Genomic DNA, 57,671 nt, shown 5'->3' with positions numbered 1-57,671 from the left:
GACCCGCCTGCGGCGATGCGTTATACCGAGGCGCGTCTTACCTCTGCCGCGCTCGATATTCTTTTTGATCTCAATAAAGATACGGTTGATTTCATCCCGAACTTCGACGATACGCTCGAAGAGCCGCATGTTTTGCCTGCCGCGATTCCGAATCTTTTGGTGAATGGCGCAACGGGTATTGCGGTGGGTATGGCCACGTCTATTCCGCCGCATAATCTCAGCGAGATCGTGGATGCGATCATATACATGATCGAACGCTGGGAAAAACTCGATGACATCGATGTCGAGCAGTTGATGGAATTCGTGCAGGGTCCCGATTTTCCCACGGGCGGCATCATCATTCAGGAAAAAGGCGAAGAGGGAATCGAATCTGCGTATGGCTCGGGGCGCGGACGAATCACGGTGCAGGCCAAGGCGCACATCGAAGAGATGGAACGCAGCAAGAGCCGCATCATCGTCACCGAACTGCCGTACATGGTCAACAAGTCCAGTTTGATCGAGCGCATTGCCGAATTGGCGCGCGATGGTCATCTCGAAGGTCTTTCCGATCTGCGCGACGAATCGGACCGTCAAGGCATGCGCATCGTCCTTGAAATGACGAAGAACGCCGAGCCCGAAGCTGTGCTGCGCGAATTGTACAAGCGCACTCCGATGCAGACCACTTTCAGCATCAACCTGCTTGCGCTGGTTGACGGCGAACCGCGCACTCTCACTCTCAAACAGGCGCTCCGTGTTTATGTCGAGCACCGAATCACAGTCATAAAAAGACGCGCTGAATTTGACCTGGAAAAAGCCAAAGCCCGCGCGCATATCCTCGAAGGATATTTGATCGCATTAAAGAATCTGGATGAATTAATTGGAATCATCCGCAGCGCACCAGACGTTGAAACTGCCCGCCAAAAACTGATGAAGCGCTACAAGCTGACAGAGTTACAGGCCAACGCCATCCTCGATATGCAATTGCGCCGCCTGGCCGCGCTTGAACGCAAGAAGATCGAAACCGAATACAAGGAAGTGACCGGCATCATCAAGGAATTGACCACGCTGTTAAAGTCGCCGAAATTGATGCGTGGTGTGGTGGCCGATGAATTGCTGAAAGTGAAAGCCGCATATGGTGATCGCCGTCGTACACAGATCGTCAGCTTGAAGAAGGGCAAGTCTGCGAAGATGCTCACCGCCACCGACCTGATGCCCGATCAAACGGTTTGGGTCGGCGTCACCGCGGATGGGATCATCGCACGCACGCATGACGACAAGCAGCCGAAGCATTCGGGCAACGATGCGCCGCGCTGGCTGGTGAAAGCCTCAACAACAGACACGCTTTACCTCGTGGCTGAAAATGGAAAGGCCGCGGCAATCGCTTTGCATGTCATTCCCGAATCTGAAAAATTGAGCGACGGTGTGCCGTATCAAAAAGCCGCGCCGCTGGGCGAGGACGATGTGCTTTCCGCCATGTTTGCCCTGCCTGCGCGTAAATCCGAATTCCCCGAAGAGACCTGTGTCATTTCCATCACGCGCTTCGGCATGATCAAGAAGAGTCTCGTGACTGAATTGCCTGGCCCGTCGTCGCAGTCGTTTGTTCTTGCAAGGGTCAATGAAGGTGATGGTCTTGGCTGGGTCGGTTTGACCGATGGAAAGAAAAAGGATATTTTGCTGGTCACATCCAGCGGTATGGCGATCCGCTTTAAGGAAGATGACGTGCGCCCAATGGGACTCGTCGCTGCGGGTGTGAACGGAATCAAACTGGATGACAACGATGAAGTGGTCGGCGCGGAAATTCTACCTGCTGAAGGGGAGATCTTCCTGCTGGCGAGTGACGGCAAAGCCAAACGCGTGGACCAGAAGGACTTCCCGTCACAAGGCCGCTATGGCAAGGGCGTCCGCGCCTGGGATTTGCCGAAGAAGATCACGCTCGTCGGCGCGGTCAGCGGCAAACCGAATCACATGGCAACCATTGTCCTCGCGAAAGGCGCACCCAAATCCGCGCGGCTGGATACGGCTGCCGTGAGAAAACGCGCCTCCAGCAGGGGTGATGTCATCGTCGAAATGAAGAAGGACGAGGTCATTACTGGCCTGTCCGTGGCATGGACGGTGGAACGCTATGTGAAGCTGGCAAAGGCAGTAGCTGAGGAAGAAAAAAGTAAGAAGAAAGAGGAACAGAAGTCTACGGTGAAAAAGGCAGCTCCAGCAAAGAAGGCGGCTGTAAAAGCAAAAGCCAAGCCTGCAACATCGTCCTCGAAGGGGAAGAAAAAGAAGAAGTAGATTGAATGGACTTTTCATCGTGCGCGAGTTAAAACATAAAAGCCGCCCTAGAGGGCGGCTTTTATGTTTCAAACATAGAATTTATTTTATCCCTAAATATGGCGATATAATCCCGACATCAAGCCTGAATAACGTGCTGTCATAAGATGAGCATGAGAGAGGCGGAGTGATATATCTATGGAATACATTGTCCAATATAGGGAAGATCAGAACATTGTTGCAGCGACAGCCAAAGGAGAGTGGGATCCGAGGGTGGATAATGACATGGTTCGTGAGGTCATGGAGATTGTTGATGCCTCTGGCGGCGCGAAAGTACTGTTGGATATTCGGGAACTCCGTTTTGATATTTCCATCGTTCGTGCCCTGGAGCGCGCTTTGGAAGTGAGAGAATACCGCCAGGGGTTTAAAACTGTTAGCAGAAAGACTGCCATCGTGTACTCGTCGGTGAATGAAAAGGTTGATGAGAGTGTTATATTCTTTGAGACTGTGTCTAGGAATCGCGGACTTCCCTTTCTGACTTTTACGGATATGGGCAAGGCGATGGCATGGTTGCTGGAGGATAAATGAGCCGCTCATTTCAGAGCGGCTTTTGTTTTGGTCTGCGCTTGTTTAATCGTTGATCCGTCAACGCACTTCGTACGGCACACCTTCCAATCGAAACGCTTTTCCATTCACTTCCACATCCACTTTGACGGGGAGCATCCGCGCGGGGACGCCTGTGTTGGGATACCAAATGCGCTCTTCAACAGGGAGAATGAACAGCCCGTCTTCGTCGCCAATGGGGGTGAAGGTATCGTTGGGATCCTGCTTGTAAACTGAGACGCCCAGCTTTGCGCATAATTCCTTTGCGAAGGCGATGACATCCTTTGAGGCCAGCCCAATTTCGCTGACTTGCAGGATCTGTCCGCTGTTGAATGGGGAGTTGACACTGTTCTTCTGGTCGTGCCGCGCGATGAATTCGAGGATGTTTCCTGCGACGTCTTTGAAATACAGGGACGTTGCATTCCATGACTGGCTTTTGAATTCATCGTTTCCCTTGTCATCCTTCAAAAGCGGAATCCTGGAAGACAACCAGGCCTTTGCGTACGGAAATTGATTTTCAGGAATGTTGAAGCAGAAATGATATTCGCCTGTCCAGTCTGATGGAGCTTGGTGGAAGATCAAGTCCGTTTTGCCTGCTTTCACGAGCAGGGAATCACCTTCGAGATGGACAGGCAGTTCCAGAACATTAGCGTAGTAATCACGCTGGGGAATGAGGTCAAGAGTAGAGAGTTCAAGTCTATTGATAAGCATGGAAATAGTCCTTGTTAAAATGGTGGGAATAAAGCGGAACCACGAAGTCGCCAAGGCACAAAGACTCAAAGGATTCTAGGTGGCTTCGTTCCTTTGTGTTTACGACTATCTACTGCTGGATATTTCCGACCAGCCCCAATTCGGGTGCGATTTTGCGCATGGCAACGATGACATTGCCCACGTGCTCCCAAATATCAATGCCGAATTCTTTGGCGGCGTGTTCCATTTCGGAGCGGTCGGTGCCTGCGGCGAAGGCTTTGTCCTTCCACTTCTTTTTGACGGAACCCGCTTCGAGGTCATATAGCGAACGGGACGGACGCACCAGCGCAACGGCGGTGATGAGTCCCGTCACTTCGTCACAGGCGCAAATGGCTTTGCGGCGTATCGTGTCACGCGGAAGGTTCAAGTGGTCGGCATGGCTGAGGATATCTTGAATGATCTCCTCGCTGACGCCGCGTTCGCGCAGTATGGGCGCACCATCCTGCGGGTGCTGATCCAGCGTGGGGTGGATTTCCCAATCAAAGTCGTGCAGCAGACCGATCAATCCCCATGTCTCCACATCCTCGCCGAATTTTTCAGCGTAGAAACGCATGGCGGCTTCCACTGAAAGCATATGGCGCACAAGGCCTTCGTTTTTTACAAATTCACGTACAAGAGCAAGGGCTTCATCACGGGTCATTTGGGATTCTCCATTTTTAAGATCGTTGCATCGCCTTTCGACTTTGCGAGAATGATGCAATGCCGACTTATTCAAATATCGGTTCAGGTTTGCCAAGCACGGGCAACGGTTGGGTCACATACACTTCCCAGGCAGCCTGCGGAGTGGCGAACACTTCGCGGAAATTCCAGTATAAACGGGAGACCTTTCGGAAATACCTGTTGTTCGCCTCCACGCCAGTGGATTCAACGCCGAGCCAATTACACAGGAACAAAGCGCGCGGCATATGAAAACTTTGCGTCACAAGGATGGCGGATTGCACCTGAAATATTTCCTTGGCGCGATAACAGGTGTCATACGTGCGGCGGCCTGCATAATCCAAAACGATGTCTTCGTTGGGGACGCCGCGTTCGAGCGCGTATTGGCGCATGGCTTCAGGCTCGTTGTATTCCACGAAGCGATTATCGCCGCTCATCAATAGCTTGTCCACTTTGCCTTGCTGATAAAGCTGCACGGCTGTATTTACTCTATCACTTAACACCGGACCCGCCGACCCGTCACGCAGCAGGCCTGCGCCAAAAACGATCGCCGCACGTTCAGCTGGGACATTGTCCACGGTGAACGTGCGCGGGGCGGCAAAAAGCTCAACGACCAGCTTGGTGAAAGACAAAACAACCAGCGTCAGCATACCAATGACAAGCGCAATGCGCCATAAAAATTTTATGATTCTTTTGAACATGGGAAGGGTGTGGAGGAGAATCTTATTTGACCAGCTCTGTGAGGTCCAGCCCCGAAGCCTTCACGTATAGCGCGAAATCAGTGTAGAGCGCATCTTCGGCGATCTGTAATTCGTCGATGCCGTACACGGTTTGCATCGCAGATTTCCCCTCGGGTGTGAGCATCAGGTCGACAAACGCTCTCTGGATCACGCGGCGCATTTCGAGCGGCAGCGAATTTGAGATCGAGATCACTTCATAGGGAATCACATTCGGCACACGCCAGATGACGACAACCCTATCCAATACATCGGCATAATCATATTCGAGTGCGGGCAATTCGCGCGCGTCGATGTAGGTTGCGCCGAAATCGCAGATGTCATCGGCATAGACGGCACGCACCACGCTCGGTTGACTCTCGATGAAAGCCCCGTCTCTTATCTGGACCTGGGCCTGCTTCAGCACTCCGAACGGCACCACATACCCTGACGGTGAAACGGTTCCGCTCCAGCACGCCTTCTTCCCCTCAAATTGTTTCAGGGCGGTGGCGGCTTCGGCTGTGTTTTCCTTGCGATCCATATCGTAATAGGAAGTGAAATCCTTTTCGCGATTGGCGATAAATTGCGCACCGTAAAATATCTCACCCGAATGCACGCTGGACATGATGGCAGTGACCGAGTCGTTCTCACGGGAAAGTAGATAGGAAAACGCTGAAAGCGATGCGATATGGGCATTCCCTTTTGCGAGGGATTCAACGAGGGCGTTCTCGGTCGGCGGGATGACGGTGACGATGCGGTAACCTGTCCGTGCTTCGATGTAAGCCGCGATCACTGTGCCAGCGTCGACCATTTGGGTGGTGGGGTGTGCGGAAACGCCCAAAGCGAGGATCAATGGATTTTTATCAGTACCAGGCTCGGGCGTGGCTTGAGGCGTCGCTGTCGGCGCAGATTCCTGCGTGGGAGTCATAGTCGGCGTGGCATTTCCCAGAGTCACATTAATGGGAGATACACATCCGAGAATGGCGAGGGTAAGGGTGAGTAGAAGTTTTTTCATTTTACAAAATTGTACACGCATAATCATGCGATGTTGCTATAATAAGGAATGTTTTAGAAAGGACACTCATGAAAAATACCTTCAATACCATCATGTCCATCCTCATTTTGATCCTGCTGGCCGCCGGTGTCTATTTTATCGTACAAACCGTGCGTGAGAGCGCCACTGCCGCAGCAGATGCGGCAACCGCCCCGTTCCAGCAGGTCAATGAGGCGAACCAGGCGCTGCAGACGCAGGTGTCGCAGATGATGAATCCCACCCCGACCATTATCCCTGACCCGGTGACTTACATCAATGAGATCCGCGCGCTGGCGCGTCTTGAGACCATTCAGTACACGATTGAAAAGGTCATCACTGCCGAAGTGGGGCAGGGAACGTTCGGATTTCTCTATGGCGACAAGCTGCTTTTTGTTGCGCACGGCATTGTGATCGCTGGTATCGATATGGATAAGCTTCAACCCACCGATATGCGTTTTGATGGACAGGTGCTGTATGTAAAGCTGCCCCCGACCGAGATCTTTATTGCCACACTCGACAATGACAAGTCCTATGTGTATGACCGCGAGACGGGTGCGTTGACCAAGGGTAATGTAGACCTTGAGACACTCGCCCGCCAATCGGCTGAAGATGAGATTCGCAAGGCCGCGCTGGAGGATGGCATCCTAATTCAGGGGCAGACCAACGCCGAGGCTTATTTGCTGAAGTTCTTTACGGCGCTGGGATATAAATCGATTATTTTCGAGCACTAAGAGAAGTGGAAATAAAAAGAGCAGGTTGAGAAATCAATCTGCTCTTTTTTGAACTTCGAAAAGAAAAAAATCTTTGCGCTTTTAACAAGCTTTGCAATTCGTTTGGCGTCCTGCTTATGGCGTGCAATTTACGGGGATGTTTACCTGCTCGGTCCATCCGTTTGGCGAGAGAATGTGCAGTTTTATCCAGTAATCGTTGGGTTCTGCAAATTGATAATAATCGTTGATGACTTGCTTTCCCGCCTGTTTGAAGACGAGTGTCGAGTCATTAGAGATCGCGCCTGTACTGGCTTCCCATTTCCAGGTGACGTAGGCCGGGCCGTTGGTCGTAACCTCGGCTTCGAGGAAAACGGTCTGTGGAAACTGGCTGCAATTCACGACGATGCGATTCGGTTCCGCGCGCAAATTGATGGCGGTGACCGTTGTAACGGGAGGCTGTACGACTGGTAATTCCGCGGTGGCTCCGTTGGTTTCTGTCACTTCGGCTGAGACCCAGCAAAGCCCGTCGGGGTTGCCCGGGTCGCGGATGTACCACCAGGTGGAAGCTTCGCTTTTTCCGACCACGCGCGCAGTATCCCCTTCTTCCAATTCATTGATCAATTCGTACACGATGCCCGGCCCAAACCTGCAATTAATAAGGGATTCCTTTACAGTCAGGGTCACATTCAATGGGGTTACGGTGGGGGACGGCTCCAGCGTGAATGTGGCGCTGGGTGGAACGACCGGCGTGATCGTTGCCGTAGGCTGGGGCGTTGTGGTGGCACAAGCCGCCAGAAAAGCAGAGCAAAGTCCTGTGAGCAGGACAAGGCGATTCATGTTTCCTCCTTGGAAATCAACTGTCTGCTTGCTGTAACATTAATTATCCTCTTTTGATACGGACTTTCAAGCCTATTAGCCTAAAACCAGTACTTGCGGGTGATTAGTTCCGTACTTTTCAGGGTCTCTTCTCTTCATTAGTGTGTAGAAATAAAAACTCCCCCGCGAAGATTTCTCGCGGGGGAGGCGTGCTATTTGTTTTACTTCTTCTTTTCCATATCCTTGCGGATCTGCTCGCGCAGCGCGTCCGCTTCTGGAGAGCGCGGAGCCTTCGCGGATTCATCTGCCATGACGCCAAAGCGTTCGGAGAGCAGCATGGTCAGCAAGCCTTCCATCACGTTGCTGGAGGCGCTGCTTCCGCCTTCCGCATTGTTTCCGCCACTCACCACCACGCGCGGGACAACGTCCACGCCGGAGGTTTGAATGGCTTCCGCAAAGCGGGTCAGCACCTGCTGGGTTACCTGGAACTGCGGCCCGCCATACGCGCGGACTTGTTCTTCCGTAGCGAGCGCCTGCGCGATACCGATGCGGGCGATCTTCTCAGCTTCCGCTTCTGCGAGCGCGCGGATCTGCTGCGCCTGTTGCAGGGAGCGCTGATACTCAGCCTTACCCTGATCGGACTGGATGTTAATGTTCAACTCGGCTTCGGTCAGCTTGGTCTGCATCTGCGCACGGGACTGGGCTTCGCGGAGTTCACGTTCCTTCACCGCGGCCTTTTCCTGCTGATTGTAGGTTTCCACCTGTTCTTCCGCGACCTGGCGCGAACGTAACTGCATCAGGATCGTTTCGATCTGCGTATCGTTCTCAGGCGAGGACGGTGTGCCGATCAACACTTCTTCCAATGCAAGGTTGTAATGCGCGAACTTCTCGCGCATTTCCGAGCTGGCTTGCTGTTGGATGGCGCTGCGGTCTTGCAGCAATTGGATCAAGGTGCGCATCTGACCGACGTTCTTGAAATAGGCAGAGACCATCGGGTCGAGGGTTTGTTCCACCAGTTTCTTGATGTCACCGAAGCGCTGGATGACGAGCGGAGCCTTCTGATAATCAATGTGGACCACCACCGAAAGCGGCAGGGACGGCTCGAATGCATCCTTGGTGATGAGCGAGACTTCGGTCAGGTTTTCATCGTAGCGGTGCGCGCCTGTCTCGGTGCGGATCCACTTAAGGATGATGTTCGTGGTCGGGACGGAGATCACCTTCCCCGCGTAGGTGTTGAACGCATACTTGCCCGGCAGAAGCGGCTCGCTCCACACGCCGCGATAGCCCTTGTTGACCAACTCACCGTGGCGATATTCCTTGCCTGAAAGGTCGTCACCTGTTTCACCTGTGTAGGAAACGACCACGCCGACATTACCAACTTCGATCACGGTCTTGGGGATCATCTCCACAGTACCGAACAAGCGGTTGACGTAATAAGTACCTTCCACTAACACCTGTAACTGGCGGCCGCGTTGACCGCCTGCTCGCAGGAAGTTATCGGCATCCTGGAATTTATTGTGATAAGTTTCAGCCTGATCGGGATCGTCACCGACGACAGGAGCGATGATCTCGCCCTGTGCGAGGGACGGGCCATCATGCACGGTCACCACGCCGATCGAATCATCCGTATCTTTGATCACCACAGGGCGGAAGCCGCCGCGCTGGGCGATTACTTCTGCCATGCCGCGGATGGTATCGCCTTCCTCTTTACTGAGCGCCAGTGTGTAAATGCGTTCTTCAGTGATGACGATGAACTGCACGAGGTTGAACGCGTAGGTACCTTCACGCAAAATGCGGCGCTGAGGACCGCGCTGTCCGCCGTTCTTCAGGAAGCTTTCCACATCCTGAAAGTCCGTCACGGTGGCGTTGGACGCCAGCACCTGTGCAGGGTCCAATTGCTTGCCGTCACGGGCAAAGACGTAGCCGACCTTGCCCTGGGAAATCGTCACCAGCGGCATGGTATGGACAACATACTGGATGGGCATTAAGTAGTGTAGACCACCACGCAGAATACGCGGCTGATAACCCGCCTCCCCATTCAAAGCGATCAGGCCCGATTTCACCGAACCTTTGCCCGCAAAGCGCTTTTCAATGATACCGATACGGTTGTTGGGGATGAACCGAATACCGGATAGCAGTATGAGAAATACAATCCCACCTACTGCATAACCTATTAAAGCTAGTACAGACATTTTTTCTCCTTTGTGCGCCGAATTACGCACAATACATAAATACGGATTTGCCCCGTCAGGGTTGCTTTATTTTATCTGCTTCCCGAGGGGTGAGTATCGCCCTTTGGGGCTAGGTCAGCCCATATTTTGTCTGTTTGCAACGTTTTACGAACCGAAGTCCTGATAACTGGGTTTAGTTCCATAGCTAAAGGATTTATCGTTTTTTACAGATGGAGGCATATATGACGAAGAACATTTTTATGAGCTATTCGCGCCGTGAACTTGGGTTTGTTGATGATCTGGTAAGCAAGCTTGAAGCCGAAAACTACAATGTCTGGCTGGATTACCGTGTACTGATTCCCGGCTCTCCCTGGGACGTTCAGATCGAAAAAGGCTTGAACGATTCGGATACGGTTCTGCTCGTCGTATCAAATGCGGCGCTTGCATCGAAATATGTGACATCAGAATGGCGTCATTTTTTAGATAAAAAACAACGTGTCATTCTTTTGATCTTTGAAGCGGTGGATTTACCCAAGGAGCTGGAACAATACGAATGGGTGGATTTTCGCGGCAGTTATAAAGCAGGATTGAGCGAACTATTTTCCCAATTACAAAAACCAATCCAGGAGGATCATCCTGTACCGGAGACTGGTTTCAAGTCCCCGCTGATTGTGTGGGTAGCCATCATAGTTAGTGCAGTCGTGGCAATTCTATCGATTTTTGAGTGGTGGACTTTGTTTATTCCATTGGTTTTGTTTCCTCTCCCATACAAGATATACAAACGCAATTTTAATTTCACCCATGTACAAGCTGCTTTGGCGGCATTACCATTTGCCTCCCTGCTTTCAGTGTTTATTTTTTCTCTTAATAGCGCCACTGAAGATTTTGATCTTTTATCAGTATTATTTAGTGACGTGCTTTTTTTGGCAAGTCTTGTTTTTGGTTTGATATTGCTCTTTATTCTGCGATCTTCAGCCATGCAAAGGTGGGGCAGACCAGAAGCGATCATCCCCAAGTATATTAATCCACAGGATCCAAAGATCCAAAATCCCATCCCAATCCCGTTTTATGTAGACTATGTTTTTCAGGACCGTGTCATTGCTGAAGACCTGATCGCTGCACTTAAGAAATACGGGCACCCGCAAGCGGAAAATATTCAGGATGCAAAGGCGGTCTTCGCGCTTATTTCGCAATTCAAATCGGATACCGAAGCCATTCCTGAAAAACAAATGCTCTTCCCGATTTTAGTGCAGACCAATAACGATATTTCGAAAAAATTATCCAAGATCCAGTGGATTGATTTCCGCCCGGGTGTGCGTGGGCTCGATACGATTGCCCAGTTGCTGCCAGATCCCAAAGCCCTGCTTAAGTCACTGGGCATGAGGCCTGTCAGTTCCCAGTCGGTTTATTCCCCCACGATTACCGCCATTTACTACTTCATTATTTTTCTGGCTGTGGTCAATATTGGTTCTGCTTTGAATTATCTATTCGACTGGTATGATGTTTTGGCATTCTCTGTATTCGTTGAGTTTGCGGTGAATTTCATTTTGTTCTTCGGACTTGCTTATTTCATCGTGAGCGGATTGACCAGCCGAAAAGGTATTTTTTCCAGCTTGTGGGCTGTCCTCCTGGGAGTTGTTGGCTTGGCTCTCCTAACATATTGGCAGAAACTGCTGGATGGCGAGTTGGCCTATAGCATAGCGTCTCAACTTGGCGAGGATGTTGGTTTTAACTTTATTAATTATATTGAATACGTTTATTATCTTGGCATAGCCGTCACAGGTCTTATATTCCTCAGAAACAGGCGCGACGTAAAGCAGTGGTTCCCTGCGAAGAAATGAGATAAGATGCCAGAGAGACAGCCGCCTTTACAACAAGGCGGCTGTCTCTTTTTTAATCGGGTATACTTTGCTCCGCATATGACCGACCATATCCGTAACTTCTGTATCATCGCCCATGTTGACCATGGCAAATCCACGCTTGCAGACCGCCTGCTTCAATTAACAGGCGCGATCTCTGACCGCGACATGACCGAGCAGGCCCTCGACTCGATGGACCTCGAACGCGAAAAAGGCGTCACCATCAAAGCCTCGGCCGTGCGCATGTTTTACAACGCCAAAGACGGACAACGCTATGAGCTCAACCTGATCGACACTCCCGGGCACGTGGACTTCGGCTACGAAGTCAGCCGCGCGCTCAAAGCCTGCGAAGGCGCCATTTTAGTGGTGGATGCGACTCAGGGGATCGAAGCCCAGACCCTCGCCAACCTGTATCAGGCGCTCGATGCCGACCTGACAATTGTTCCTGTTATCAACAAAATTGATCTCCCCTCAGCCCGTCCCGACGAAGTGGCTGAAGATGTAGGCTCCCTGCTCGGGGTCGATCCAGATGCGGTTCTGCGCGTCTCCGCCAAAGAAGGCATCAACGTGGATCAAATCCTCGAAGCGATCGTCGAGCGCGTGCCTGCTCCAAAAGATGCGGATGACGAGCCCGTGCGCGCATTGATCTTCGATGCGCATTATGATTCCTATAAAGGCGTGATCGCCTACATCCGCGTGATCGAAGGCAAGATCAAATCCACCGATGTGCTGCGCATGTTGGCTACAAAATTGGATCTGCGCCCGGTCGAGATCGGTATTTTCGTGCCGAAGATGCAGCCCGTGGAAACACTTGGCTCCGGCGAGGTCGGTTACATCGCCACTGGATTCAAGACCGTACACGAGTGCCGCGTCGGTGACACGATTACGCTTGCCTCTGCGCCCGCAGCAGAACCCCTGCCTGGATATTTCACTCCCAAGCCGATGGTCTTTGCGGGTATCTATCCCGTCGAAGCGGACGATTACACCACCCTGCGTGAGTCGCTGGAGAAATTGCAGCTCAACGATGCTTCATTGAGTTTTCAGCCTGAAACATCGCAGGCGCTTGGTTTTGGTTTCCGCGCAGGCTTCCTCGGTCTCTTCCACATGGAGATCATTCAGGAACGCATCGAACGCGAATACGACCTGGATGTTTTGTTCACCGCGCCCTCCGTGGAATACGAAGTGTTGATGATCGGCGATGAAGTGTTGAAAGTGGATTCGCCTGCCGAACTTCCCGATCCGAGCAAGATCCTCGAAGTGCGCGAACCGTGGATGAATATCGAGATCATCACACCCACCGATTTCTACGGCCCGATCATGGAGCTGGTCACCAAGCGCCGTGGTATTTACAAAAAGCAGGAATACCCCGCGCCGCATCGCGTGCAGCTCGATTTTGAAATTCCGCTCTCTGAAATTATCATTGACTTCTTCGATCATCTAAAGTCGCGTACCAAAGGCTATGCCTCGCTCGATTATCAATTCCTTGAATATCGCGTCGACAAATTGCAGAAGCTGGAGATCCTCGTCAACGGCGAGCCTGTGGATGCGCTGGCGGCCATCGTCCATGAGAAGGATGCGTTCCACAAGGGGCAGCGTCTCATCACCAAACTCAAGGACTTGATCCCGCGTCAGTTGTTCGATGTCGCCGTTCAAGCCTCTTCAGGCGGGCGCATTATTTCACGTGCGAATGTCAAAGCCACACGCAAGGACGTGCTTGCAAAATGTTATGGCGGCGATATCTCGCGTAAGAAGAAATTGCTCGAGAAACAAAAGAAGGGCAAGAAACGCATGAAGATGGTCGGCAGTGTGGAGATTCCACAGGATGCCTTCATGGCTGTTCTGAAATTGGATGACGATTAATTCTTTAATCACGAAGGACATGAAGTTCAAATACTTTTCCTTCGTGCTCCTTTGTGGTTGTGGTGAAAAATGAAAGATGTAAAGAAATGGCTGCCCGGCGCTCTGATCAGCATTGCATTGATCGCGGCGATCCTGTATTTTGTCGATTTTGGCGCGATGATGGCAGCCATCCGCTCGGCAAATTATTACTTCCTTGCAGGCGCAATGGCCCTGTCCTTTGTGTGGATGCTCGGACGTGCAAAGGTCTGGCAGACCTTGCTGCGGGATAAACCCGCATACCGTGAAGTGCTGTTCGCAACGGGGGAAGGCTATTTGCTCAATAACTTTCTGCCTTTCCGCCTCGGCGAGATCGGACGCGCCTTTCTACTCAGCCGAAAATCGGGGATGCAGTTCGGCGAGATCCTCCCAACCATTTTCATCGAACGCTCCGTGGACCTGGCGTTTTCCGCCGCTCTTTTGCTTGCAGCCCTGCCGTTTGTAGCGGGCGCAGAAGATTCAAAAAGTGTGGGCATCATTGTCGGCCTGGCGGTTGTCGTTGGGTTGATGGCGATGTATTTTGTAGCACGCAATAATCAATGGGCGTTGGAGGTGTTCCATAAGCTGAGTGCGCGCTGGCCGTCTCTGCAAAAATTCGGCGGGTCCTTCCTCGAGTCGTTCTTTGCCGGGCTGGGTGTGCTCACTGATGGGTGGTTGTTCCTGCGTTTCCTGTTTTGGATGACCCTCGATTGGGCGATCGCCCTGTTAAACTATTACCTGATTTTGCGGGCATTCTTCCCGCAGGCGCAGTGGATCTGGGGATTCTTTATCCTCGGGGCCGCGGCGTTTGGCGGCGCGATTCCGTCCCTGCCGGGTGCGGTGGGTACTTTCGATGGTGCGATCGTCGGCGCGTTGACCTTGTTCACCGGCGACCAATCCACGGCACTGGCGGCGGCGTTGGCGGCGCGTTTTTACAACTACCTGAACAGCGGTGTGATCGGCGGCATTGGTTTGCTGCGCGAAGGTCAAACGCTGACAGGAATTTATCAACAGATCAAAGATTTCAGGAAGAAAGACGAATGAAAAAGAATTATCTCATTACCGGCGGCGCTGGATTTATTGGCTCGAACTACGTTCACCGTTTGTTGAAACGTGGTGAGGCCGTGACGATCTTCGATAACCTTGCCCGCGCAGGTGCGCCGCGCAACCTCGAGTGGTTGAAAAAAGAATTTGGCGCGAATGCCTTCGAGATGGTTGTCGGGGATGTGCGCGATGCCGATAGGATCGCTGAAGCAGCCAAAGGCGCGGATGTGATCGTGCATCTGGCTGGCCAGGTGGCTGTCACCACTTCCGTCACAAATCCGCGCGACGATTTCGAAGTCAATGCGCTGGGCACCTTCAATGTTTTGGAGGCCGCGCGTTTGTCGGGCAAAAAACCGATCTTCCTGTATGCTTCCACAAATAAAGTGTATGGCGGCATGGATGATGTGGAAGTGGTGGAGGACGCCACGCGCTGGCATTATAAAGATTTGACCTATGGCGCGCCCGAAACACAACCATTGGATTTTCATTCGCCGTACGGATGCTCGAAGGGAACGGGCGATCAATACGTGCGCGACTATTTCCGCATCTATGACTTGCCGACAGTTGTTCTGCGACAAAGCTGCATTTACGGCCCGCGACAGTTTGGCATCGAAGATCAAGGCTGGCTTGCATGGATGATCATTGCCGCCGTGACAGGCCGCAAGATCACCGTCTACGGTGACGGTAAACAGGTGCGCGATGTGTTGCATGTGGATGATCTTTTGGATGCCTACGATGCCGCCATCGCCAACATCGAAGTTGCGAAAGGGCAGGTTTACAACATGGGCGGCGGCGTAAACAATGTGCTGGCGATCTGGGCAGAGTTCGGCCCGATGATCGAAAGCCTGCTCGGCAAAAAGATCGAAGTGGCGCGCGGCGATTGGCGCCCCGGCGATCAGCGCGTCTTCTATGCCGATTATCGCAAAGCCGAACGCGAACTGGGTTGGAAACCGAAGATCAGCCTCGAAGAAGGCATCGAACGCCTCTTCCAATGGGTGAAGGAAAACAAGGACCAGTTCTAAATTCTTCGCCACAAATACTTAAAGAATAATTCGTGATGCGTTTTTCGAAAACTTCCGAGTTTCAATTTCTCGGAAGTTTTATTTTCATCGCGTTATAATCTGGCTTCCTAGATTCGAATTCAACATCTGCGTAATCTGCAGATGAACTTTGGAGTTTTCATGCAGGAATATCTTTCGCAATTTGCCGCACAATTTGCCGCTTCCATTCCGAACATCGTCACCGCGCTGTTGATCTTTATCCTCAGCCTGTATTTTGCGCGGCTGTTGAGTAATGTTTTGAAACGGGTGCTCTTACGCAGAAAAACCGATTCGGGCGTAACACAACTCCTCACCCAAACCCTGCTATGGACAGTTGTTGTTTTCGGCGCGATCACCGCATTGCAGAGATTTTTCAACGTGACCGCATTCCTGACCGGGTTGGGCATTATCGGTTTTACCGTCGGTTTCGCCCTTCAAAACGTGATGCAGAATTTTGTGTCGGGCATCATCCTTTTGATGCAGCAGCCGTTCAAGGTGGGTGATGAGATCAATGTGCTCAACTTCGACGGTGTGGTTTTGCAGATCAACCTGCGCACCACCGAATTGCATGCGCTCGATGGGCGGATTGTCATTCTTCCAAATGCGGATGTGATCTCACATGCCATCGTCAATTACACGCGAGCCAACCGCCGCCGCGTGGACCTGCCGCTCGTGGTCGCCCATGATTCCAACCTCGAAAAAGTGCGCGCCCTGCTTTTGAGCGTGTTGAAGGATGCGCCCGGCTATGTCATTGCGCCTGCGCCGGAGATCAACTTAAAGAATTTCAACGACACATCCATTGGGCTGACCGCATCGTTCTGGGTGGATACTTCTGTTCTCAAACCTGAACACGCTGCAGATGCCGCGTTGATCCTGATAAAGAACGAATTTGAAAGTAAAGGCATCCAAAGCCCGTTGCCTGCGCAAACGGTTTATCTAAAAACGGAGCAGTAGTAAGGCTTTTGGAAGTCCATGTGTTTTTAAAGCAAAAACGCCAGGACACGAAGACTCAAAGATAAACTTTGTGTCTCTGCATCCTGGCGTTAAAGATTCTACGATATTCTTGAAAAGTCAAAAGCTATTATGGTAGTTTGAAAATCTCCCAGCCGCCGCCCGATTGATTGACAATGACAATCATACCTTTGCCATCCAGTGCAAGGCCAGTGGGACGGCTGAAATACCCGTCGTTTCTGTCTTTATCGGTCCATGACCAAAGCAATTCGCCGTCGTTGGTGAAGGCCTGGATCTGACCGAGGTCATAATCGCTGACATACACCTGCCCCTGAGCATCCACTGCGATGCCTTCAGGGGTTCCCTTTTTCCCATCGGCATTTCGGATGTCCCAGGTTGTGACGAAACTTCCGTCTGCGCTGAATTTCTGCACGTTTTTATTTTCGTAATCTGCGACAAAAACATTCCCATTTTCATCCACTGCGATGCCGGTGGCGTGCTTGAATTTGCCGGTTGTGGAGCCGAGTCCGCCCCATTTCATTAGGAAGTTCCCGTCGTTGTCGAATTTCTGCACGAAGGGATTGCCGTCATCGGTGATATACACGTTCCCATCTTTGTCCACAGCAATGCCAATGGCGCGGACAAATTGCCCATCTTCCGTCCCTTCCGTGCCCCAGGCTGTGACGAAGTTGCCGTCACCGTCGAATTTTTGAATGCGGTGATTGCCGTTATCCACCACAAATACATTTCCTGAAGAATCCACTGCCAGCCCGCCGAAGCCCATTGAATTGAACTCGCCGTTGGCGCTTCCTTTTTTGTCCCATGCGGCGAGCAGGGTTCCGCTCAGGTCGAATTTCAACACGCGCGAATTGCCTGCATCAGAGATGTAAATTTCGCCAGCCTGATTGATCGCAACTCCATAGGGTGATTTTAGGTACAGGTCTCCCGCCTTGCTTACGGTGAGAAAAGGCCCAATTCCCAGATCAGCTGTCGGCGAAGGAGGAATCGGGGTTTCAGTCGGCACGGGAGGCTCGGTTGGGCTGGCACATGCGCCCAGCATGAACATTATGGTCAGTATGAACGTCTTGATGATAAGTTTCATTTGCATTCTCCTGGTAAAGTGAATAAAGTCTTTGCTCGCTCATCTTTCTTATCCATTATAATCTTCTGGCTTTATGAAAATTCTAACCGTACTCACTTATTATCGCCCACACACCTCGGGCCTCACCATTTATGCCGAGCGCCTCGCGCGCGCCTTTGTCAAACGCGGCCATGAAGTGACCGTGATGACCACGCACTACGATCCCTCGCTGCCGCTTGAAGAGATGATGGATGGCGTGAAGGTCATCCGCGTTCCCGTGATCGCGCGTGTCAGCAAGGGAGTGATCGCGCCCACGTTTGGGCTGGTCGCCACGAAGCTGGTCTGGCAGCACGATGTCGTGCAACTGCATCTGCCGCAATTCGATGCGCCCGGCGTTGCCCTGCGCGCGCGTCTGTTCGGCAAGCCTGTTGTCCTTACTTATCATTGCGATGTGCAGCTTCCGCAGGGATGGTTCAACCGTCTTGTCAATTCCGTGCTCGATTTTCAAAACGATATGGCGGGACGCCTTGCGAATCACATCGTGACCTACACACAGGACTACGCCGATCATTCTCCCTACCTCTCGCGCTACGCCTCAAAACTGACCCCGATCCTGCCTCCCGTTGAGCTGCCTGTTCCTGCGCCGGAGGCTGTCTCTGCCTTCGCTGAAAAACATCGCACGAAGGAACATAAACCTGTCATCGGCATGGTCACGCGCTTCGCGTCTGAAAAAGGTGTTGAAGTATTGCTGGAAGCAATGCCTCTTATTTTGAAGAAATATCCAAACGCGCAGGTCTTGTACGCGGGTCAGCACCAGAACGTGATGGGTGAACAGGCTTACTTTGACCGGCTGATTCCCCAGATCCACGAATATGAGATGACCGGGCATTGGACCTTCCTCGGCAATCTCTCTCCCGTTCAACTGGCGGCGCTCTATCCAAACATCGATGTGTTGACCGTGCCGTCGCTCAATTCCACCGAAGCCTTCGGCCTTGTGCAGATCGAGGCGATGATCAACGGTGCGCCGAGCGTGCCTTCTGCTTTGCCGGGCGTGCGCAGACCCGTCCAAATGCATGGCATGGGCGTAGTCTCGGAGATCGGAAACGCGGAAAGTCTGGCCGCATCCATTCTCGAAGTGTTGGATAATCCTCAAAAATATCGCGGCGATGTCGGCGGCATCAAGAAAGCCTATGAGCCTGATTCTGTTGCACAGGAATACGAGAAACTGTTCGAACGTTTGATGAAGAAAGGGAGATAAGTCACATGGAAGAGCTTGGTATTAATACAAACTTCCTTTTGATCCAACTATCTGCCATTGCGGCATTGCTGGTGTTGCCGGTCGCATCCCTGTTCGATGCCGTAAGGAAAAATCTGAACGGCCTTTCGCTTATTGTTTGGGTGCTGCTCATTTGCATGATCCCGGTGATCGGATCGCTCGCTTATTGGATCGTTCGCCCCAAAGGAAATAATTCGTTGTGAATAAAGACTTTCTTTTTCTCCAGATCAGCTCCCTGCCTTATTTTCGTGCCTTTCTGCGTGCGATCGAATCCTCTTATTATCAAGACCTGCCCCTGCCTTCCCCGATCTATGATGTGGGCTGCGGCGACGGTCATTTTGCCTCGCTGACCTTCGACAAAAAATTGGATGTGGGCCTCGATCCCTGGCGTTTTTCCATGCGCGAGGCGAAGAAATACAACGCCTATAAATCCCTCGTCGAAGCGGATGGGGCACGTTCGCCGTTTCCCACGAACCATTTCGAGAGCGGATTAAGTAATTCCGTTTTGGAGCACATTCCGCACATTGACGCGGTGCTGGCTGAAACCGCCCGTGTATTGAAGCCGGGCGCGCCGTTCTATTTTTGTGTGCCGAATACCCGTTATTTTTCCGCGCTTTCGTTGACGAAGGTGTTCGGCAAGCCATATGAAAATTGGTTCCGCAAGATCTCCCGTGTTCACCATGCCGATGAACCCGATGTGTGGGAAAAACGCCTCGAAAAAGCGGGATTCAAACTTGATCGCTATTGGCATTACTTTTCGCCCGCCTCCATGCGCGTGTTAGAATGGGGACACTATTTTGGCCTGCCTTCGCTGGTTTCAAAGGCACTCACAGGGAAATGGATCCTCTCTCCCACGAAATGGAATCTCAGCCTCACGGAAAATTACCTCCGCAAGTACGCCTCCCCTGAGCCCGTGAAGGATGGGACGTTCACTTTTTATATTGCCCGTAAAAAGTAAACAAGTAGATATAGAAATAAGAATTCATCCTTCATCATTTTCCCCCTCCCCATGGCATTCGACGAAAAATACTTCTCCACCCACACGTACGCAAATATCACCTTCGCCAAATACAGCATGTATTGGTGGTCCAACCGATTCTTCGGCATGTTGGCACGCAGATACGGGCGGCGCGGAGCGCGTCTGCTTGAGGTGGGATCAGGCATGGGGCATTTGGTGGGTCAGTTGTCGGCGGCGTTCGAAGCGTACGGCATGGATCTGAATCACTGGGCGGTCAGGCAATCCAAAAAATTCACTGAAGCGGCGTCCCTGCAAACTGCATCCGCGCAGGAACTGCCGTATCAAAATGGCGCATTCAATGTGGTCATCATCAAGCATATCGTTGAACATTTGCCCGACCCTGAAAAAGCCATCCGCGAAATTGCACGCGTCACTGAAAAAGACGGCATTCTCATCCTTGCCACGCCGAACCTCGGTTCGCTGCTCAAGCCGTGGAAGGGCGAAAAATGGATCGGTTATCAGGACCCCACGCACATTTCCCTCAAACAACCCGGCGAATGGCTTGAGATCATTCAGGGCGCAGGCTTCAGCCCGATAAAAGTTTTTTCAGACGGCTTTTGGGATGTGCCATACATTCGTTATGTTCCAAAACAGATTCAGAAGTTATTATTCGGCTCTCTTGGCGGTCTCCAGGCGATAACGGGAATTGTGTTTCTTCCGATGCTCTGGGGTGAGAGTGTTATCGTGATCGCGCGCAAGCAGTAATCCCACAAAAAATTCGGTGAATGTCCATGAGTGAACCCACTGTCCTTGATTATGTGAAATCCATTTTTAAAGATTGGAATTCATTTCAATCTTTTCTTCAGGCGCTTTTCAAACGGGAGGATACAACACAGTGGGCGAAACCCGCTGAGGATGTGACGATCCAACTCTCCCCGGAAACTGATACTGAAATTGTGCAGGAGCCGCCTGCTCCGAAATCCTTCCCGTGGCGGACATTGCTCGTGTTGTTCCTTGCGCTGGCAGGCCAGCAGACGTTCGAGCCGCCCCGCACCAGCATGGCCAACCTCGGCATCGCGCTTTACATTGCCGCGTTTGGCATGGCGATCTGGGCTTACCTGCGCGGTGAATGGACGATGACCCCGGTATCTCAGATCGAACCCGGGCATGAGGATTCTTCCATTCGACGCGGACCGTTCATCCTGGCGATCCTGTTTAGTGCGGCGACCTTTGTGATGATGGGCGGCAATAAATTCACCTCGTTGAACATCACCCTGTGGATTCTTTCCATTGTGTTTTTTCTGCGTGCCTTCTGGCTCAGTGAACCGCGCAGCACATCCCTGCCCCGTTTCGATTTAAAATCCTTCTTCACCAGCACCGAGTGGAATATCCGCATTACGCGCAGTGCCTTGCTGGTGTTCGCGATGATCGCCGTGATCGTATTTTTCCGCACCTATCGTTTGTACGACGTCCCGCCGGAGATGACCAGCGACCACGCCGAAAAATTGATGGACGTGTACGACATCACGCAGGGACAGTTCTCCATTTACTTTCCGCGCAACACCGGGCGCGAGCCGCTTTACATTTATCTCTGCGCTTTGTTCGCGGAGTTGTTCACTGGCACCTCCTTCCTGACCTTGAAGGTTGTGGCGGTGATCGGCGGCCTGCTGACCCTGCCCTACATTTATCTGCTTGGAAAGGAATTTGGCAGTACACGCATCGGCCTGCTGGCTGTGTTGTTTGCGGGAATCGGATACTGGCCGAGCGTGATCGAACGCTTTGGGTTGCGCATCTCTTTCTACCCGTTATTTGCCGCGCCGACCTTGTATTACATCATCCGTGGATTGCGCCGCGAAAACCGAAATGATTTTATTCTGGCGGGCATCGCGCTGGGCATCGGCTTGAATGGGTACACTCCATTCCGCATCATGCCTTTTGTGGTGGTGGCTTTGTTTGGCGTGTACCTGCTGCATGCCCGTGATTGGCAGGCCCGCAAGCAGTCCATGATCTGGCTGGGGTTGCTAGCTTTCACCTCGTTTATCTTCTTTATTCCGCTGGCGCGTTATATGATCGAGTTTCCGGATATGTTCGTGTATCGCGCCTTTTCAAGATTGAGCACGGTGGAACGTCCACTGCCCGCTCCGCTTTGGCAATTGATCCCCTTGAATTTATGGAATGCCGCAAAGGAATTCAACTGGTACAACGGCGATATCTGGGTGCATTCCATCCCCGGCCGCCCCGCGTTGGACATTGTTTCCGGTGCGCTCTTCCTGCTGGGTGTTACTTTGATGTTGATCCGTTACGTCCGCTCGCGCAGTTGGATGGACCTCATGCTTTTGCTGGCGGTCCCATTTTTCCAGATGCCTTCCATTCTTTCGCTGGCCTTCCCCGAGGAAAATCCATCTTTGAATCGGACGGGAGCCGCGATCGTGCCGGTCTTTTTGCTGGTTGCCATCGGGTTGGATACTTTATTGAACAGTATCCACCTTCGGGAAAAAGCGAACGGGGAATCCATCATGAGCGAAAATCGCCGCGCAATGGGTCAGCGTCCGCTTTTGGCGGGGAGCATTTTCATTCTGCTGTTCCTCTTTTCCTTTGCTCAAAATTACAACCTTGTCTTTCACACCTACTACGATCAGTACCGCGCCTCCGCGTGGAATTCATCTGAAATGGGCGCGGTGATGAAAGGCTTTATGGATAGGGGTGGGTCTGTTGACCAGGTCTGGATCGTGCCGTTCCCGTTCTGGGTGGATACGCGTCTGGCACCGTTTTGGGCGGGCGCGCCCGGCAGGGATATCGCCATCGCGCCGGATAATATCCCCGCCACTGTGGAACTTTCAGGTGATAAGCTTTTCATGTTCACGCTGGATGACGCGGTGACGATGTCTGAATTGAAACGCTTGTATCCACAGGGTACTCTGTCTCAATTTCATTCCGCTGTCCCCGCGCACGATTTCTACGTGTATCAAATCCCTGCCTCGCAATAACCTGCGGACTCCAATATCTACGGATGTTGGAGTCTGTCTTTAAAATAATGCAAAACGAATCATCCCTTTTAGAAGCGTTGAAATTGCGCGGCTTTCCCTGGCGGCCTTTGGCCGCGCTTGTGTTGGCATTGACCGCGCAACTCATGCTCGAACCGCCCGCGCGCGGATGGATCAGCATTGCGCTTTACATCGCCGCGATTTGTTTTGTCGTGTGGTCGTTCTTGCGTGGTGAGTGGGCGCTTGCGCGGATGGCGGAAGATATTTACCACGGAGACACGGAAACACTGAGGTTTAAAAGCTTTTTCTCCGTGGCTTCGTGGTTCCGTGGTTCAAAACAGATTTTATTTTTTCTCTCCCTACTGCTGCTTGGCGCGGCGTTTTATTTTTTTCGCGGCAATCAATTCACGGTGTTGAATCTCTCGCTTTGGCTGGCGGGGTTGGCCCTTTTTGTTTTTGGGTTGTGGGACAATCGTCACCAATTCGGGACGACTGAAGTCGTCACTACAGAAAATGGATTGGGAGTGGCTCGCGCTGCTGCTTGCCGTTTTTGCCTTCGCCGCCTTCTTCCGTTTTTATCGTTTGAACGAAGTGCTGGCCGAGCCGTTCAGCGACCACGCCGAGAAACTGCTCGACGTGTACGACATTTCGAACGGCAACACGTCCATTTTTTTTATTCGCAACACCGGGCGCGAAGGCCTGCAAATGTATTGGACCTTCCTCGTTGCGACATTATTCGGCACCGGCATTTCATTTTTGAGTTTAAAGCTCGGCACGGCATTGATCGGCGTTTTTACACTTCCGTTCGTTTATTTGCTGGGCAAAGAGTTTGGAAATCCCGTTGTCGGTTTTTTTGCCATGTTCCTTTTCGGGATTTCCTACTGGATGAATGTGATTGCCCGCATCGGATTGAGATTCCCCTTGTATCCGCTCTTCGCCGCAGGCACGCTTCTTTTTCTGACCCGCGGCCTGCGCACTGCTTCGAGGAATGATTTTCTACTCTGCGGCCTTTTGCTCGGACTCGGCCTGCACGGCTACACTCCGTTTCGCATTATGCCGTTCGTGGTGTTGACTGCATTCACGATTTTTGTTTTGCACAACAATTCGAAGGCGATTCGTGCGCAGGCGCTTCAATGGCTGACGATCGTTGCCGTCACTGCGTTGATGGTCTTTCTGCCGCTTTTGCGTTATTGGATGGAATATCCAGAAGTGTTCGGCCTGCGTGCATTTTCGCGGCTCGACTCAGCGGGAACTTTTGGCTCGCTGGCGGGCGTCTTCTTTTCGAATTTGCTGAATGCCCTGCTCATGTTCAACGTGGATGATGGGAACATCTGGGTGAATTCCCTGCCGCACCGCCCCGCATTGGACGTGGTGACGGGCGCATTTTTTGTGATCGGTCTGGTGTTGTTGATTTTGCGGTATCTTCGTCAACGCGATTGGCGTGATCTGTTCCTGCTGGTTTTGATTCCACTGTTGTTGATGCCTTCGGTGCTTTCGCTGGCTTACCCGGAGGAGAACCCTGCGCTGAATCGCGCGGGCGGCGCTGCGGTGGCGGCGATCCTCGTCAGCGCGATGGCGGTGGAAGGCCTGGTCGTGGGAACTGTCCGTGGCGCTGAATCAGGTCAGGGTCCAGAAAAGAGGCGGGGTTTCATCCCCTATATTTTGGTTGGGATTCTGCTGGCGGCCGCGTCCTTTCAGAATTACGACCTTGTCCTGCGTCAATTTGACCGCTATTTCCGCATCGGCGCGTGGAATTCTTCGGAGATGGGCAGGTCGATCAGGTTTTTTGGCGATGTGTACGGGCGTATGGATACGGCCTGGATCGTGCCCTATGAGCAGTGGGTCGATACCCGCCTGCCCGCCCTGTGGATGGGTATTCCGAACCGTGATTTTGCCCTGTGGCCAGACCAGTTTGCAAGTACGCTGACCCTGCCCGCGCCGAAGATGTTCATCTTCAATTTGCAGGATCTGGACACTAAGAATGCTCTTAAGCAACTCTACCCGAATGGCACATTAAGCAGATATACTTCTGCCACTACCGGCAAGGATTACATGATTTTCTTTGTGGAGGAATAACGCCGTTGGCATGCAACGACGTGAGGTTTTATGACTGAAAAACGCGCATGGCTATATGATGTTCTTTTTGTTTGTGTCCTGCTGATCGCGGGATTTTTGCGTTTGACCGGGGTGGAGTGGGGCGAAGGCTATCACCAGCATCCGGACGAACTGTTCCTGGTGGGTGTGCTCGATAACCTGCGGGCGCACACTTGTGCCGATGAAATTACGCCGGTGGATCTGTGCAAGCCCGAAGACCAGCGCTGGATGACCATTGGCGAATATTTCAGCACCGCCACATCCACGCTCAGCCCATACAACCGTGGACATGCCTTCTTTGTCTACGGCAATCTCCCGATGACGGTCACACGCATTGCGATGGAGATGACCGGCAACGACGACATAGGCAAATCGAAATTCTTTGCGCGGCAATTCTCCGCGCTGGCTGACCTGTTCACCATTTTTATTTTGTATTTGATCGTTTCGAATCTGTACGGACGGCGCGTCGGCCTGTTTGCGGCGACGTTTTCCACATTTGCCGTGATGCAGATCCAGCAGTCGCATTTTTTCACCACTGATCTGTTCGTGAACCTGTTCATGTTCCTGGCGATCATGTTCGCGATGGGGATCGTGGAGAAACGGGAATTGGGAATCGGGGATGGGGAATCGGATACTCTGCAATCGCCGACACCCGATGCCAGATTTCCAAATTATTTACTGCGCCTGATCCGTTCTCCGCTTTTCCTGCTCAGCATTGGGTTTGGCTTTGCGCTTGGCATGGCGATGGCTTCCAAGATCAATGCGGCGGCGCTGGCGATCCTGCTGCCGGGCGCATTCATTGTCCGTTATTTTATGTATGATAAAGATAAGGAAATGAAGGCGGATTACTGGTCACTGGTAATGGTCTTCCTTATCGCAGGCGGACTTGCCACGATCATTTCCTTCCGTATTTTTCAACCGTACGCCTTCAGTGGATTGGGATTGAATCCGCAGTGGGTCGCAAACATCGCCGAACAACGCGTGCAGGCCAATGGCGATGCCGATCTGCCCTGGAATTTACAATGGGCGCGTCGTACACATTTGTATTCCTTCACCAATCTCACTGTGTGGGGACTTGGTCTTCCTCTTGGCATTCTTGCGTGGGTCGGTTTCCTGTTGATGGGCTGGCGCATCCTGCAGGGTGAATGGAAACATCTTCTGCTGTGGGGCTGGACCGCGTTTTACTTCCTCTGGCAATCGCTTCAATTCAATGCGACCATGCGTTATCAACTGCCGGTCTATCCGCTGTTGTGCATGATGGCCGCATGGGCGATCTTTGAAATGGTGAAACTGCGCGAGGAAAAGGAACGATCCAAACTCTTCGAAATTTTCGTTGCCACGATCGGTGTGGTCGTGCTGGTAACGACCACGATCTGGGCATTCGCCTTCCAAAGCATTTACACCCGCGATGAACCGCGCATGGCGGCTTCACGCTGGCTCTTCCAAAATGCGGAGGGACCGGTCAACGTGAAGATCAAGATGGCGGATAATACCATTTACAGCCAGCCTTTGCCTGTCCCCATGGAAATGGGCATTCAGGCGGGTGCTCCGTTCGCGATCACCTTCACCTCCAATCGCGATGGGGAAGTTTCGGATATTGTCATCGGTCATGCGCTGGATCTTGAATCGCCCTCGGCGATCGTTCTGACTCTGGCTTCCGCATCTGCGCCGGACGTTGTGCTGGCGCGGGCCTCCGAGAAAGTGGATTACACAGCGACAAATGATCCGCGCGGACCTGCGGTCGAGTTTGAGCTGGATAACACCGTTCCGCTGGTCAAAGGTCAGGCGTATCTTTTGAAGATCGAAACGCTGGGGCATTTACTCACCTTAAGCGGCGCATCCATTGCCAACGAAACAGGCTATGACTGGGGACTGCCCTTCCGCATCGATGCTTATGATGCCTTTGGCGGCATCTATCGCGGCGACCTGACCCTCGAAGTGTATTGGGACGACAATGCCGATAAAGTGACCCGCTATGTGAGCATGCTTAGCATGGCTGATTACATCGTCATTCCCACCAATCATCAGTACGCGCAGATCACCCGCCTGCCGGAACGATATCCGCTGACGACGTATTATTACCGCGAACTGCTTGGATGCCCGGATGGCAAAGACATCATCGAATGCTATCGCACGGCTCAGCCCGGCCAATACGAAGGAAATTTGGGTTTCGAATTGGCGGCGGTCTTTGAAACGTATCCGCAGTTTGGACCGATTGTCATCAACGACCAGGCGGCAGAGGAAGCATTCACGTTTTACGATCACCCGAAGGTGTTGATCTTCAAAAAGACTGCCGATTTCAATGCGGATAAATTATCCGCGATGCTTAACACGGTGGATCTGACGAATGTTGTCCACCTCACACCGAAGGGCGCCGATGGCTACAAGAGCCTGATGCTTTCTGAAGAGCAATATGCGGCGCAGCGCGCGGGCGGCACATGGTCGCAGTTATTCAATTATGACTGGCTCCAGAACAAATATCCCATCATTGGGCTTTTGCTTTGGTACGCGTTCATCTTCCTGCTGGGACTCTTTGCCTACCCCATCGTGCGGCTGGCTTTGCCGGGCTTCCGTCAATATGCGTATCCGCTGGGGCGCATTGCGGGCTTGTCTCTGCTGGCGTGGATTTCGTGGATGGGCGGCTCGCTGGGCGTGCCGTATACGCGAGTCTCCATCGGGGCGGCGATGCTGGTTATCGCTGTGGCAGGCGTCGGGTTGTGGTGGATGCGCAAAGAACAGTTCAAGAACGAGTGGGATTCCAATCGCAAGTTCTTTACTTTGGTGGAGATCATCTTCGCTGTCTTCTTCCTGATCGATCTGCTCATCCGCTTTGGCAACTCGGACCTTTGGCATCCATCCAAGGGCGGCGAGCGGCCGATGGATTTTTCATATTTCAACGCGATCCTGAAAGGGACGAGTTTCCCGCCTTATGACCCGTGGTTTGCGGGCGGCTATATCAATTACTACTATTACGGTTTTGTGCTGGCAGGCACGCCGGTGAAGTTGCTTGGTATTGTGCCTTCCATTGCCTATAACTTTATTTTGCCCACATGGTTTGCGCTGGTGGCTGTGGGTGCGTTTGCCATCGGCTGGAATTTGTTAGACGACGGACGACAAACCGAAGACCACGATCAACCGTCTGCGGTCAATGGTCGGCTGGCTGCGGGTCTTTCTGCTGCGGTTCTGTCTGTTTTGCTTGGCAATCTCGGCACAATACAGATGATCTTTCAGGCGCTTCAACGTATGGCTGCGCCGGGCGGCATCATTACCGACGCAACCTTTGTTCAGAGATGGATTTGGGCCTTCCAGGGATTCATGATGTCTTTTGGCGCGGCGGCGCTCCCGATCGGGCGCGGGGAATGGTATTGGAATCCGAGCCGCGTGATCCCGCCGGGGCCGGGCAATGAGATCACCGAGTTCCCGCTTTTCACCTTCTTATATAGCGACCTGCACGCGCACATGCTGGTGATTCCTCTGGCCTTGTTCGTGATCGCGTGGGCGCTTTCGTTCGTCAAATCACGCGCGAAATTGAAGCGTGAGGAATGGGTTGTTTCGTTCCTGCTGGGTGCGATGGTGCTGGGTGCGGTGTATCCCACCAACCTTTCGGATTTTTACACCTACCTGCTGCTGGCGATCGCCGCGATCGGATTTGTCATCCTGTTCCGCGCGGACGTCACCATGATGCATTGGCTGGGTGACCTGCCCGATACGGCGCGGCGATTGGGCCTGATGGTTCTAAGCATCGTCGCATTTACTGGATTATCCTTCGCGTTCTATCAACCCTATCGCGGCGCGTACAGCCAATCTTATGGCACACTCGACCCGTGGACCGCTTCGTACACGCCCGTTTCTTCGTATCTCACACACTGGGGCTTGTTCCTCTTTATCATCTTTGCATGGATCGCTTGGGAGACGCGCGAGTGGATGGCGAACACGCCGCTCACATCGCTATCGAAACTGCGTCCGTTTGCCATTTTGATTGAGCTTGCGCTGGCAGGCATCTTTGTCGTTTTGGTTTATTTCGCCTACAAAGGCATTTGGATCGGCTGGCTGGCGCTGCCATTGGCGGCCTGGGCAGGGATTTTACTTCTGCGCCCGAACCTGGCCGATGAAAAACGACTCGTGTTGTTCCTGATCGGCACGGCGCTCGCAATCACCATCGTTGTGGAATTGCGAACCGTGCGCGGCGATATCGGACGCATGAATACGGTCTTCAAGTTTTACATGCAGTCGTGGATCCTGTTCTCGGTCAGCGCCGCGGCGGCTCTGGGCTGGATGTTGAACGACATATCGCGATGGTCTGCAAAATGGCGCAACACAATGCAGGTGATCCTTTCGATCCTTGTTTTTGGCGCAACCCTGTTCACATTCACCGCCACCTCCGATAAGATCACCGACCGCGCGGCCATTGAAACACCGCGTTCGCTTGATGGATTGAACTACATGCAATACGCCAGTTACTTTGACCACGGTCAAAACCTTAACTTGAGCGAGGATTATCGCGCCATCCGCTGGATGCAGGATCATGTTCAAGGTTCACCTGTGATCGTGGAAGCCGCCCCCGCAGGCAGGCAATACGAATGGCATTCGCGCTTCACCATCTACACAGGTCTGCCTGGTGTGGTCGGCTGGCAATGGCATCAACAACAGCAGCGTGTGCTTTTCTCGAATCAGATCATCCAGCGCGGCATCGAAGTGGATGCATTCTATGCCACACTCGACCAGAATGAAGCACAGAAATTCCTTGAAAGATACGATGCGCGTTACATCATTGTCGGTCAACTGGAACAGGCGAAATACGCGCCGCTCGATCCGGGCGTGCCCAATGGGTTGATCAAATTCGATATGTGGAACGGCGTACTCTGGAATGAAGTCTATCGCGACGGCAGTACCGTGATCTATGAGGTGATCCAATGATCCTGCACATTACATCCCGCACTGAATGGAACGAAGCGCAAACGCGCGGCGAATACATCACGCCCACTTTGCAAACCGAAGGCTTTATTCACTGCTCCACCGAAAAACAGGTCGCCCATGTGGCGAATGCTTTTTATCGCGGACGCAATGACCTCGTGTTGTTGAATATCGAAGAAGCAAAACTCGAGCCCAAACTTAAGTGGGAGCCGCCTGCTGGACCTCCCGCCCCGGGCATTTCCGAATTCGATTCATTTCCGCACATCTTTGGCCCGATCAACCTAACGGCAGTCGTCTCTGTGCTGGACTTTGGGCCTGATCCTGCCACTGGAAAATTTATCTTCCCCCAGGCATGATTGCACCAGTCTCCCGAATTCACATCCGCCCCGCGCATGCTGATGATGCTGCGCTTGCCGCGAAGGTCATGTACATGTCGATGGGCGGGCTCGCCGATTATCTTTTCGATGGCGATGCGCGAGCCATTGAATCCATACTTGCGAAATTGTTCGCGCGCAACGCTGGTCGATTTGGCTTTGATGTCGCCGTAGTTGCAGAGTCGGATGTACAACCTGTGGGCATGTTATTTTCCTGCCCTGGCGCAAAGTTATCGCAATTCAACCTTGATGCGCTCCCTCATTTCTTTCCGGTCATGGGGATCAAACATACGCTAAAATTTATATGGCGCAGCGTCACCCTGCCTGGCGGTCCCGAAGCGGAAAAAGACGAATACTACGTCAGTAATCTGGGCATCCTGCCCGAATCACAAGGACATGGTTTTGGCAGAGCCCTACTCGAATACGCAGAACAGGCCAGCCTTGCGAATCATTTACACAAATGTTCACTCCTGGTGGGATTGCATAACAAAAATGCGTTCCACCTTTACCAACGCACAGGCTATCAAGTCGTCGAAACCGCGCATTCCCCGAACGAGCACCTTGCCTATTACCGCATGGTCAAACAGCTTAATTAAAACACTCGCTGAATACTGGATACATTAACCAATGACCGCTTTTATCACCTGGTATTTCATCCTCACTCTTCTTGGCTGGCTGACCTTTCCGCTGGTTCATTTTCTTTTCCCCGCGCTCAAAGATCGCGGCTATACCCTTTCGCGTGCCGCTGGGCTGTTGATCTGGGGCTATGTCTTTTGGCTGCTGGCTTCCCTTGGTGTTGCGCAAAATGACATGGGCGGGATCCTGCTTGCCCTCGTATTGCTGGGCGGATTAAGTGCATGGGCATTCGTAAATCGAAAATCCGAGATCGTAAACTTTTTCAGAACACATCGTTCCCTCATCATTACCACTGAAATATTGTTCTTCATTGCTTTCGCCTTCCTCGCCTTTGTCCGCTCTGCCAACCCCGAGCTGACCGGCACCGAAAGACCGATGGAACTGGCGTTCATCAATGCCATTTTGCGTTCGCCTGTTTTTCCTCCGCAAGACCCGTGGCTCTCTGATTACGCCATTTCATATTATTACTTCGGTTATGTGATGACAGCCATGCTCGCGCGGGTTTCGGGAATTTACGGCAGCATGGCCCACAACCTGATGACTTCGCTGGTCTTTGCGCTCGGGGCGGTTGGTTCGTACGGCATATTGTATAACCTGCTTTCGAAGGAGCAGGAACCGAAGACCGAAGACAGCGATTCAAATGCTGAGACCCTCCGTCCCTCGTCTTCCGTTTATGGTTTTCTTGCCCTTCTCGCTCCGCTTTTCCTGCTCCTCATTTCCAATTTCGGTGCATTGCTGGAGATCATGCATCAGGGCGGCCTGTTCTGGAAAAAGGACTTCATCAACGGGGAATACACCAGCAGTTTTTGGAAGTGGATGGATATGAAGGAACTTTCCCAAACTCCCATCCTACCATTCCACGGGCCGCCGCTTGACCGTTACCTATGGTGGTGGCGTTCCTCGCGTGTTCTGCAGGATTACGACATGCTGAATCGTCCGCTGGAGGTGATCGACGAATTCCCGTTCTTCTCCTTCCTGCTCGGCGATCTGCATCCGCATGTACTGGCGATTCCCTTTGGCTTGCTGGCAATTGCGGCGGCGTTGAATCTCTTTTTGGGCGGCTGGCGTGGCGAAGTCAAATTGCCTCTGGGCGCGCGCTTGCGGATCAGCGCATCAGGCTTTTTATTCATGGCTCTGCTTCTCGGCGGGCTGGCATTTCTCAACACCTGGGATATCCTTATCGCCGCTGCATTGATCGTGGCCTCCTATGTTCTCTGGCGCGCGAACGAAGATGGCTGGCGTTGGGAGCGCCTTGAAGATGCGCTCCTGTTCGGGCTTCCGCTTGGCATCCTTGCCATTCTGATGTACCTGCCATTTTATGTCGGCTTTTCATCGCAGGCGGGCGGCGTTCTGCCCAACTTCATGTATCCCACGCGCGGAATCCACTTGTGGGTGATGTGGGGGACACTGCTCATTCCCATTCTGGCGTACATCATTTATCTGTGGCGCGGAGAAAAACTCCCTTCCAATTGGAAACTCGGATTCTCGCTGGGCCTGGGATTTGTTCTTTTTCTTCTTATCTTTTCGTGGCTGTTGGGGGTGGCGGGATCGATCCTCGAAAAAGACTTCGTTGATGGATTTCTCGCTTCGCAAGGCATGACGGCTGGTCAATTTTTCAGCGCGACCCTTTTGCGCCGTTTGAGCTACATTGGTGGTCTCATCACCATGCTTGCGGTTTTCATCCCGTCGCTTGCCTTTTTGTTCGCGCGGGAAGAGCAAAGCCAGCTTGAAACTGAAATATCTGAGCCGCTGAAAGTCGTAAATCGAAAATCGGAAATTCAGTTTGTTTTGCTCATCCTCATTCTTGGGGCCATTCTCATCATCGTCCCTGATTTTGTTTATCTGCGCGATAAATTTGGATACCGTATCAACACCGTTTTTAAATTCTATTATCAGGCGTGGATGTTGTGGAGCTTGGTTGCAGCTTTCGCGGTCTCACAGTTGCTGCAAAACCTGCGCGGTTTGGCGAATGTAGCGTTCCGTGTCGTGATCGGCGTGGTGATCTTTACGGGGCTGCTGTATCCCGTGTTTGGCTTGATCACCAAGACAAATAGTTTCAATCCGCCTTATGGCTTCTCGCTGGATGACTTCGACCGCATTATTCGCGAAAACCCGGAAGAGGCGGCTGCGATCAACTTTTTGCGCACCGCACCGGACGGGGTCATCGCCGAGGCAATCGGGGATGGATACAGCGCCTTTGCGCGGATCTCTGCCCAAACGGGCATGCAGACCGTGCTCGGCTGGCCCGGTCACGAAGACCAGTGGCGCGGCAGTTACGCTCCGCAGGGGACGCGCCGCGACGACATTAACCGTCTCTATACCACGGTGCGTTGGGAGGAAGCCGCGTTGATCATCGAGCAGTACGACATCCGCTATGTTTATGTTGGCGTGCTGGAGCGGGCTTCGATGAATGTGAACGAGGAGAAGTTCATCGCTCACCTCAAGCCCATCTTCCAACAGGGCAGCACGGTCATTTACGAAGTGCCGGTGCAGGAGTAATAACGAATACGAAAAAGTCCCCGACAACTCGGGGACTTTTATTTTTTACTATTATTCGGATTTTACAACGGCGAATTTTTCTTTTCCAATTTTGTAATTGCCGCTGTGCTTGAGCACCTGATCGACGGCATCGGCTGGGATATCCACAAAGGAGACTTTTTCCTCGATGCGGATCTTGCCGATGGTGTAACCGGGGATGTTGGCGTGGAAGGCGATCTGTCCCACAATGTCATTGGGACGGATGTTGTGCGCCTTGCCTTTGTTGATCTTCAAGCGCACCATGCCTTCTTCGTGTGAGTCGCGGCGGGGCTTCTTGTCGCCAAATTCGCGTTTATTACCCTTTGAGGTCCCTGCACCGAATTCACGTTTGCCGGTGGATGATGTTTCACCGCGCTTGCCGCCTTTTGAGTCACGGCGGCCAAATTCACGTTCGGGTTTGCGGGTGAAATCAGCTTTCACATCGGAGACTTCGGCGATGGGGCGCTGCTTTTCATCGGCGCGGGCGATCTTGATCGCGGCGGCGGCGATGTTCATCACATCATGACCACCGTCAATTAATTCCTGCACCATTTCGAGCTCGCGTTTGTAACGTCCGCGGCCCAGCCAGATCTTCAAGTTTTCGACCACCTGCGCTTCGCGGTGACGCACGATCTCGGAGGCTGTCGGTAATTCCATTTTTGCAACGGGCTGCTTGGTGAGTGCTTCGACCTCACGCATGCGGCGCTTCTCGCGCGGAGAGATCAAGCTGATGGCAATGCCTTCCTTGCCTGCGCGGCCTGTGCGGCCAATGCGGTGGACATACACTTCGGCATCATCGGGCAGGTGGAAATTGAAAACGTGGGAAATATCGTCGATGTCCAAACCGCGTGCGGCGACATCGGTGGCGACCAACACTTTGAGTTGATTGGCGCGGAAACGTCCAAGCACACGTTCGCGGGCATTCTGGTCGAGGTCACCGTGAATGGCTTCAGCGGGGATGCCGCGAATGACCAATTCATTGGCGAGCTGCCCCGTCTCTGCGCGGGTGCGGGCAAAGATCAAGGCGCTGTGAATGGGTTCGATCTCGAAGAGACGTGTAAGGGCGTTGATCTTGTCGCTGTCGTGGACAAGGTAATAGCGTTGTTCAATGTGCGGGGTGGTGAGAGTGCTTCTTTTAACCGTAACAGATTGAGGGTCCCGCATGAAGCGATTTGCGAGGGTGCGAATCCGCGCGGGCATGGTGGCGCTAAAGAGGCAGGTCTGACGTTCGGGGGGAGTCGTCGCAAGAATCTTTTCGACCTCTTCGATGAATCCCATGTTGAGCATTTCGTCCGCTTCATCCAGGACGACGGTCTTGATCTCGTTTAAAACGAGAACTCCACGCTCAAGCAGATCATTTAAACGGCCGGGTGTGCCGACGACAATATCCACGCCGCGTTTGAGGCTGTTGATCTGCGGACTGTAAGGCTGACCGCCATAGACGGCGAGCACCCGCACGTTGAGATGCTTGCCGTATTCGATCATGGAATCGGCTACTTGAAGCGCGAGTTCACGCGTGGGCGCAAGCACCAGGGCTTGAGGATTTTTTTGTCGTTCAAAATTGTGGAGAATGGGGAGGGCGAAGGCGGCTGTTTTGCCTGTGCCGGTTTGGGCCTGACCGATTACGTCAACGCCGGTGAGCATGAGGGGAATCATGCCCGCTTGAATGGGTGTGGGCTCGGAATAGCCAAGCTCAGTGATGGCCTGCGTGATCTCGTCACGGAGGTTTAAAGAAGAAAAGTCGGTTGTCATCTATCAATCCTTTAGTTGAGTAGTCGAATGGTCCATTTGTCGTTTAACCAACGACGATTGACCGTCGACTCTAAGGGATGTTTCGATAACTCCGACTAACCACGTTCATGCCAATCCAGGCCGCTTTTTCAAGCGGACCCGCCCAACAAAAAAGCCCGACCAAGTTTCATCGGGCTTGTCTTTCAGAGTGATCAAAACAATTTCCCAGAAAATTCGCTCTCCGTTGAGAGCGGACGTGAGTTTATCACAGATTTTCAGAATCTGGGGACATGGCCGCCGCAAATATGCCAGTGTATCCCCGCCATCCTGTTTAATCCCATCCATGTTTGTTAAACCCTGCTATACTGCGGATATGGCTACCAAACAGGTTTACCTCAACTGGGATCCTGACCAGCAGTTCATTCTTCAGGATAAAGATAATTATCAGATCGTAATGAAAAAGCCAAAGGGAGTCAGTGCATCAGATTTGTTGTCCATGGCCTTGATCGGATGTGCCTCGCACGACGTAGTAGAGATTCTGAATAAACAAAAACAGGATTTGCGTCAGTTGAAAGTGACCGCGGAAAGCGTTCAAGATGACGATCCACCGTGGCGTTTTCGCAAGATACACCTGCACTTCCAAGTGACGGGCAAAGGTATCGACCCTGAGAAAGTGCGCAAGGCGATTCAGATCAGCGAGGAAAAATATTGCTCGGTGTATGCAACGCTTAAGGATGCGCTGGAGATCACGAACGATTTTGAAGTGGCGGAGGAATAGACAAAGCAATTCCCCTCTCGATGGAGAGGGGAATTTTATTTTTTATCTATGATACATTGATTAGGCGCTAATAGCTTTGATATATCTTTCAGCCGAGCGCTTCACTGTAGACTTTGCGTCGTTTTGTACGATCAGATCCCACCAGCCGCCATAGATTCGGTCATAGGCGAAAGGCTCAACCATATCAACAATATGCTGGATGGCACGAGCATTCAAGGGGATCATGTTGGGATAGCTATACATGAAGCTGACATAGCGCCTATCCTGCGCGACTTGCATGGTATCACCTGTCAACAACGCGCCGCGGCCATCTGCGCCTTGCGCCCAGTGCAACACGTCGGAGCCAGGGAAATGCCCACCGCAGCGGACAAGTGTCAGCCCGTCGAGAAGCGGATGAGTATCTCCTTCCCAAAATACATAGGCAGGGTCGGGGCGCATGACCCAATCGCGATTGTCTGCGTGCCAGTAAATGGGCGCATTATCAAAGGCGTGACTCCACTCAACGAGGGAGCCAACCGTGTGTGGATGCGAAACTGCAATGGCGCTGATGCCGCCCAACAAACGGACAGCTTCCACGGTGGCATCGTCGATCAGACTAATGCAATCCCATAATACGTTTCCCTTTGGGGTTTGGATGAGCAAGGCGCGCTGACCAATGGCAAAGCCAGGGGTGGTGCCGATACCTGTGATGTTCGCGTCAATTTCTTCGATGCGATTTTTGTAGCTCTTTTTCATTTCGGAAAGTGTGGTCCAGCGCTGTCCTTTGATCCCGATGTATTGCCGCTCGTCCTCGCAAATGAGACAATGTTCAGGGGGTGCGCCTGTTTCCCCATACTGAATGCCGCAAGTCATACAGATAAAGTTTTCCATATTTCTCTCCTCGGTAAAATATAACGGTAAAAACGATCAATATGTGGATTATAAAAGAGAAATGGATTTTTATAACAGTCTTGAATGTTACGGGGTAAGAATGTTTTCAGGATATTTTGGCTGCATCGTTCGGGTTGGAATTTTTCATCAGTACGTTGAATCAAAAAAACAATGGGATGAATGTCCCAGTGTTCTCTCGTTACACAAAAGCCTAAAATTCAACAAAATATTCGACAAATCTTTGTTACGCTCTTTCCTTCCTTGACGAATAATCTCGGCGGCAATTGGTAAAGCCTTATCCTATTTTATTTCGCCCGCGCGGGAAACCAACGGCGGATGTCATTGAGGCGGAAGAGGGCAAACACAAGGACCAAAATACCGCCGAACATGTGCACAATTACCGGTATATCGGGAAAAACTGTTACCAGCACAATGCCATATTTTTTCAGAATCGCATCATTCATAAAATCGATGATCGACGCCTGGAACGCCAATAGGATAAATAGCGGAATTTGGCCAATGAGAAAAGCCGGGATCGAGGCAAAAAAACCGCGCCGCTCCCGAAGGGCCTTGATCATAAAGTAGATCAACGTTGTGGCAACAGCTATATAGATCGTATGCCCCAAAAGGATAAGCGCAATATTGAATAGCTCGATAATGGATATGTCATTAAATATCTTTTCAAGGATGCCGCCGCGAATCAATTCAATTGGATATCCCAGTATTCCTCCAAATTCCATTGCAATGACCACGCTCAAGAGACCGGTTATGCTGGCAATGTTGGCCGGAGTAACGGTTTGTGCTCCGCTTGTGGGGCGTACGCCAAGAGCCGCAAGCAACTTTGCAGGGTCAGACAATAGCTTTGCCAGGATATCAAGTTTGCGCAGCCCCCTGCGGTAATCGATCCATTGCACATGGGAGAGTTTCTCTGATGGCTGCGCGGTCTGTACCAAAACGGGGAAAACGACCTTTTGTTCAGTATCCGCTTCGGTGTCTGTTTTGAAGCGGGACACCAGCACAAAGACCGCCTCTGCAGACTGCATATCCTTCGCGGGGATGTGCCCGTGACGGGTCAATTCTTTTGCGATGTCTCTTGCGAACAATTTATCCTGCGGGGCGTGGTCTATGAAAAATGAAACAGGAGTTGGGTTGAGATCGGTCGGGTTGTATTGATTGGCGAACAGGACCCTGTTCGCTTCGGGCTTGCCCCAGCGCTGCAAGGCTGCGGAGCGTAATAGCAACCCCAGCGAGATCAAGATTGGAAATAATATGATCGTTGAGGACACTACCACAAAGTCTATTAACGTTTCTCTGGATTCGTACCCGAAAAGGATTGTGGTAAATACCAGCCCAAGTGGAAGCGCCCACAAGGCGGTTTGCGTTTGTTGGTAGTTATAGTCTCGTTTAATCACCCGCCATGCAAGCGGCACCAGAACCCAGGGCAGAAGGATGGTCCAAAAGGTTAATAGCGAAAACAGACCTACATACAATGCCAGGGCTGTTGTCAGCCAGACTGCCAGCGGGGCTTTGAAACCTGTTTCGGGAGCAGGAGCCGCTTCTTTGATCGGGGAATTCAGTTGACTGATCAGTTCCTTGAGTCCCGCTTCATAACTGCCGCGAAAATCGACCCATTCGTATTTTTTTAATTCGGGCGGAAGTTTTACCGCTTCAAATATGACCATGATGACGCGCTTGTGTTCAAAGTCCAGAACATGCCGCCATTCCTTATCCACATATTTCGAGTTGATGGATTCTTTGGAGACAACCAGTAAAACGACGTCTGATTCCTTCAACCCTTTGTCGATCTGCCCTGCCCACGGCGTGCCGGGAATCAAACGGCGGTAATCGAGCCAGACGTTAAAGCCTGCCTTTTCCAGCCTGTAGGTCAGGTCGTCTACAAAGCCGGTTTCGCGTCGCGAGTAACTCATAAAAATATTAGGCGGCATTGAGGTCTCCAAACAAATTTAAGATTGATGCATTATAAGTTCTATTTGAGATCGAAACCGACGGGTTTGCAGGCATCCGCCATTTTGGTTTATGACATACAGGCTGTTATGCCATCCAATTCAATTTCCCCATTCTTCTATAACCGTGCGGACATTCCACCGCAATTCAAAAACACTGGGACATTCATCCCAGTGTTCTCTCGTTACTCAATCCCTTTGACCCATTTCACCTTGAATGGTTTCAACGAATTAACCAGCCGTAAATCCGCCGTCCATAAATCGATTTCCATCCATTCTGCCAGAGCAAGGTAGTGGGCATCATACGTGGCAGGGAGGTTATACCGCATGGCGATTTCACGCGCTTTCACATGCAAATTTGCTTCGTTGACCAAAGTGATCGGCAGTTCAAGTGACAACTCCAATGTCTCCCAGATCGTTTCAGCCGAAAGGATGTTATTTCTCTGCTGTTGGTACAGCGCATTCGTCACTTCATAAAACAATAAGGACGGCGCCACCAGATTTACTTCTTCCGCCATCCATTTTTTCCATAACTTTTGAATGGATGTATTTTCAGGCTGCAAAACGTACCTGAGAATGACACTGGCATCAACGCAGACTGTTGTTGATTTGTTCATCGCGTTCTTCTCTCCCTTGGCGAATTATTTCAGCAATATCCATCGTGGACTTCCCAGCCAATTCAGCGCGGATTTTTTGATGCAGGGCTTCAATTCGCTTTTGCACATTGGCGTGAGTTTTTGCCGCAACTAATTGGTCGTATGCCTTCTTGGAAAGGACAACGACCTCTGCTTTACCGCCGCGTTCGACAATGACGGGGGCGATCTTGGCTTGTTTCATCACATCGCCAAAGTTGATTCGGGCTTTTGTGGCGCTGATTGTCTTGAGCATGGTTACCTCTTGATTGATTAATCGATTAATCAATCGAAAATATACCCCTAGGCAGAATTTTTGTCAAATTCCCCGCAAATCAAAAACACTGGGACGTTCATCCCAGTGTTCTCTCGTTATTCTGAAACAGTGTAAAATAGTGGACAGAGGTTGTCATGCACCAAACATTTCGTACCAAGACTTTAATCAGCAAAGGCGGAAAACTCTCCATTAACGGACTTCCCTTTCGCACAGGCGAAACTGTGGAAGTGTTTATTCGTCGCGGCAAGAAAGCGACCCGCTCCAAATATCCCTTGCGCGGAAAAATGATCGTGTATCGTGACCCGTTCAAAAGCGTAGCGGTCAGTGACTGGGAATCTGCCAAATGATCGTGTTGGACACCCATATTTGGGTTTGGTGGGTACATGGTGACGAAAAACTGACAGACAGCCAATTGGAAATCATCGAAGCCAATGAAGATGGGGAAATCGGTATCAGCGCAATCTCTCTTTGGGAAATTGCCAAACTGGTTGAAAACCAGAGACTTGAATTACCCATCCCGTTGGAGAAATGGTTCAAACAGGCGCTGAGTTACCCTGGGGTTCAAATCGTTGAGTTGACTCCTGAAATCGCAACCGAATCCACCCGCCTGCCTGGGGAATTCCACAAAGACCCCGCTGACCAGATCATTGTCGCCACAGCGAGAGTGATGAAATGTAAATTGGTCACTTCGGATGAGAGAATTCTCAATTACCCGCATGTAAAAACAGTCTTGTAAATAAAAACACTGGGACATCCATCCCAGTGTTCTCTCGTTACTCTATCCCCTTTGACCCATTTCACCTTGAAGGGCTTCAACGAATTGACCAACCTCATATCTGCCGTCCACAGATCGATCTCCATCCACTCTGCCAAGGCAAGGTAATGGGCATCATAGGTGGCAGGGTTGCATCGCGCAATTTCACGTGCTTTCATGTGCAAATTCGCTTCATTAACCAATGTGATCGGCAATTCAAGTGACAATTCCAGCGTCTCCCAGATCATTTCAGCTGAAAGATGTTATTCCTCTGTTGCTGATATAACGCGTTGGTCACTTCGTAAAAAAGCAGTGACGGCGCTGCCAGATTTACTTCTTCTTCCATCCATTTTTGCCACAATTTTTGAATGGATGCATTTTCAGGCTGCAAAACATACCTGAGAATGACACTCGCATCAACGCAGACTGTTGTTGATTTGCTCTCGGGTCTCTTCTCCCATGGCGAATTATTTCGCAATATCCATCGGGGACTTCCCGCCACTCAGCGCGATTTTTTTTATGCAGGGCTTCAATCCGTTTTTGCACATCAGCGTGAGTTTTGCCGCGACTAATTGGTCGTAAGCCTTCTTGAAAGGACAACGACTTCCGCTTTGCCGCCACGTTCCACAATGACGGGGCGATCTTGGCTTGTTTCATCACATCGCCAAAGTTGATTCGGGCTTGTGGCGCTGATTGTCTTTGAGATTACCTTTCAATTGATTAATTGATTAATCCTTTGAAAATATACTCTCAGACTGACCTTTTGTCAATTCGCCCTCAAATCAAAAAACACTGGGACATTCATCCCAGTGTTTTCTCGTTCTGCCATACCATGCATTAGGTGTTATCGGCTTGCAACCAAACCCCTCTCCCGTCTCCCCTAAAGGGGAGAAGCCAAGCCGCCACCAACCGAAACTTAGTCTTGGATACGAAACTTATTCTCCAAGCGGACCAGCTCCCTTCCCTTCAGGGAAGGGCGGGGGAAGGGCCCACTCTCAAACCAAAAACCTGGGACATCCATCCCAGTGTTCGCTCATTGCCCTACATTACGATCACACTTCAAAATCGCCAATCCATGCCGCCCCACTCAACAGCATTTGCCAGGAGCATCCGCAGTCACTAATGGGAGCGCCAATCGGCGGGCGAGCACGGCGTACAAGCGTCATATGCTGTCAGATTTTTCTCATGGGCAAGCGCAAGGGCTTCTTCCATCAACTCTGAGGTGGAAGTGGATTTCAACGCAAGGTCATTCAAATCCGCGATGTCTTTCAACGAATCTTCTAGCGGACGGTTATGACGGCGGGTATATTTGAGCAGGATATTGGCGCATTCGATATAAAACAAATCAGGAACATGAATCTCTGCCTGTGGGTCTTCGGCAAGTTTGGAAAACAGCCGTTCAACCTTGTCGGAAAACTCCTCCTCAACAAATAGTTTTATACCAACGCTGGCATCCAAAACGCAGCGCAAAATAACCTCGGTCATCGAGATCTGTCTTCTTTCAACAATTCAAGGGAGGTGGGTGCATTCTTAGGAGGCGTGAAACGGCGACGGCGAATGGAGTTCAACGTCTTTGCCTGCTTCTTGCGCCGCTCCTCATCTTCGATTGCCTGCGTCAACAAGATGATCACCTGGGCGCTCAAAGAACGATTTTTTGATTGGGCTAATTCTTGCAGACGTGCGAAGATCATCGGGCACACTGCGAACGTGAAGAATATTCATGGTCATCCTTTCCGATTGCTATCAAATCTGGTTGCGCAGTGCAACACAAATACCCGCCTTTGCTCCACCCCAAATCAAAAACACTGGGACATTCATCCCAGCGTTCTCTCGTTGACATCCCATTGCATCCGTAGGGGCGGACCCACCCATCGCCATCCATCATCCCCTCTTGCATGGACGGTTTCCCCGACACTTCTCTCATCTGCCCTGACGGGTCGCCCCTACATCCCATCACGCGGACATCCCCACCCAAATAAAAACACTGGGACATCCATCCCAGTGTTCTCTCATTTTCGCCAAAAATCAAATCTAACTGTATCCGTGTACATCCTTTTTTCTTTGCATATTTATCTGCAAAATCTTGGTACAGTTTGCTGTTTTCTGGCGTCAATCCTTTGATTGTCTTCCACTTGGGTAAAACCATCATTTTTCCCTGAAAGAGAAATCAGTTTATTAGCCACTTGACTATCTAATGGCACTTCTAAACTTCTCTATTTGGTCAAGACGATATTCTTTCGAAGAACTGAATGATAAGCCACACTTCCCAGGAACAAATTCAACGCTTTTCGGGAACCCCAGTATTTAGATTTCGAGTTAGGCGCTTTGATCTTTTAACTCAAAACAATGGTGTGTTTATCTAAAATTTTTAAAGAAATCGTCGTCTTTTAACACTAAACTCTTCCAGTTTTATTGTCTTTAGATATTCCCGAATAATTTGAATTGTTCCTTCTGGATATCCACGAAAGTAGATGCTCCAATGGAAGTTTCAGCGACTCTATCAATGTACTGTTGATTTGTAATACTCATAAAATCCCCACTTATCAAGCTAAAACACTTTCATTCAGCAATTTCGCTATTTTCTGCCTCGTTCTTTGCATCTTCTCCTTCGTCATATTCCGAGCAAACGCAGACTTCACGCTTTTCTATTTGGTCAATGACCGCAAATGTACTTCCATCAAACTTGCTGACAATATATCTTTGCATGATTTATCTCCCTTTCAGCCTCATCCGATATTGACCACGACCTACAAAATCAAGAACGCCTTTATCCCGTAAAAACTGCAATTGCTGGCGGATCTTTGCTTTCACATTGTTGTTGGATGGATGTTTGGCTTTCAAAGCTCCTTCAAAGGTGTAAACATCTTCCAGCGAGAACTCTTCCTTTTTGATTTTCTCGACACACATCAATACATCCAACAACCAGCCCTTTGATTCAATGTTCTGAGTTGTTTTTACGAAATCGGTCTGACTCCACTTCTCCAGCACTTCGTCTTTACTTTTGACGACGCCGTTTTGAACAAAAAAGATTTTCCCGATTTCAGGGATATTGCTGACATCAATATTGCAGCCTACCCAACCTGCCCGCCTCGCGGTGACGGCAGGTGCTTTTCTCTTTTCAATAATCGATGGAACAAAAAAGTACTTTGGGATGGTTAGGAAGTTTCTAATTTCAAAAGTGGATTTGTCGTAAGTCAAAAGAAAAAATTGGGATTGTTATCTGATTTCAGACGATCAATCATCGTGAAATACGCACCATCGACAACCTTTTTCCAAGTCCTCCATTTTTAGATTTCAATTCATATTCTTCCCTGCAATTGCCGCAGTAAAAATCTGCAACGGGTGAATTGTTTTCAAAATGATTCAATGCCTTGCCACAATTTGGGCAAAACACCGACTTATTTACCCAATCTTCCGTCATTACACGGATTTTCTGGGTTGGGCTTTTATATTCACTTCCAAATTTTTAGAAAGAATCAAATCCATAAGAAAAAGCCTTCGTGACCTTTGTGCCCTTCGATAAAAGACCTTATCACTACCACCAAACCCCAACTCCTTCAAATTCTCCTCGCGGCTCTTCTTCCCCCCCACTCATCTCCTTCCAAAACGCCTCATCATAGCGGCGTGAGCGCACAGGCAGCGGCATCGGCACACCCCAACCGAGCAGCAGCACCTCTTCCTTCGGCTGTAAACGCGCCAGCATCCCGCGCAGCGAGTCGCGCCCCGAAAGACCCGAAAGCACCGCCTGAATATCCAGGTCATCGCCCAGCCAGCCGCTGATGCGCGTGCCCAACTGACTCATCACCTCATCATAGATCTGCGACGGACGCTGGTCCACGATCAACAGCGTCACATAATATTTGCGCAGCTCGCGCGCGATGGTCGCAAAGGTCGTCTGCGCCGCCATCTCGCGGTTGAGCAGTTTATGCGCCTCCTCCACCACAATGATCAACGGCTTCGGCTCCGCTTTGCCGTGCGTGCGGAACTCATTCGTCTTCTTCTCCCACGCCGCGCGGATCTTGCGCGTCAGCAAATTCGACACCAGCAGATAATCCAGGTCACTCTCATGCTCGCCGAACGACAGCACCACATGCTTGCCCGCCTCCAACGACTGGATGATCTGCGCCACCGAGTCCGCTGCAGGGTTGTCCACGATATAGGGTTGGCTGAACAGCCGTCGCAGTTTGTCATGAAGCGCTTCCGCCGCCATCACATTCACACCGTTCTCCATCGCCCACTTCGCCACGCTCCCCTCCGCAGGCACCTCTTTCGTCTTTCCTCTTTCATCTTCGATCATCACCGTCTCACGGCTCATCGAACGAAACGCCGCAAACCACTTATCCTTGAACGTGCCATACAACGCATTCAAGATCGTCGGCGTGGTCTCGCGCAGATTCAACTCGCGTGAAAGCGTTTCAATATCAGATGTGGAAATGTCTCCCGTTGAGATTTCCAAATTAAAGTCAACTTGATTGCCTCTGATGGTGCTTCCTGCTCCCAAGCCAACGCATCGGACTCCGCTCTTGAACAGGGTCTTCAATCCCTTCACGGCTTTTTTCGTGTCTGACGCCACATCGTCAAACCCATACTCGTTGTGCATGTCCAGCACCAGCACCGCCGCCTGATTGTGCTTCATCAACCCCGCCAGCACCAAGCGCGTCAGGAACGACTTGCCCGTGCCCGTCGCCCCGAACACTCCCGACGAGCGCTGCACGAACTTATCCAAGTCAATGCACACGGGATGATTCTGCTCGCGCGTATACCCGATGACAAAATTGCTTTCCTTGTTCGGGTCACCGAAGATCTCGGCGATATCGCCCTCATTCGCCAGCGACACGACCGCATGGTGCGGAGGAATATTCTTGACGGGCAAAATGCGCGGCGCATCTTTCAAGCCCGCATCAATTTTTCCCTGCCAATCCTTATACTCAGGCGTGCCCAATTCAGGACCCACCTCCAGCATCAGATTCGGCAGCACCTCAAGGTTCGCATACAACGTCTGTCCATGCAGCGCCTTGGCGATATGCGCAGGGAAGCGCACCTCCGTCTGCTCATCCGCAAAACGCGGGTCCGTCGCACCGAGGTTGATATCCGTCACAATGCCGTAATAATTCCAATGTCCGCTCTGGATGACGACAAACGCCCCCTCCTGAATGTCCTGCGGAGAAACCGTCAGCCGCACGCGGAAATTTTCTTTGAGTCCGCCGCCGACGAGATAACCAATTTGAGTTCGTTGTAATTTGCATATTTACCTCTTTATTACTTTGTTCTAAGGACACAAAGAAATATCCTCTTTCAGGATTATTCCCGCATTTGCGCTTCTCCCACCAATCCTAGCAAGCCGCTCTTTACGCCTAAGGAAGTTTGACCTTTTCAGGATCTCACATGTTTCATCGACGATAAACCGATCTCAAAAACCAGGTCCTAAACCGTAGCACCTTGATCGCTCATCAAAACCGCCTTGCCAACTTTCATCAACCCCCCGGCGGAAGGTTAAAACCCCCTGGGTTCTTACCCTTTTCCTTTCCCCCTCTAATTACTCCAATATCCGCAAGCCCACACACCTCATCAACGTCGGGTAATCATCCCGCAGCAACGTAATCACTTCCTGCGTCGCGGACTCGATCCACTTTCCACTTTCCACTCCCCTCGCCTTCCCCGCCTGCAAAATATGCGCCGCGAGCACTTCGCCCACAGGCACATCCTTGCCATTCAAGATATGACGGAAATACCCGAACTTCTCGGTGAACCGTACCATATCCTTATCCTCGCACAAATAGATCACATCCAAGCTCAGCGGCGGACGCGGCGGCAGCAGATGATGAACCTTGCCATCCTGCTCATATCCCACCGCCAGCACAGACATTTCCACGGGCACAATGCGGCGCTCGCGGTTGTCCTTCATCACTTCCTCGCTGACGCCATCGGCGGTCACCAGTTGGCGCACCAGCCCGTCATCGTCAATGTGAATATCGTGGATGAGTCCATACACCTGATACCCATCCCCCAGCGGCGCGCGGACCAGCGCCCCGAAGGAAGGCACGCTCAACTGATTCACACGGCAGCCCGCTGTGAATCCTGAAATCCCTGCGCTCAGTAAACGTCCGATCTCGATTGGTTGTGTCATATAAAATCTCCTAAAACCGCCCTCCCCCAGGGGTACGACATTGAAACGCTTTCTGGATTTATCCAAAATATACGTCGTCGTATTTGGGGGAGGTGCCGAAGGCGGAGGGTTATCTTCTTGTTCTACCCTTCAAATCCTTCGCGGACTGTTTGTTCGAGCCCTCGTCCACGTCTTCGCTATTTCTTCTTAATTCCAGTGACAGCATCTGCTCGATCTGCTGCTTCTCTTCATTCTTCACCACCGCCGTCTCATGCGCACGGTGTAAGAGATACGGATACGGCTTGCTGCCCATCATGCGGCATTGCTCGACCAAAACAGCATGGAGCAAGTCCAGTTGCTTTTTATCATCCACCACCCAGCGCGGAATTTCCACGCGCACGGGCCAGGGGTGTCCCTCCGTGCCGACGTTGAGATAGAAGAAGTGCAATTCCAAAACGCCTTTGTAGCTTTTTTCGGAAGTGGATTGGATCTTGAACACCGCCGAACGATGACCAGGCGGGAGCAGTTGGAATAATTTGTTGTTGTAGCCAAACAGCCAGCGGTCTGTGACGTATTTCAGCGGCGGGGCGTTACGCAGTTTTTCCATCTCTTCGGGGATGGTGATCTGGGTCAGTTCCAATAATTTCACAACCAAACTAGATGAAGGCTTGTCAATATACCCCGCTGAGATGATGCCGCGTCCCTGCAAGCGCGAGAGGACGGAGATGTACTTGTCCACGGTGTTGCGGTACATGTTGGCATTATCAATATCTTTGGCGCGGAAGATTTCGAGCGTGCCGTCTGTAAATGAAACGACCGAGCCTTTCATGCCTTTGCTCATCTTTTCGATGACGCTGCGTTCGGCAAGGTCACGCCGCAGGGCGACGCCGCCATCGGTGGTGAGTCCGTTCTCTTCGATGGCGTCGCCGAAGAAAAGCTCGCTTTCCACTTCCACGGCTGGGGTTTCACCAGAGTTTGGCTTTAGTGAAATTGCCCCCACGTTGATGACGCAAAATTGAACCGTGCTGTGCCTGTCTGCGATGGCTTGCGAACCGTCAGCAGCAATTAAAGTGGATTGAATAACAGAATCAGGCATCGGGTAGGAAGCGAGGCGAGGGCCTCATCCAACGGGACAGCGCAACGAATGTTGGCATCCGCTGTTTTGGCAGAATCCACTTTGGAGCGCAGGAAGTCCAGTTGAGAAGAATAGGTTTCGAGCAGGGTCTTTGCCAGTTCCTGCGCTTCCTCTTTCTTCTTTCTTCTTTCCTTTGCACCCAAGCCAACCTGCTTGATCTGCGTGTAAATTTCCTGATAGTTAATTGGCATGGTTTTCCATTAGAACATTTGTGCAAAATTTTAGTCGTAAATGAACTAAAATACAAGTGCCCCAGCTCCCTTAAAAATAAATTAGTTTTCGGTAGATGGGAACTTTTTTGAAGGCGGGACGTCTGAAAGACACATAACACTTAAGGAGATAAACAATGAACAGAAAATTTTTAGTATTTGCAGTATTGGCCTTCGCTCTCATTCTGAGTGCCTGTGGCCCCACCACGATCAATCAGGAAGCGCCTGCTCCCGCTCGCACATTAAATGTAAATGGCCTCGGACAAGTGAACCTCACCCCTGATATCGCCTACATTTACATCGGCGTTCACACGGAAGGCGCAACCGCTTCTGAAGCTGTCGAAGCGAACAAAGGCCAAACCAGCTCGCTGATCTCTTCGATCAAGAAATCGGGCGTGGATGAAAAAGACATTCGCACCACCAATTTCAGCATCTGGCCTTCGCAGCAATACGGCCCCGATGGCACGATCAGTGGTACCGTTTACATGGTGGATAACACCGTCTATATCACCGTGCGCGAACTCGATGGACTTGGCGACCTGCTCGACTCAGCCATCAGCGCGGGCGCAAACACCATCAACAGCATCCAGTTCGATGTGGCCGACAAAGCCCAGGCTTTGAAGGATGCCCGTACCAAAGCCGTTGCGGATGCGCAAGCTCAGGCCCAGGAATTGGCCGAAGCCGCTGGTGTTTCACTCGGCGAGATCCAGACCATCAACTTCTACGAGAATAGCGCCTACCCCGTAGACATGGGCAAGGGCGGCGGCGGAGTAGCTTACGATGCGGCTTCCGCAGTGCCGATCCAGCCTGGCCAGTTGACAGTTTCCGTCAACGTCAACCTGACCTACTCGATTAAGTAATCGCTTCATCCTTAACCGAAACCTGCTCCTGAACAAGGGGCAGGTTTTCCCTTTTATACACCTCTTCCATTTTCGAGAAAATGGAAGAGGTGTCCTTTAGGACGGAGGGGGTTGGGCGCGTTATAATCCCACATCATTCTCATTCAAGGAGTCTCTTTATGTTAAGAGTTGGATATATCGGTCTCGGATTAATGGGCAAGTCCATCGCGCGGAATATTCTCAAGGCGGGCTTTCCTGTTGTCGTACACAACCGCTCGCGTGGCGCAGTGGATGAACTGGTTGCCGAAGGTGCAACCGCTGCAAATTCACCGAAGGAAGTTGCCGAACAAGTGGACGTGGTTTTCACCAATCTGCCCGATTCACCCGATGTGGAAAAAGTGGCGCTCGGCGAAAACGGAATCCTCGCAGGCGGGCGGGCTGGCCTCATTGTTGTGGATAACTCCACCATCAAGCCTGCCTCGGCGCGTTTGGTTGCGGAGAAGTTGAAGGAAAAAGGAATTTTCTCGCTCGATGCGCCCGTTTCTGGCGGCGACATCGGCGCGAAGAACGGCACGCTGACCATCATGGTCGGCGGCGATGCCGGGGCTTTGGAAAAAGTGATGCCTGTGTTGCAGGCGATGGGCAAGACCATCACGCACGTTGGGGATGCAGGTGCGGGGCAGGTGGCGAAGGCCGCTAATCAGATCATGGTCGCTGCGCAGATGGTGGCGATGGGCGAACTGCTGGTCTTTTCGAAAAAAGCAGGCGTTGACCCGCGCAAAGTGGTCGATGCGATCAAGGCAGGCGCGGCGCAATGCTGGGCGCTCGATATCAAACCTCCGCGTTTGTTTGATGGCAATCGCAACCCTGGCTTTAAATCGTACATGCAGTTGAAGGATATGAATATTGTTCTGGATACCGCAAAGGAATACGGCGTGCCTGTCACTTCCACCGAGGAGAATACGAAGTTCTATCAAATGATGATCGACATGGGCATGGGTGAATTGGATAACTCTGCTGTGGTGGGTGTGATCGAGAAATTGGCAGGAATAGGAATTTTGGATTAATAATTTGAGTGACTACGAGTGCGTCGCACCCCGAAAGCCAAAATGCAAATTAATCAGTCCGCTCCCGATTTTGAACTACCCGACCTCGATGGCAATCTTCACCGCTTGAGTCACTATCGCGGGAGGATTGTCATCGTCAATTTTTGGTCGTGTGAGTGTCCGCATTCGGAGCGCACGGACAAGGCGATCGATCATGGCGATGCTTATGCAATGGCGTGACGTTGTGATGCTGTCCATTGCGTCGAATCGAAGCGAGAATGTTGAGGCGTTGAAAACTGCCGCTGATGCCCGCCGCCTGCCCACGGTCCTGTTGGATGCGAATTGCCGCGTGGCAGACCTGTTTGAGGCGCAAACCACTCCGCATGTGTTTGTCATTGACCGGGAGGGAATCCTTCGCTACCGTGGATCGGTGGATGATTTCACATTTCGGAATCGCATCCCGACCCGCTTCTATTTGGACCTGGCGGTTGAGTCTCTGCTTAATGGGCAGTTGCCTGCGCTGGCGGAATCCCCCGCTTATGGATGCACCATTGTCCGCGAAATTTGATAGAATCAAAACGTGATCGAACTCAAGCAGCGCGTAATGTTTTTGGATAAGATGCACCTCTTCAATGGGTTGAAGGAGGAGCATTTATCTGGCATTGGGCAAAAAATTGTCGAGCGTGAATTTTCTGCGGGAAATGTCATCTTCAAGGGCGGCGACAAGCCCGACGGCTTTTACATGATTTTCAAGGGCAGGGTGAAGGTGACTCGTCCGCGCGATGTGGGTGAAGATTTTCTGGCGTGGCTGACTCCTGGTGATTATTTTGGTGAAGAAGCCTTGTTCGAAAACCGAAATCGTTCCGCTACCATCACAGCCTTGGAAAGTTGCACCTTGTTTTTTCTTTCGCGGGATGAGTTCGAGAAATTGCTTGCCCGCTATGAAGTCCTGAAACCGAATTTCAGAGTGGCGATCAAGAGCCGTAAACTGGCGCGCTCAACCCGTTTCAAGTGGCTTGGCAAGAATGAAGTTATTTATTTCATCGCCCGCAGACATAAGCTGAAGTTGTATCAGGCGCTGGTGTACCCGGTGCTGGCGCTGGCGATCCCTGCGACATTGTTCGGGCTGGGAGTCGTTACTGCCGCCACAACTCCCTACGCGCTGGCAGTGGTGGCTTTGGTCGGAATTCTTGGCTGGGGGATATGGAATGCCATTGATTGGAGCAACGATTATTACATCGTCACCAATCAGCGTGTCATCTGGCTGGAGAAGGTGATTGGTTTGTATGACAGCCGTGAAGAGGCTCCGCTGGGTACGATCCTTTCAGTGGGTGTTGAGACGGACGCCATCGGGCGTGTACTTGATTATGGCAATGTGATCGTGCGTACTTTCGTCAGCAGACTTGAATTCGATTACGTCGACCATCCCAATCAGGCCGCCGATATGATCCGCGAATATTGGGAGCGTACGAAGGCCATCACCACCCGCAGCCAGATGGATGTGATGAAAGACACCATCAAACAAAAGCTGGGTTTGCCTTTGGATAAACGTCCGCAGGTGGAACTTGCGCCCGTGGTGCCCGAAGATCAGGATAAGATCGCAAAGACGCCTTATTGGATCCTTGCACTTTCTGCATTGTTCAAATTGCGTGTGGAGGAAGGCGCCACCGTCATTTATCGCAAGCATTGGATCGTATATTTGCAAAGAGGCTGGCGGTCGTTGTTGACCACGTTCGGCGTGATTGTTGTGTTCTTTGCCCGCATCTGGTATTTTGCTTCCTCGCCGACCGCATCCTTTATGAGGCCGAATGCCAATGGCGCGCTCAGACCCGATACGCTTCTTTTGACCATTCCCGTGCTGATGCTGCCCATCGGTTTCTGGTTGTGGTACGAATATACCGACTGGAAGAACGATATCTTCAAAGTGACCTCTGATGAGATCGTTGACCTTGACCGCAAGCCCTTTGGCAAGGAGGAACGCCGCTCCGCGCAGATCGAAAGTATTTTGAGTACATCCTATAAACGGGATGGCTTGATCGCCAATATTTTCAACTATGGCACGGTCAATATTTCGGTGGGCGGCAATCAACTGGCCTTCGAAGATGTGATCGACCCGGCCGGTGTGCAGGCCGATATCAACCGCAGACGTTCGGCGCGTATTTCCAAAAAGAATGAAGATGCTGGCAAGGATGACCGTGAACGTTTCGCCACCTGGCTGGCGGCATATCATCAAAACATCAATGAATTCACCGCGCCGGTGAAAGTGGTCAAGGAAGATGCTGAATCCACAAATCAGTTTACAAAATTCAATCCGTCCGGAATGGACGACATGGCTGCCGAGGAAAACGAGCAGGATATGGGCGGGGCGGATAGTGCCGGTGGCGGTGGCGAATAAACCGCATTGCAGGTATCATTCCGCTCCAAATTGCAGGGCGGGTGTGTAGCCCGCCAAATTAAAAAGGAACAAGAAGTATGGCGTTAAGAGAAATCGTATTCCTGCCTGAGCCGGTGTTGCGGCGCAAGGCAAAACCTGTGACGAAATTCGACAAGGAATTGCAAACACTCATCGATGACATGATCGAAACCATGCGCGAAGCACCGGGCGTGGGGCTGGCCGCTCCGCAGGTGAACATTTCGCAGCAACTGGCCGTGATCGAATATGACGAAGATGAAGACGAAGAGGAAAATGAAGACGCGCCTCCGAAGCCGAAGAAGTTGTACGTCATCATCAACCCTGAGATCATCAAAACCTCCGAAGAAAAAGTGATGGGTATCGAGGGTTGTCTTTCCATTCCCGGCTTGCAGGGTGAGGTGGAGCGTCACGAGTCGATTCAAGTGAAGGCGCTCAACCGCCACGGCAGCCCCGTCAAACTCAAAGTGGATGGCTGGATGGCGCGCATTTTTCAGCACGAGATCGACCACCTGAATGGTGTTCTCTTCACCGACCGCGCCACCCGCGTATGGAAGCCGAGAGAAGACGAGGACGAAGTTCCGCTCGATTAGCATTTCTCTGCCCCAATGTACCTAAAACACCTCTCCCTCACCAACTTTCGCAGTCTCACCCGCCTGGATGCTGAACTTCCACGGCGGGCAATTGTGTTGGTAGGGAGCAATGCGCAGGGAAAAACCAGCGTGCTTGAAGCGATCTATTTTCTGGCGGCATTCACCTCCTTCCAAACCCACGTGGACCGGCAGATCGTCAATTTTCACGAAGCGAAGAATCCGCTGGCGGTGACCCGTCTCGTGGCGGATTATCAGCGCGGAAAATCCAAACATCACCTCGAAGCGCGGCTGATCCTCGAACCTACTGGCGTAAACGGACAAAGACTCCGCAAAGAGATTTTGCTTGATGGGGTCAAACGCCATGCCAGCGATGTCATCGGACATTTCAATGCGGTCATCTTCGTGCCGCAAATGTCGCAGATCATTGAGGGCGGACCAGACGAACGCAGGCGATATCTCAACCTCGCACTGGCTCAGACTGTCCCTGCGTATGCGCGCGTATTGAGCGAATACAATCAGGCGCTGACCCAGCGCAATGCACTGCTCAAGGCGCTGAGCGAACGCAACGGAAGCAGCGACCAGCTTCAGGTGTGGGATGAAGCGTTGGTCAAATTCGGGTCGCAGATCATTTTGTGGCGCATTCAAGCCGTTCAGGAGATTGAGCGTTTTGCGTCGCGCATCCATCATGAATTGACTCGTGGTGCGGAAATTCTGCGGCTGGCCTATGAGCCCGCATATGATCCGCTACCCAAACCGAATGGACAGCTGGGTTTGAAATTGGATACCGCCATTGACCGCTCGTCCATTGAGTTGAGCGAAATTCAGGATGGATTCTTGGCGCGGCTCAAACAGATTCGCAGTGAAGAGATTGCGCGCGGCGTGACAACGATCGGTCCGCATCGCGATGACCTGCGCTTCGTCATCAACAAAGCGGATGTGAGCGATTACGGTTCGCGCGGACAACTCCGCACCACTCTGCTGGCGCTCAAACTCGCCGAAGTGGAATGGATGAAGGACCGCACCGGCGAATGGCCCGTGATCCTGCTTGATGAGGTGATGGCCGAACTCGATATCAGCCGCCGCGCCGACCTGCTGAAATATGTCAGCCCCGAAGCGCAGGTGCTGTTCACCACCACCGACTTGACTCTTTTTGCGCCAGAGTTTTCGCAAAGCGCGGAGATTTGGGATGTGAAGGGCGGAGTGGTGATTCCGAGGAAGTAGAAAGTAGGTGACGCTGCAAGCGTGACGAATCAGTGGGGCAAAGAAGTAAGCTTCTAATGTGCATTTCTCTTTAACGCAAAGCCGCCAAGACGCAGGGAGGCATTTTTCTTTGTGCCTCCGCGCCTTTGCGTTATATTTTTAATAGTTTTCACGAAGTTGTAACCCGAATCAATTCACGAACATGCCAATAGTGTAAAATTGCTCGCATGTCTGAAATGCCAAAATGTGATGTTCTCGTTATCGGTTCGTTGAATGCCGATCTCGTCGTTCGTGCGCCGCGATTTCCGCAGCCCGGCGAAACCATCAGCGGCGATGATTTGCATACCATTCCCGGCGGCAAGGGCGCCAATCAGGCTGTGGCTGCGGCGCGGCAGGGTGCCAGCGTAGCCATGCTTGGGCGCGTGGGCAAGGATAACTTCGGTGATTTCCTGCTCGAAAACCTTAAGCAAAATCAAGTGGATGTTTCCAACATCCAGCGCGATGATGCTTCCACGGGAACGGCCATTATCGTGGTGGATGCGAACGGGCAGAACAGCATCGTGCTATCGGCGGGCGCGAACGGGCACGTCTCTTCTGCGGATGTGGATCGCGCTTCTGACCTTAACCCGAGCCTGATTCTGCTCCAATTGGAAATCCCCACCCCGACGGTGCTTCACGCCGCGCAATTTGCCAAAGCGAATGGTGCGCGCGTCATTCTCAACCCTGCACCCGCGCAGACTCTCCCCGATGACTTGATCTGCCTTGCAGACTTCATCATCCCCAACGAAACCGAATTAAGCCTGTTGACCGGACTTGAGGTCAAAGACATCGCCTCTGCTGAAGCGGCTGCAAAAGCCCTGCTCAAACGCGGCGCAGAGAATGTCATTGTGACGTTGGGAAGCAAGGGCGCATTGGTTGTATCCAACACACAAGTCATACAAGTGGATGCTTATAAAATTGATGTTGTAGATACCACCGCCGCAGGAGACGCCTTCATCGGCGGATTCGCCGCATCCCTGCTGCGCGGACTTGAACTCAAAGACGCCGTTCGCCATGCCAATGCATGTGGGGCGCTCGCTGCAACCAAGTTCGGCGCACAACCATCATTACCCACAAAAGACGAAGTGGAAACCTTTATGTCATTGCGAGAGCAGTGATCTTCCGCTCGAAGCAATCTCATTGCGATGACAGAGATTGCTTCGTCGGGCTATCGCCCTCCTCGCAATGACGGGGAAAATTACATGAACCCAAAACGAATTATTATAGACACCGACCCCGGCGTGGACGATGCGCTGGCATTGCTCCTCGCCCTTGCCTCTCCGGAGATTCAACTCGAGGCATTGACCACCGTCCACGGCAATACGAATGTGGAAAATACCACGCGCAATGCGCTGGCTGTATTGGAATTCCTTCACGCGGCGGATATCCCCGTGGCGCAGGGCTGTTCGCTGCCGTTGCTTGTTCCACTGCACAAATCAGGGGATGCAGTGCATGGCACGGGCGGGATCGGCAATACAAACCTGCCTGACCCCAAAGTAAAACCCGTTGACGAACATGCCGTTGATTATTTGATCCAGCGCGTGCTGGCCGAGCCGAAGGAGATCAGCATTTTCCCCATCGGCCCGTTGACCAATATTGCGTTGGCCATTCGCAAAGAGCCGCGTTTTGCCGAAGCCGTGAAGGAATTGGTCATCATGGGCGGTTCCCTGCGCGCGGGCGGCAATATCACTCCCGCCGCCGAGTTCAACATGCATGCCGACCCACATGCCGCGCACATCGTTTTTCATTCGGGCATTCCCATCACGTTGATCCCGTTGGATGTGACCTACAAATGCCTGCTCACTTCTGAAGATGTGGAGCGTTTGAACAGAATTGATGCGCCCATCGCACGATTTGTTCGCGATGCGACGGCGGTGTATATGGAGTTTTACAAGAAATACGAAGGCTTCAATGGCTGTGCGCTGCACGATCCGTTGACGTTGGCGACGATCATCGCGCCCGAACTACTGACCTTCGAGAATCATTATGTGGATGTGGATATTTCGGGCGGCGTTTCGATGGGGAGCACGCTGGCCGATTTTATGAAGGTTTCGAAGAAGCCCGCGAATGTGAAAGTTGCCCTCGGTGTGCGCGGGCGCGAATTTGTGGAATTATTTATTGAGAGGATGGAAGCTCTGTCTGCTCTCGGCGGCGGAGCATAGGAAAATTGAATGCCAAAACATATCATTTTAGACACTGACCCCGGTATTGACGACTCTTTGGCGATCTTGCTCGCTCTGGCCTCGCCCGAAATTGTTCTCGATGGAATCAGCACGATCCACGGGAATGCATCCACGGCGCAGGTGACGAGGAATGCACTGGCAATTTTGGAACTGGCAAAGGCGGGGAACATCCCTGTTTATGCGGGCTGTGAATTGCCGCTTGTACAGCCATCCCTGCTCAGCCCGGAGACTCACGGCGACAGCGGCCTGGGCTACGCAAAACTGTCAGAACCGCTGGGCAGGCCCCAGCTTAAGCACGGAAGCGATTTCCTCATCGAGAGGATCATGTCGTCGGCGGAGGAAGTCACGTTGGTGGCAATCGGTCCGCTGACGAATGTCGCCATGGCGATTCGCAAGGAGCCGCGCATTGTGGAGAAGGTGAAGGAGGTCTTCATCATGGGCGGGGCGATTCGGCATCAGGGCAATACCACGCCGCTGGCGGAGTACAACACCTTTGTGGACCCGCATGCCGCGCACATCGTTTTTCATTCGGGCATGCCGATGATCCTCACGCCGCTGGATGTGACGTATCAATGTATTTTTCTGAAAGAGGATTTGGACAGGCTGTTGAAGATCGATTCGCCGATCACGAAGTTCATTGCAGATGCAACCCGTTTTTACATGGAGTTTCACGATGAATATCAAAAGATCGATGGCTGTGTGATCAACGACCCGATGACACTGGCGTTGACCTTCATGCCCGAGATCTGCGATTACGAATCTCTTTATGTGGATGTGGATATTTCGACAGGCGTTGGGCTGGGAAATACGTTCGCTGATTTTTATAATTACGAAAAGAAGAAACCGAATATGAAAGTGGCGCTTGGGGTTCGTCCGCGCATGTTCATGGAACTGTTTTTGGAGCGGATGGAAAAACTGGCGGAGTCGTTGAGTGCAAGATAAATTTTGCGTTACAGATTTTCGTGACCATTGGGATTGAAAAGTGTTATCATCATTACGACGATCCATTTCACATTTTTCGGAGGAAATCATGTTGGAAAAAATCAAGAACAACTTTAATACTCAGACGTGGGTTCTCATCCCCATCGCCATCGGCATTAACATCGCCGTGGGCCAGATCGTTCTCGTCCTCAAACTTCCTGTCTTCCTCGATTCAATTGGCACCGTGATGGTCGCCGCCCTGTGCGGACCGTGGGCAGGCGCATTGACTGGCGCGCTTTCCAACATCATTTGGGGCGTTGCGATTGACCCCGGTGCGCTTCCCTGGTGGCCTGTGGCTGCGATGATCGGTTACATGGCCGGGCGCATGGCTCAATGGGGTTTCTTCAAATCCTGGTGGAAAGTGGTTGTGACCGGCTTTGTGGTTGCGCTCACCGCTGCGATCGTCTCCACACCCATTGCTGTGTATCTCTTCGGCGGCATTACTGCCAGCGGTTCATCCTTCATCACCGCGTATTTGCTCCAGACGGGGCAGGGCATTTGGTCGGCTGTGGTTAGCACCAGCTTCCTGACCGAGCCCGTGGACAAGATCACCACAGCCATGATCGCTTTTGCCATCATTCAGGGCCTGCCCAAGCGCACCATCGGCGGCTATCCCAAAGCCAG

52 protein-coding genes and 1 pseudogene (2 of these 53 cut by a window edge) are annotated in these 57,671 nt (G+C 51.8%); 32 read left to right on the top strand and 21 right to left on the bottom strand.

The features are described from left to right. Both gyrA and IPI86_RS03750 read left to right on the top strand, forming a co-directional pair. Nucleotides 1-2,262: the 3' portion of a DNA gyrase subunit A gene (gyrA, locus tag IPI86_RS03755; protein ID WP_345296649.1), read on the top strand. 336 nt of this gene lie to the left of the window's left edge; 2,262 of the gene's 2,598 nt are visible here — the last part of the coding sequence; its start codon lies off the left edge, out of view; the stop codon is at nt 2,260-2,262. A 177-nt stretch (nt 2,263-2,439) separates the two neighbouring features. After that, nucleotides 2,440-2,829, top strand: a complete 390-nt coding sequence (locus IPI86_RS03750; RefSeq protein ID WP_345296648.1) for a hypothetical protein — start codon at nt 2,440-2,442, stop codon at nt 2,827-2,829. A gap of 57 nt (nt 2,830-2,886) precedes the next feature. On the opposite strand, the gene IPI86_RS03745 is transcribed toward IPI86_RS03750, so the two are convergent. From IPI86_RS03745 to IPI86_RS03730, 4 genes are all read right to left on the bottom strand, one after another. Beyond that, nucleotides 2,887-3,555: a hypothetical protein gene (locus tag IPI86_RS03745; RefSeq protein ID WP_345296647.1), complete on the bottom strand. Its 669-nt coding sequence runs from the start codon at nt 3,553-3,555 to the stop codon at nt 2,887-2,889. A gap of 109 nt (nt 3,556-3,664) precedes the next feature. Then, nucleotides 3,665-4,234 (bottom strand): HDIG domain-containing metalloprotein, encoded by a 570-nt coding sequence (locus tag IPI86_RS03740; RefSeq protein WP_345296646.1) that lies wholly within the window; start codon nt 4,232-4,234, stop codon nt 3,665-3,667. 67 nt (nt 4,235-4,301) lie between these two features. Continuing rightward, a complete protein-coding gene (locus tag IPI86_RS03735) occupies nt 4,302-4,952 on the bottom strand; it encodes an ElyC/SanA/YdcF family protein (protein ID WP_345296645.1) in 651 nt (216 codons plus the stop codon). Nucleotides 4,953-4,974: 22 nt separating this feature from the next. Then, entirely contained in the window at nt 4,975-5,982 is a 1,008-nt protein-coding gene (locus IPI86_RS03730; protein ID WP_345296644.1) for a PhnD/SsuA/transferrin family substrate-binding protein, read from the bottom strand. A 68-nt stretch (nt 5,983-6,050) separates the two neighbouring features. On the opposite strand from IPI86_RS03730, the gene IPI86_RS03725 reads away from it, so the two are divergent. After that, a complete protein-coding gene (locus tag IPI86_RS03725; RefSeq protein ID WP_345296643.1) occupies nt 6,051-6,731 on the top strand; it encodes a DUF4230 domain-containing protein in 681 nt (226 codons plus the stop codon). A gap of 114 nt (nt 6,732-6,845) precedes the next feature. On the opposite strand, the gene IPI86_RS03720 is transcribed toward IPI86_RS03725, so the two are convergent. Together IPI86_RS03720 and IPI86_RS03715 are read right to left on the bottom strand one after the other, a co-directional pair. Continuing rightward, entirely contained in the window at nt 6,846-7,547 is a 702-nt protein-coding gene (locus IPI86_RS03720) for a hypothetical protein (protein ID WP_345296642.1), read from the bottom strand. A 200-nt stretch (nt 7,548-7,747) separates the two neighbouring features. After that, nucleotides 7,748-9,718, bottom strand: a complete 1,971-nt coding sequence (locus IPI86_RS03715; RefSeq protein WP_345296641.1) for an SPFH domain-containing protein — start codon at nt 9,716-9,718, stop codon at nt 7,748-7,750. Nucleotides 9,719-9,939: 221 nt separating this feature from the next. Between IPI86_RS03715 and IPI86_RS03710 the strand changes: the two genes are divergently transcribed. From IPI86_RS03710 to IPI86_RS03690, 5 genes are all read left to right on the top strand, one after another. After that, nucleotides 9,940-11,538, top strand: coding sequence for a toll/interleukin-1 receptor domain-containing protein (locus IPI86_RS03710; protein ID WP_345296640.1), 1,599 nt, complete (start codon nt 9,940-9,942; stop codon nt 11,536-11,538). Between the two features lie 78 nt (nt 11,539-11,616). Next, nucleotides 11,617-13,416: a translation elongation factor 4 gene (gene lepA, locus IPI86_RS03705; RefSeq protein ID WP_345296657.1), complete on the top strand. Its 1,800-nt coding sequence runs from the start codon at nt 11,617-11,619 to the stop codon at nt 13,414-13,416. Nucleotides 13,417-13,485: 69 nt separating this feature from the next. Further along, a complete protein-coding gene (locus tag IPI86_RS03700) occupies nt 13,486-14,475 on the top strand; it encodes a lysylphosphatidylglycerol synthase transmembrane domain-containing protein (RefSeq protein ID WP_345296639.1) in 990 nt (329 codons plus the stop codon). Then, a complete protein-coding gene (locus tag IPI86_RS03695) occupies nt 14,472-15,497 on the top strand; it encodes a GDP-mannose 4,6-dehydratase (protein ID WP_345296638.1) in 1,026 nt (341 codons plus the stop codon). The genes IPI86_RS03700 and IPI86_RS03695 overlap by 4 nt, the downstream gene beginning before the upstream one ends. 159 nt (nt 15,498-15,656) lie before the next feature. Then, nucleotides 15,657-16,469, top strand: coding sequence for a mechanosensitive ion channel (locus IPI86_RS03690; protein ID WP_345296637.1), 813 nt, complete (start codon nt 15,657-15,659; stop codon nt 16,467-16,469). A gap of 127 nt (nt 16,470-16,596) precedes the next feature. Here IPI86_RS03690 and IPI86_RS03685 read toward each other — a convergent pair whose 3' ends face one another. After that, nucleotides 16,597-17,568 (bottom strand): 6-bladed beta-propeller, encoded by a 972-nt coding sequence (locus tag IPI86_RS03685; protein ID WP_345296636.1) that lies wholly within the window; start codon nt 17,566-17,568, stop codon nt 16,597-16,599. 73 nt (nt 17,569-17,641) lie between these two features. On the opposite strand from IPI86_RS03685, the gene IPI86_RS03680 reads away from it, so the two are divergent. The 10 genes from IPI86_RS03680 (at nt 17,642) to IPI86_RS03635 (ending at nt 33,282) form a co-directional block, all read left to right on the top strand. Then, the gene (locus IPI86_RS03680) at nt 17,642-18,805 is read left to right on the top strand and encodes a glycosyltransferase family 4 protein (protein WP_345296635.1); all 1,164 of its coding nucleotides are present in this window, start codon (nt 17,642-17,644) and stop codon (nt 18,803-18,805) included. 5 nt (nt 18,806-18,810) lie between these two features. Then, a complete protein-coding gene (locus IPI86_RS03675; protein WP_345296634.1) occupies nt 18,811-19,026 on the top strand; it encodes a PLDc N-terminal domain-containing protein in 216 nt (71 codons plus the stop codon). Continuing rightward, a complete protein-coding gene (locus tag IPI86_RS03670; RefSeq protein WP_345296633.1) occupies nt 19,023-19,781 on the top strand; it encodes a class I SAM-dependent methyltransferase in 759 nt (252 codons plus the stop codon). The genes IPI86_RS03675 and IPI86_RS03670 overlap by 4 nt, the downstream gene beginning before the upstream one ends. A gap of 51 nt (nt 19,782-19,832) precedes the next feature. Beyond that, nucleotides 19,833-20,546 (top strand): class I SAM-dependent methyltransferase, encoded by a 714-nt coding sequence (locus tag IPI86_RS03665; protein ID WP_345296632.1) that lies wholly within the window; start codon nt 19,833-19,835, stop codon nt 20,544-20,546. A 26-nt stretch (nt 20,547-20,572) separates the two neighbouring features. Further along, complete coding sequence (locus IPI86_RS03660) at nt 20,573-22,768, top strand: glycosyltransferase family 39 protein (RefSeq protein ID WP_345296631.1); 2,196 nt, start codon at nt 20,573-20,575, stop codon at nt 22,766-22,768. A 510-nt stretch (nt 22,769-23,278) separates the two neighbouring features. Beyond that, nucleotides 23,279-24,841, top strand: coding sequence for a glycosyltransferase family 39 protein (locus tag IPI86_RS03655; RefSeq protein ID WP_345296630.1), 1,563 nt, complete (start codon nt 23,279-23,281; stop codon nt 24,839-24,841). 30 nt (nt 24,842-24,871) lie between these two features. Next, nucleotides 24,872-29,776, top strand: coding sequence for a DUF2298 domain-containing protein (locus IPI86_RS03650; protein ID WP_345296629.1), 4,905 nt, complete (start codon nt 24,872-24,874; stop codon nt 29,774-29,776). Then, nucleotides 29,773-30,129 (top strand): DUF952 domain-containing protein, encoded by a 357-nt coding sequence (locus tag IPI86_RS03645; protein WP_345296628.1) that lies wholly within the window; start codon nt 29,773-29,775, stop codon nt 30,127-30,129. The genes IPI86_RS03650 and IPI86_RS03645 overlap by 4 nt, the downstream gene beginning before the upstream one ends. Continuing rightward, nucleotides 30,126-30,743 (top strand): N-acetyltransferase, encoded by a 618-nt coding sequence (locus tag IPI86_RS03640; protein WP_345296627.1) that lies wholly within the window; start codon nt 30,126-30,128, stop codon nt 30,741-30,743. The genes IPI86_RS03645 and IPI86_RS03640 overlap by 4 nt, the downstream gene beginning before the upstream one ends. Nucleotides 30,744-30,774: 31 nt before the next feature. Further along, nucleotides 30,775-33,282 (top strand): DUF2298 domain-containing protein, encoded by a 2,508-nt coding sequence (locus tag IPI86_RS03635; RefSeq protein ID WP_345296626.1) that lies wholly within the window; start codon nt 30,775-30,777, stop codon nt 33,280-33,282. A gap of 51 nt (nt 33,283-33,333) precedes the next feature. Here IPI86_RS03635 and IPI86_RS03630 read toward each other — a convergent pair whose 3' ends face one another. Beyond that, nucleotides 33,334-35,052, bottom strand: coding sequence for a DEAD/DEAH box helicase (locus IPI86_RS03630; protein WP_345296625.1), 1,719 nt, complete (start codon nt 35,050-35,052; stop codon nt 33,334-33,336). A 235-nt stretch (nt 35,053-35,287) separates the two neighbouring features. Between IPI86_RS03630 and IPI86_RS03625 the strand changes: the two genes are divergently transcribed. Continuing rightward, the gene (locus IPI86_RS03625; protein WP_345296624.1) at nt 35,288-35,809 is read left to right on the top strand and encodes an OsmC family protein; all 522 of its coding nucleotides are present in this window, start codon (nt 35,288-35,290) and stop codon (nt 35,807-35,809) included. A gap of 60 nt (nt 35,810-35,869) precedes the next feature. On the opposite strand, the gene IPI86_RS03620 is transcribed toward IPI86_RS03625, so the two are convergent. From IPI86_RS03620 to IPI86_RS03605, 4 genes are all read right to left on the bottom strand, one after another. After that, nucleotides 35,870-36,679, bottom strand: a complete 810-nt coding sequence (locus IPI86_RS03620; RefSeq protein WP_345296623.1) for an MBL fold metallo-hydrolase — start codon at nt 36,677-36,679, stop codon at nt 35,870-35,872. A 305-nt stretch (nt 36,680-36,984) separates the two neighbouring features. Beyond that, nucleotides 36,985-38,625: a toll/interleukin-1 receptor domain-containing protein gene (locus IPI86_RS03615; RefSeq protein WP_345296622.1), complete on the bottom strand. Its 1,641-nt coding sequence runs from the start codon at nt 38,623-38,625 to the stop codon at nt 36,985-36,987. Nucleotides 38,626-38,828: 203 nt separating this feature from the next. Next, nucleotides 38,829-39,260, bottom strand: a complete 432-nt coding sequence (locus IPI86_RS03610) for a type II toxin-antitoxin system VapC family toxin (protein WP_345296621.1) — start codon at nt 39,258-39,260, stop codon at nt 38,829-38,831. After that, entirely contained in the window at nt 39,232-39,531 is a 300-nt protein-coding gene (locus IPI86_RS03605) for a type II toxin-antitoxin system prevent-host-death family antitoxin (RefSeq protein WP_345296620.1), read from the bottom strand. The genes IPI86_RS03610 and IPI86_RS03605 overlap by 29 nt, the downstream gene beginning before the upstream one ends. 155 nt (nt 39,532-39,686) lie before the next feature. Between IPI86_RS03605 and IPI86_RS03600 the strand changes: the two genes are divergently transcribed. Continuing rightward, the gene (locus IPI86_RS03600) at nt 39,687-39,899 is read left to right on the top strand and encodes a hypothetical protein (RefSeq protein WP_345296619.1); all 213 of its coding nucleotides are present in this window, start codon (nt 39,687-39,689) and stop codon (nt 39,897-39,899) included. Further along, nucleotides 39,896-40,288, top strand: a complete 393-nt coding sequence (locus tag IPI86_RS03595) for a type II toxin-antitoxin system VapC family toxin (protein WP_345296618.1) — start codon at nt 39,896-39,898, stop codon at nt 40,286-40,288. Before IPI86_RS03600 ends, IPI86_RS03595 begins: the two co-directional genes overlap by 4 nt. On the opposite strand, the gene IPI86_RS03590 is transcribed toward IPI86_RS03595, so the two are convergent. The 9 genes and pseudogenes from IPI86_RS03590 to IPI86_RS03550 all read right to left on the bottom strand — a co-directional run bounded on the left by IPI86_RS03590 (nt 40,261) and on the right by IPI86_RS03550 (nt 47,738). Next, nucleotides 40,261-40,533, bottom strand: coding sequence for a type II toxin-antitoxin system VapC family toxin (locus IPI86_RS03590; protein WP_345296617.1), 273 nt, complete (start codon nt 40,531-40,533; stop codon nt 40,261-40,263). The two genes, IPI86_RS03595 and IPI86_RS03590, sit on opposite strands and share 28 nt — an antisense overlap. Nucleotides 40,534-40,636: 103 nt before the next feature. Further along, nucleotides 40,637-40,963, bottom strand: a complete 327-nt coding sequence (locus IPI86_RS03585) for a hypothetical protein (RefSeq protein WP_345296616.1) — start codon at nt 40,961-40,963, stop codon at nt 40,637-40,639. Between the two features lie 462 nt (nt 40,964-41,425). Continuing rightward, nucleotides 41,426-41,791, bottom strand: a complete 366-nt coding sequence (locus IPI86_RS03580) for a type II toxin-antitoxin system VapC family toxin (RefSeq protein ID WP_345296615.1) — start codon at nt 41,789-41,791, stop codon at nt 41,426-41,428. A 1,074-nt stretch (nt 41,792-42,865) separates the two neighbouring features. Beyond that, nucleotides 42,866-43,012: a hypothetical protein gene (locus IPI86_RS03575; protein WP_345296614.1), complete on the bottom strand. Its 147-nt coding sequence runs from the start codon at nt 43,010-43,012 to the stop codon at nt 42,866-42,868. A 3-nt stretch (nt 43,013-43,015) separates the two neighbouring features. Beyond that, nucleotides 43,016-43,792, bottom strand: a pseudogene (locus IPI86_RS03570) (DpnI domain-containing protein). 49 nt (nt 43,793-43,841) lie between these two features. Further along, a complete protein-coding gene (locus tag IPI86_RS03565; RefSeq protein ID WP_345296613.1) occupies nt 43,842-45,488 on the bottom strand; it encodes an ATP-binding protein in 1,647 nt (548 codons plus the stop codon). 354 nt (nt 45,489-45,842) lie between these two features. Further along, the gene (locus tag IPI86_RS03560; RefSeq protein ID WP_345296612.1) at nt 45,843-46,433 is read right to left on the bottom strand and encodes a hypothetical protein; all 591 of its coding nucleotides are present in this window, start codon (nt 46,431-46,433) and stop codon (nt 45,843-45,845) included. Between the two features lie 109 nt (nt 46,434-46,542). After that, nucleotides 46,543-47,508: a DNA double-strand break repair nuclease NurA gene (locus IPI86_RS03555; RefSeq protein ID WP_345296611.1), complete on the bottom strand. Its 966-nt coding sequence runs from the start codon at nt 47,506-47,508 to the stop codon at nt 46,543-46,545. Next, on the bottom strand, nt 47,478-47,738 hold the full coding sequence (locus IPI86_RS03550; protein WP_345296610.1) for a hypothetical protein: 261 nt from the start codon (nt 47,736-47,738) through the stop codon (nt 47,478-47,480). Before IPI86_RS03550 ends, IPI86_RS03555 begins: the two co-directional genes overlap by 31 nt. Nucleotides 47,739-47,893: 155 nt before the next feature. Here IPI86_RS03550 and IPI86_RS03545 point away from each other — a divergent pair, with 155 nt between their 5' ends. From IPI86_RS03545 to IPI86_RS03495, 11 genes are all read left to right on the top strand, one after another. After that, nucleotides 47,894-48,616, top strand: a complete 723-nt coding sequence (locus tag IPI86_RS03545) for an SIMPL domain-containing protein (protein ID WP_345296609.1) — start codon at nt 47,894-47,896, stop codon at nt 48,614-48,616. Nucleotides 48,617-48,696: 80 nt separating this feature from the next. Continuing rightward, the gene (locus tag IPI86_RS03540; RefSeq protein WP_345296608.1) at nt 48,697-49,662 is read left to right on the top strand and encodes an NAD(P)-binding domain-containing protein; all 966 of its coding nucleotides are present in this window, start codon (nt 48,697-48,699) and stop codon (nt 49,660-49,662) included. Nucleotides 49,663-49,704: 42 nt separating this feature from the next. Then, the gene (locus IPI86_RS03535; protein WP_345296607.1) at nt 49,705-49,881 is read left to right on the top strand and encodes a redoxin domain-containing protein; all 177 of its coding nucleotides are present in this window, start codon (nt 49,705-49,707) and stop codon (nt 49,879-49,881) included. Then, nucleotides 49,868-50,209 carry a hypothetical protein gene (locus IPI86_RS03530; RefSeq protein WP_345296606.1) on the top strand — a complete coding sequence of 114 codons (342 nt, stop codon included), beginning with the start codon at nt 49,868-49,870 and terminating at the stop codon, nt 50,207-50,209. Before IPI86_RS03535 ends, IPI86_RS03530 begins: the two co-directional genes overlap by 14 nt. 12 nt (nt 50,210-50,221) lie before the next feature. Then, nucleotides 50,222-52,036: a cyclic nucleotide-binding domain-containing protein gene (locus tag IPI86_RS03525; protein ID WP_345296605.1), complete on the top strand. Its 1,815-nt coding sequence runs from the start codon at nt 50,222-50,224 to the stop codon at nt 52,034-52,036. Between the two features lie 77 nt (nt 52,037-52,113). Beyond that, nucleotides 52,114-52,644, top strand: a complete 531-nt coding sequence (gene def / locus IPI86_RS03520; protein WP_345296604.1) for a peptide deformylase — start codon at nt 52,114-52,116, stop codon at nt 52,642-52,644. Between the two features lie 15 nt (nt 52,645-52,659). Further along, on the top strand, nt 52,660-53,865 hold the full coding sequence (gene recF, locus IPI86_RS03515; protein ID WP_345296603.1) for a DNA replication/repair protein RecF: 1,206 nt from the start codon (nt 52,660-52,662) through the stop codon (nt 53,863-53,865). Between the two features lie 206 nt (nt 53,866-54,071). Beyond that, entirely contained in the window at nt 54,072-55,001 is a 930-nt protein-coding gene (gene rbsK / locus IPI86_RS03510; RefSeq protein ID WP_345296602.1) for a ribokinase, read from the top strand. An 84-nt stretch (nt 55,002-55,085) separates the two neighbouring features. Then, complete coding sequence (locus IPI86_RS03505) at nt 55,086-56,045, top strand: nucleoside hydrolase (RefSeq protein WP_345296601.1); 960 nt, start codon at nt 55,086-55,088, stop codon at nt 56,043-56,045. Between the two features lie 9 nt (nt 56,046-56,054). Beyond that, nucleotides 56,055-57,008, top strand: a complete 954-nt coding sequence (locus tag IPI86_RS03500; RefSeq protein WP_345296600.1) for a nucleoside hydrolase — start codon at nt 56,055-56,057, stop codon at nt 57,006-57,008. A gap of 88 nt (nt 57,009-57,096) precedes the next feature. Further along, nucleotides 57,097-57,671: the 5' portion of an ECF transporter S component gene (locus tag IPI86_RS03495; RefSeq protein ID WP_345296599.1), read on the top strand. It continues 115 nt past the right edge of the window; 575 of the gene's 690 nt are visible here — the first part of the coding sequence; it begins with the start codon at nt 57,097-57,099; its stop codon lies beyond the right edge, outside the window.

This window comes from Candidatus Villigracilis affinis, assembly GCF_016705895.1.
GTDB lineage: Bacteria > Chloroflexota > Anaerolineae > Anaerolineales > Villigracilaceae > Villigracilis > Villigracilis affinis.
This window is presented reverse-complemented; position numbering and strand designations above follow the sequence as displayed.

Bases quoted from the DNA above. Each gene is read 5' to 3' on its own strand.
- IPI86_RS03750 (WP_345296648.1), top strand. From the start codon at position 2,440: ATGGAATACATTGTCCAATATAGGGAAGATCAGAACATTGTTGCAGCG.
- IPI86_RS03745 (WP_345296647.1), bottom strand. From the start codon at position 3,555: ATGCTTATCAATAGACTTGAACTCTCTACTCTTGACCTCATTCCCCAG.
- IPI86_RS03740 (WP_345296646.1), bottom strand. From the start codon at position 4,234: ATGACCCGTGATGAAGCCCTTGCTCTTGTACGTGAATTTGTAAAAAAC.
- IPI86_RS03735 (WP_345296645.1), bottom strand. From the start codon at position 4,952: ATGTTCAAAAGAATCATAAAATTTTTATGGCGCATTGCGCTTGTCATT.
- IPI86_RS03730 (WP_345296644.1), bottom strand. From the start codon at position 5,982: ATGAAAAAACTTCTACTCACCCTTACCCTCGCCATTCTCGGATGTGTA.
- IPI86_RS03725 (WP_345296643.1), top strand. From the start codon at position 6,051: ATGAAAAATACCTTCAATACCATCATGTCCATCCTCATTTTGATCCTG.
- IPI86_RS03720 (WP_345296642.1), bottom strand. From the start codon at position 7,547: ATGAATCGCCTTGTCCTGCTCACAGGACTTTGCTCTGCTTTTCTGGCG.
- IPI86_RS03715 (WP_345296641.1), bottom strand. From the start codon at position 9,718: ATGTCTGTACTAGCTTTAATAGGTTATGCAGTAGGTGGGATTGTATTT.
- IPI86_RS03710 (WP_345296640.1), top strand. From the start codon at position 9,940: ATGACGAAGAACATTTTTATGAGCTATTCGCGCCGTGAACTTGGGTTT.
- lepA (WP_345296657.1), top strand. From the start codon at position 11,617: ATGACCGACCATATCCGTAACTTCTGTATCATCGCCCATGTTGACCAT.
- IPI86_RS03700 (WP_345296639.1), top strand. From the start codon at position 13,486: ATGAAAGATGTAAAGAAATGGCTGCCCGGCGCTCTGATCAGCATTGCA.
- IPI86_RS03695 (WP_345296638.1), top strand. From the start codon at position 14,472: ATGAAAAAGAATTATCTCATTACCGGCGGCGCTGGATTTATTGGCTCG.
- IPI86_RS03690 (WP_345296637.1), top strand. From the start codon at position 15,657: ATGCAGGAATATCTTTCGCAATTTGCCGCACAATTTGCCGCTTCCATT.
- IPI86_RS03685 (WP_345296636.1), bottom strand. From the start codon at position 17,568: ATGAAACTTATCATCAAGACGTTCATACTGACCATAATGTTCATGCTG.
- IPI86_RS03680 (WP_345296635.1), top strand. From the start codon at position 17,642: ATGAAAATTCTAACCGTACTCACTTATTATCGCCCACACACCTCGGGC.
- IPI86_RS03675 (WP_345296634.1), top strand. From the start codon at position 18,811: ATGGAAGAGCTTGGTATTAATACAAACTTCCTTTTGATCCAACTATCT.
- IPI86_RS03665 (WP_345296632.1), top strand. From the start codon at position 19,833: ATGGCATTCGACGAAAAATACTTCTCCACCCACACGTACGCAAATATC.
- IPI86_RS03660 (WP_345296631.1), top strand. From the start codon at position 20,573: ATGAGTGAACCCACTGTCCTTGATTATGTGAAATCCATTTTTAAAGAT.
- IPI86_RS03655 (WP_345296630.1), top strand. From the start codon at position 23,279: ATGGATTGGGAGTGGCTCGCGCTGCTGCTTGCCGTTTTTGCCTTCGCC.
- IPI86_RS03650 (WP_345296629.1), top strand. From the start codon at position 24,872: ATGACTGAAAAACGCGCATGGCTATATGATGTTCTTTTTGTTTGTGTC.
- IPI86_RS03645 (WP_345296628.1), top strand. From the start codon at position 29,773: ATGATCCTGCACATTACATCCCGCACTGAATGGAACGAAGCGCAAACG.
- IPI86_RS03640 (WP_345296627.1), top strand. From the start codon at position 30,126: ATGATTGCACCAGTCTCCCGAATTCACATCCGCCCCGCGCATGCTGAT.
- IPI86_RS03635 (WP_345296626.1), top strand. From the start codon at position 30,775: ATGACCGCTTTTATCACCTGGTATTTCATCCTCACTCTTCTTGGCTGG.
- IPI86_RS03630 (WP_345296625.1), bottom strand. From the start codon at position 35,052: ATGACAACCGACTTTTCTTCTTTAAACCTCCGTGACGAGATCACGCAG.
- IPI86_RS03620 (WP_345296623.1), bottom strand. From the start codon at position 36,679: ATGGAAAACTTTATCTGTATGACTTGCGGCATTCAGTATGGGGAAACA.
- IPI86_RS03615 (WP_345296622.1), bottom strand. From the start codon at position 38,625: ATGCCGCCTAATATTTTTATGAGTTACTCGCGACGCGAAACCGGCTTT.
- IPI86_RS03610 (WP_345296621.1), bottom strand. From the start codon at position 39,260: ATGAACAAATCAACAACAGTCTGCGTTGATGCCAGTGTCATTCTCAGG.
- IPI86_RS03605 (WP_345296620.1), bottom strand. From the start codon at position 39,531: ATGCTCAAGACAATCAGCGCCACAAAAGCCCGAATCAACTTTGGCGAT.
- IPI86_RS03600 (WP_345296619.1), top strand. From the start codon at position 39,687: ATGCACCAAACATTTCGTACCAAGACTTTAATCAGCAAAGGCGGAAAA.
- IPI86_RS03595 (WP_345296618.1), top strand. From the start codon at position 39,896: ATGATCGTGTTGGACACCCATATTTGGGTTTGGTGGGTACATGGTGAC.
- IPI86_RS03585 (WP_345296616.1), bottom strand. From the start codon at position 40,963: ATGAAACAAGCCAAGATCGCCCCGTCATTGTGGAACGTGGCGGCAAAG.
- IPI86_RS03580 (WP_345296615.1), bottom strand. From the start codon at position 41,791: ATGACCGAGGTTATTTTGCGCTGCGTTTTGGATGCCAGCGTTGGTATA.
- IPI86_RS03575 (WP_345296614.1), bottom strand. From the start codon at position 43,012: ATGCAAAGATATATTGTCAGCAAGTTTGATGGAAGTACATTTGCGGTC.
- IPI86_RS03560 (WP_345296612.1), bottom strand. From the start codon at position 46,433: ATGACACAACCAATCGAGATCGGACGTTTACTGAGCGCAGGGATTTCA.
- IPI86_RS03555 (WP_345296611.1), bottom strand. From the start codon at position 47,508: ATGCCTGATTCTGTTATTCAATCCACTTTAATTGCTGCTGACGGTTCG.
- IPI86_RS03550 (WP_345296610.1), bottom strand. From the start codon at position 47,738: ATGCCAATTAACTATCAGGAAATTTACACGCAGATCAAGCAGGTTGGC.
- IPI86_RS03545 (WP_345296609.1), top strand. From the start codon at position 47,894: ATGAACAGAAAATTTTTAGTATTTGCAGTATTGGCCTTCGCTCTCATT.
- IPI86_RS03540 (WP_345296608.1), top strand. From the start codon at position 48,697: ATGGAAGAGGTGTCCTTTAGGACGGAGGGGGTTGGGCGCGTTATAATC.
- IPI86_RS03535 (WP_345296607.1), top strand. From the start codon at position 49,705: ATGCAAATTAATCAGTCCGCTCCCGATTTTGAACTACCCGACCTCGAT.
- IPI86_RS03530 (WP_345296606.1), top strand. From the start codon at position 49,868: ATGCAATGGCGTGACGTTGTGATGCTGTCCATTGCGTCGAATCGAAGC.
- def (WP_345296604.1), top strand. From the start codon at position 52,114: ATGGCGTTAAGAGAAATCGTATTCCTGCCTGAGCCGGTGTTGCGGCGC.
- recF (WP_345296603.1), top strand. From the start codon at position 52,660: ATGTACCTAAAACACCTCTCCCTCACCAACTTTCGCAGTCTCACCCGC.
- rbsK (WP_345296602.1), top strand. From the start codon at position 54,072: ATGTCTGAAATGCCAAAATGTGATGTTCTCGTTATCGGTTCGTTGAAT.
- IPI86_RS03505 (WP_345296601.1), top strand. From the start codon at position 55,086: ATGAACCCAAAACGAATTATTATAGACACCGACCCCGGCGTGGACGAT.
- IPI86_RS03500 (WP_345296600.1), top strand. From the start codon at position 56,055: ATGCCAAAACATATCATTTTAGACACTGACCCCGGTATTGACGACTCT.